Source organism: Pseudotamlana agarivorans (genome assembly GCF_018860245.1).
GTDB classification, from domain to species: domain Bacteria; phylum Bacteroidota; class Bacteroidia; order Flavobacteriales; family Flavobacteriaceae; genus Pseudotamlana; species Pseudotamlana agarivorans_A.
The window spans coordinates 555,563-596,905 of the sequence record NZ_JAHKPD010000018.1; the positions used below are offsets into that span (position 1 = coordinate 555,563).

25 protein-coding genes (1 of these 25 running past the window's edge) are annotated in these 41,343 nt (G+C 34.6%); 19 read left to right on the forward strand and 6 right to left on the reverse strand.

Annotated elements, in window-relative coordinates:
• Positions 1-1,167, reverse strand: the 5' portion of a protein-coding gene (locus KO493_RS13415; RefSeq protein ID WP_216068475.1) for a lipase. Its footprint begins 327 nt before the window's first position; 1,167 of the gene's 1,494 nt are visible here — the first part of the coding sequence; it begins with the start codon at positions 1,165-1,167; its stop codon lies beyond the left edge, outside the window.
• A 245-nt stretch (positions 1,168-1,412) separates the two neighbouring features.
• Here KO493_RS13415 and KO493_RS13420 point away from each other — a divergent pair, with 245 nt between their 5' ends.
• Both KO493_RS13420 and KO493_RS13425 read left to right on the forward strand, forming a co-directional pair.
• Positions 1,413-2,084: a phosphoglycolate phosphatase gene (locus tag KO493_RS13420; RefSeq protein ID WP_216068476.1), complete on the forward strand. Its 672-nt coding sequence runs from the start codon at positions 1,413-1,415 to the stop codon at positions 2,082-2,084.
• Between the two features lies 1 nt (position 2,085).
• On the forward strand, positions 2,086-3,516 hold the full coding sequence (locus KO493_RS13425; RefSeq protein WP_216068477.1) for an FAD-dependent oxidoreductase: 1,431 nt from the start codon (positions 2,086-2,088) through the stop codon (positions 3,514-3,516).
• Between the two features lie 356 nt (positions 3,517-3,872).
• Here KO493_RS13425 and KO493_RS13430 read toward each other — a convergent pair whose 3' ends face one another.
• Positions 3,873-6,563 carry a sulfatase-like hydrolase/transferase gene (locus KO493_RS13430; RefSeq protein ID WP_216068478.1) on the reverse strand — a complete coding sequence of 897 codons (2,691 nt, stop codon included), beginning with the start codon at positions 6,561-6,563 and terminating at the stop codon, positions 3,873-3,875.
• Between the two features lie 9 nt (positions 6,564-6,572).
• On the reverse strand, positions 6,573-8,609 hold the full coding sequence (locus KO493_RS13435) for a T9SS type A sorting domain-containing protein (protein WP_216068479.1): 2,037 nt from the start codon (positions 8,607-8,609) through the stop codon (positions 6,573-6,575).
• A 438-nt stretch (positions 8,610-9,047) separates the two neighbouring features.
• Between KO493_RS13435 and dnaK the strand changes: the two genes are divergently transcribed.
• Positions 9,048-10,952 carry a molecular chaperone DnaK gene (gene dnaK, locus KO493_RS13440; RefSeq protein WP_216068480.1) on the forward strand — a complete coding sequence of 635 codons (1,905 nt, stop codon included), beginning with the start codon at positions 9,048-9,050 and terminating at the stop codon, positions 10,950-10,952.
• 223 nt (positions 10,953-11,175) lie between these two features.
• Positions 11,176-11,694: a lipocalin family protein gene (locus KO493_RS13445; RefSeq protein ID WP_216068481.1), complete on the forward strand. Its 519-nt coding sequence runs from the start codon at positions 11,176-11,178 to the stop codon at positions 11,692-11,694.
• A 165-nt stretch (positions 11,695-11,859) separates the two neighbouring features.
• Here the strand turns inward: KO493_RS13445 and KO493_RS13450 are convergent, their stop codons facing one another.
• Positions 11,860-12,390 (reverse strand): hypothetical protein, encoded by a 531-nt coding sequence (locus tag KO493_RS13450; RefSeq protein WP_216068482.1) that lies wholly within the window; start codon positions 12,388-12,390, stop codon positions 11,860-11,862.
• A 155-nt stretch (positions 12,391-12,545) separates the two neighbouring features.
• Positions 12,546-13,238, reverse strand: a complete 693-nt coding sequence (locus KO493_RS13455) for a Crp/Fnr family transcriptional regulator (RefSeq protein WP_216068483.1) — start codon at positions 13,236-13,238, stop codon at positions 12,546-12,548.
• A gap of 247 nt (positions 13,239-13,485) precedes the next feature.
• Here KO493_RS13455 and KO493_RS13460 point away from each other — a divergent pair, with 247 nt between their 5' ends.
• Positions 13,486-14,721 carry a class I SAM-dependent rRNA methyltransferase gene (locus KO493_RS13460; protein WP_216068484.1) on the forward strand — a complete coding sequence of 412 codons (1,236 nt, stop codon included), beginning with the start codon at positions 13,486-13,488 and terminating at the stop codon, positions 14,719-14,721.
• A 154-nt stretch (positions 14,722-14,875) separates the two neighbouring features.
• On the opposite strand, the gene KO493_RS13465 is transcribed toward KO493_RS13460, so the two are convergent.
• On the reverse strand, positions 14,876-15,751 hold the full coding sequence (locus KO493_RS13465; RefSeq protein WP_216068485.1) for an NmrA family NAD(P)-binding protein: 876 nt from the start codon (positions 15,749-15,751) through the stop codon (positions 14,876-14,878).
• Between the two features lie 225 nt (positions 15,752-15,976).
• Here KO493_RS13465 and KO493_RS13470 point away from each other — a divergent pair, with 225 nt between their 5' ends.
• From KO493_RS13470 to KO493_RS13530, 14 genes are all read left to right on the forward strand, one after another.
• The gene (locus tag KO493_RS13470) at positions 15,977-16,924 is read left to right on the forward strand and encodes an NAD(P)H-dependent flavin oxidoreductase (RefSeq protein WP_216068486.1); all 948 of its coding nucleotides are present in this window, start codon (positions 15,977-15,979) and stop codon (positions 16,922-16,924) included.
• Positions 16,925-17,046: 122 nt separating this feature from the next.
• Positions 17,047-17,718 carry a hypothetical protein gene (locus tag KO493_RS13475; protein WP_216068487.1) on the forward strand — a complete coding sequence of 224 codons (672 nt, stop codon included), beginning with the start codon at positions 17,047-17,049 and terminating at the stop codon, positions 17,716-17,718.
• Positions 17,719-17,922: 204 nt separating this feature from the next.
• On the forward strand, positions 17,923-18,348 hold the full coding sequence (locus KO493_RS13480; protein WP_216068488.1) for a PaaI family thioesterase: 426 nt from the start codon (positions 17,923-17,925) through the stop codon (positions 18,346-18,348).
• A gap of 6 nt (positions 18,349-18,354) precedes the next feature.
• A complete protein-coding gene (locus KO493_RS13485; protein WP_216068489.1) occupies positions 18,355-19,470 on the forward strand; it encodes a chorismate-binding protein in 1,116 nt (371 codons plus the stop codon).
• Positions 19,471-19,516: 46 nt separating this feature from the next.
• Entirely contained in the window at positions 19,517-21,325 is a 1,809-nt protein-coding gene (gene menD, locus KO493_RS13490) for a 2-succinyl-5-enolpyruvyl-6-hydroxy-3-cyclohexene-1-carboxylic-acid synthase (protein ID WP_216068490.1), read from the forward strand.
• A gap of 198 nt (positions 21,326-21,523) precedes the next feature.
• Positions 21,524-22,354 carry a CvfB family protein gene (locus tag KO493_RS13495; protein WP_216068491.1) on the forward strand — a complete coding sequence of 277 codons (831 nt, stop codon included), beginning with the start codon at positions 21,524-21,526 and terminating at the stop codon, positions 22,352-22,354.
• Between the two features lie 6 nt (positions 22,355-22,360).
• Entirely contained in the window at positions 22,361-23,764 is a 1,404-nt protein-coding gene (gene mnmE / locus KO493_RS13500) for a tRNA uridine-5-carboxymethylaminomethyl(34) synthesis GTPase MnmE (RefSeq protein ID WP_216068492.1), read from the forward strand.
• Between the two features lie 166 nt (positions 23,765-23,930).
• Entirely contained in the window at positions 23,931-24,227 is a 297-nt protein-coding gene (locus tag KO493_RS13505) for a type II toxin-antitoxin system HigB family toxin (RefSeq protein WP_216068493.1), read from the forward strand.
• Between the two features lie 2 nt (positions 24,228-24,229).
• Positions 24,230-24,589, forward strand: a complete 360-nt coding sequence (locus tag KO493_RS13510) for a helix-turn-helix domain-containing protein (RefSeq protein WP_216068494.1) — start codon at positions 24,230-24,232, stop codon at positions 24,587-24,589.
• Between the two features lie 693 nt (positions 24,590-25,282).
• Positions 25,283-31,840, forward strand: coding sequence for an MG2 domain-containing protein (locus KO493_RS13515; protein WP_216068495.1), 6,558 nt, complete (start codon positions 25,283-25,285; stop codon positions 31,838-31,840).
• Between the two features lie 713 nt (positions 31,841-32,553).
• Complete coding sequence (locus KO493_RS15950; RefSeq protein WP_354667438.1) at positions 32,554-32,937, forward strand: sulfatase-like hydrolase/transferase; 384 nt, start codon at positions 32,554-32,556, stop codon at positions 32,935-32,937.
• A 20-nt stretch (positions 32,938-32,957) separates the two neighbouring features.
• The gene (locus KO493_RS15955) at positions 32,958-33,884 is read left to right on the forward strand and encodes a sulfatase-like hydrolase/transferase (protein WP_252723233.1); all 927 of its coding nucleotides are present in this window, start codon (positions 32,958-32,960) and stop codon (positions 33,882-33,884) included.
• Between the two features lie 731 nt (positions 33,885-34,615).
• Positions 34,616-37,708, forward strand: coding sequence for a glycoside hydrolase family 2 TIM barrel-domain containing protein (locus tag KO493_RS13525; RefSeq protein ID WP_216068496.1), 3,093 nt, complete (start codon positions 34,616-34,618; stop codon positions 37,706-37,708).
• 494 nt (positions 37,709-38,202) lie between these two features.
• A partial coding sequence (locus tag KO493_RS13530) for a C-type lectin domain-containing protein (protein ID WP_216068497.1) occupies positions 38,203-41,343 on the forward strand: 3,141 nt, incomplete at its 3' end.

Here is a 41,343-nt window from a genome sequence, read left to right on the forward strand (position 1 = left end):
TTTCATATAACCAGCGTATTGTTTTACGTGCAGAGAATCTTCAAAATGAGGGACCGCATTTCCTCCGTATTGAAAAATAACCAATTTAGGATCTAAAGCCTGGTACATTTGATTGAAGGTCGTACTATTACTGCCAGCAAAAACAGTTCCTGAAGCGCCTCGCATCGCGACGTTATCTAGATTTATACCACTATCGCCATCTAATGTTAGTCCGTAAAAATCTGGGCTAATTTTACTTTCCAATTCAATTTTTAATGCACTGGGTGTTTCAGAAAGATTGATACTATACTTATGGTAATTACCATCGTTTATAAGTTCGTCTGACTGGATAAGGTCACCGTTATTAAAAACGTTTATAGTTGTTGGTGTTACCGAATTGCCGTAATGCAATCCTATTTTCGTGAATGTTTTTAAACGTCTATAAGATTGTGAAGGTTTAGTGATATAGATAGTTCCTTTTTCAATTTGTAGTGTATCCAATAAGACCTCGTTAATACTATCATAGACAGGAGTAAATCGAGACATCGAGGTGTAAGCCCCATATTTTTTATGCTCAAAGCGTTGGGTTCTTCTGTCGAAATAAGCATGACGTGTCCAGTTATCAGACGCTGCGACATCATTACTAATTTGATGGTAAACTTGTACTATGGGTACAAAACCGGGGCCATGGCCTCCGTATAATCCTTGTAATCTATTTCTAAGATATGCCGAAATGCGATCGCCTTCCAGTTGTGAGTCACCATAATGAATAATACGGCATTGACTTGCGTTCAAACTGCTTCTTAACTTCTCTAAATATTCAGATTTATTTTTAGGGTATTGAATACGTTGAACTTTAGAAGTATCTATTTTTCTAAAATCTGGAGGCGGTGGTAATTCTTCAATTTTAGCAATGTCATTTTCTATCGTTTCTATTTCTGTACTTTCAATAATATTTTCCACATTAGTTACAATACTATCTAAAACAGTAACTTGTGGCGCTTCAACTTTTTTAGTTTGAAGAAAAGATTCAGATTTAGGATATTTTATAGTAATATCACCTATAGAAAAACCTTCCTGAAAAGTACCATTAGGAAGCGGTTTAGATTCTGAAAAAAAAGTTATTCCTAAGAGGATTATTAAAACAATAATCAGGTATAAGGAAATTTTTAATGGTGTGTATTTCAAGTCTGGTTTGGTTAGTTGCTAATTAGGTAGCTAGATCAGGGCATAAAGATACATTTCTTGATTAAAACTATCAACGGCAAGTATGATAATCCGTGATTTTATTGTTTTTTATGAAATTTATAATCGACTCAATAGAATAATTCATCTGTAAGTAGTGGGTTTTAACAATTTATTGGGCTTCAAAATATCAGTAAAACGTTACTATTTAGGTAAAACTTCCGCATCTTTGCTTAAAAATTAGCATTGTGAATTTTAAAGATAAAGAACTCATCATATTTGACTTTGATGGCACACTCATCAATAGTATTCCAGATCTTACCTTAGCGGTAAATAGTATGTTGATACATTATAAGGCTGAACCTTTAACTGTTGAAGACGTGACGCCTTTTATTGGCAACGGAGCCATGCCTTTGGTTCAAAGAGCTTTGGGCCGTGCACTACCAAATCAAGACCTTTCTGAAGCTTTTTTAAATGAAGCTTTTAAAATTTATTTAGCGGCCTACCAAAAGGTAACCTGCAAAGATACTTTTATGTATCCAGGTGTTTTGGAAACCTTAAAATATTTAGATAAAAAGGGCTATAAGCTTGCTATATGTACAAATAAACCCTTTGGTTTTATCAAACCTATTTTAGATAAATTAGAAATTACACCATACTTTAAGTGTTGGGTTGGTGAAGATTCTTTACCAGAGAAAAAACCTCATGCTGCACCACTTTTTCATATAGCTGAAGACATGAACACAACCATTCAAAAAAGCATTATGGTTGGTGATTCAAAAAATGATATTCTGGCAGCACAAAATGCAAACATGGAAAGTATTGGTGTAAGTTATGGTTATAATTACAACGAAAATATTGCAGACTATAAGCCTACAGTAGTCATAGATCATTTTGCAGAAATTCAAGAATTGTTCTAGAATGAATAAAATTTACAATGTTGGTATCATAGGGGCGGGTGTTTCGGGTGTTGTAACTGCGTTACAATTGGCGAAGCATGGCATTGATTCGGTATTGTTCGAACAGGGGAAAAGTGTTGTTAGCGGTCCTCCCTTTTGTCATTTACATGCTGGAGGTAATTTGTATCCAGACATCTCTGAATCACAATGTAAATTGCTTATGAAACAATCCATAGAGATGGCACGTTTGTTTCCAGAATCTATTGATGAAAGACCAACATTTATAAGTGTTCCTAAAACTGAAAAATATGAGTTTAATAAACTAGAGGAACGGCTTGACGTATTAGTGCAATATTATAGAGATTTAATAGTCGAAGACCCAGCGAACAAAATTCTCGGAGCACCAGAAGATTACTATAAAATTTATACCGAATCAGATTTAAAGGTTTTAGCACAAAGGCCTTCTAAAAAACAACCAAAGTCTCCTGATGAATGGATGACTAACGCTATTAAATTAATAGATTATAACAAGCTGAAAATGCCAGTAGTTCTAGTACAGGAATACGGATGGAATCTTTTTAGACTTGGAGCTCAAGCACAATTGGCTTTAAATAACACCCCTTTTTGTGATTTAAAAACAAGTACTAATGTTACTAAAATTAAAGATGTTAGAACGGAAAATTTAGATTATAACTGGGAAGTAAGCACGAAAAACGGTATTTATAAAGTTAATTATCTCGTGAATTCAAGTGGCTTTAAAGCAGGTGAGTTTGATGAGTTATTACATTTAAATAACGCGCGTTTAATTGAATTTAAGGCCGCTTATGTTTCAAAATGGCAACCAATAACTGGATTAATTCCAGAGCTTATTTTTCATGGAGAACGTGGTACACCTCGTGGCATGGTACAATTAACGCCATATTGCGATGATTATTATCAAATTCATGGCATGACAAACGAGATTACATTGTTTGTAAACGGTTTGGTAAAGTCTAATACCAATGAACCACAACCAGAGTTTGAAGCGGGTATTAAGCAAAAATTAACACGTGGTTGGGATTATGAAGAGGTAAAAACACGCACAGAAAAAGCCATTACTTCGGTGACCAAATTTGTTCCAACTTTTAAATCGGCTAGCGTTGGTGGGCCACCATTATTTGGTGCTCAACAAATCCCTGGAGACGACCCGAGTTTAAGAATAGGGGAGGTTCGTTTCCCGTGTAAAACTTATGCGCGTAGTGAAATCGTAAAGGCTTCTTCAGCTTTAACCGTGGCTAATCAGGTTTTAAATAAAATACAAGAAATAGGTATAATGCCCACAATAAAGGATTCAGGACGACAGAATCCAATTTTAGAAAGTATCTCTAAAGATGAGATTGATGTTCTAGCCGAAGCACTTGCTGTACAACGCGGTTACCCAAAGGCTTTATCACGATTGTTAATCGAACGGTAAATAGGATTAGTTTGTAGGGACTGTTCGTAAACCGATTAAACCGTTAAACGCATAAACAGAAAAATTAAAAAGCCTCCCCAATTCTAAAGTAAACACCCCAATCGTCTTTTCCAACAGCCGCATCTAAACCAATATTAAATTTTACTTTTTTGAAGGCTGCATAGCGATAACCTATATCAGCACCAGGATAGGCTTTCCAGTTGATGGGTTTGTTGGGCGAACGCGCTTGTCATGAAAAGTGTGCTAAGTAGAAGGGTAAGAGTGTGTTTTTTCATTTGTAAAAGGTACCATTCAAATTTTAATTGAGTCTAAAATTCTCAGAGCTATACATATTAGACCCCGAGAAATAATGTTTTTTACTCTTTTAAAATTTTTATAGTTTCAAACTTACCTTTATTAGAGAATTTAATCAGGTACAATCCTTGATTAAATTGACTTAAATCAATAGTCGTTATACCATTGTTAAACGTGCCAGAAAGTAATACCCGTCCTGATAAGTTATAAATAAGATACTCAGTAGGAGTAGTGGTGTTTGTTTTTATATTTATAATATCTTTTGTAGGATTGGGAGTGACACTAAACTGGCTGTTATTCTTAGTGTGTTCTGGTTTAATTGATAGTGTGGCATCATAGCCATAGATTTCAACTTCCGCTAAGGTAAGTGCTGTGGATTCTAAATTCTGTGTGATTCGAACTTGATTCCCAACAACATGCCCTACATTAATGGTAATAAAAGGATTTGGCATGCTAGTAATGGTTTGTGTGTATACAACAGCTCCATCTCTATTTAAAACTTCCACAGTAAAATTACTTAATCGATCCATATTACTATCCGTACGGTTAAATATTTTTATATCGTCAATAGCTGCTTCGTTATCTAAACTAACCTTCCACCACGTACCCGATGATACTACATCAGTATGGCTTACCGAATTATTGTTAAACACACCATCTGTAGTGCCATCGATAGCTCGAGATGCTGGAGCATTATACGCTGTTGTAGATTGAGATGCTGTTCCGCTTAAAGCAAGATTAGAAATAGGAGACAAAGGGAAGGATAACGTTACATCCGATGCTACCTCAATGTTCTGTTCAATACTTGTATATCCCGCTTTGGTAATGCTTATATTATAGATGTCTTGAGGGAGTTGAAAAGATGAAATACCATGTTCTGAAGTTATTGAGTTATATGCATTATTTAAAACAATACTAGCCCCTTCGATATTTTCTCCACTATTTTTATCAGTAACTTGTAGTTTTAAATTATTAGATACGCCTGATACAACCACTTCTGCAATTGTTAGCACTCCTGTTTGTCGTAGAGCAATTCTAATAAATCTACCCATAACACCATTCGGGCTAACATTAATGACAGCCTTATCATTACCAGCGCCATTTCTAGTGTATACCGCATTTCTTTCGTTATCTAAAACTTGTACGGCATAGGTTGAAAAATTCGAAATACAACAAGCGTCGCTTCGGTTTGTAATACCTATGGTGTTAATTATTTTTTCAGAACCAAGGTCTACTTCCCACCATGGTTCATCTTCTTCGTTAGTTTCTATAACAGAACCATCAGCAATGGCACCGCTAAAATTTCCGTCTATCGCTTTTTGTGGACCATTTCCATTTGCTATGGATGATTGACTAACCGTTCCTGTTGAAGCCAAGTTATATGTTATTTCAATAGGTTCTACATAGGTAGAGAGGCAGTTTGGGTCCGGCTCAGTAGGAAGTTCAGCATACCAATCGGTTACCATTTTAAATAATTTATCTGCAATTTCTGGATATTGAGCAGACAAATCATCAGCAGAGTCTTCAAACTCACCAGTTTCCATATTGTGTAGTTCCAATTGTGTACCATCAAAATTGGATACCAACTTCCATTTTCCATCACGCACGGCCAAACGAGGCCAGTTGTCGGGCGAACTAGCCCCAGTATGTAACCAAAATACAGGTCGTGTTCTGTCTGCTGTTGCACCTTTAAAAGCTGATAACATGCTTTCTCCATCACTTAATGCGGAGCTAGGTACCGTTACCCCAGCAGCTTCACAAAAAGTAGGTAATAAGTCAACGGCTGTAATCACAGAAGTGTTATTGATAACGCCTTGAGGCGTGTGGTCTGGCCATCTAACAATGAAAGGAACACGAATACCTCCTTCGTATAAACTACGTTTTCGGCCTCGATATCCTCCAGTTTCTCCAATACTATAAAAGGATCCCCATTTGTTTTCTTCACCAACGGCGTCACTTGTGCCTTCTGGTCCGTTATCAGTAGAAAACACAACAATAGTATTATCTGAAATTCCTGCATCATCAAGTGCTTGAAGTACTTTACCAACTTTTAGGTCACCGTCGCTTATTACTGCACCATAAATTTTTCGTTGGGCATCTGTTTCGCCATTCCATAGATCCATGGCTTCACTTGACGGTGAATGTGCTGTATGACTTTCGTGGAGCCAAACATCTAAGTAAAAAGGACGACTTTTGTTTCGATTAATAAAAGCCACAGCGCTATCAGCCACAACATGCTTACTTATTCCAGGCGTGTTACTTGCATGATAAGCAGCAGCTTCATCATAACCATAGTCATATACACTAGGGTTATCTGGTTTTTCTCCCATGTGCCATTTTCCATAATGAGCCGTTTGGTATCCCGCTGCTTGTAAAAAACGTGCCGTTGTAGGCGCATTAGGATCCAGCCAATCTGGTTGTTCTGGTCCAGGTCTTGTAGCGTAAAAAACGCTATTGATACCGTAACGTGCAGGGTATCGTCCAGTTATAGCAGCAACTCGACTCGGGGAGCATACTGGATTTAATACATTGAATTGATGAAAATCAATGCCTTCACTAGCTAATTTATCAATGTTTGGAGTTTGCATCCAATCACTACCATGACAGGATAAGTCTCCCCAACCCCAATCATCAGCATATATAAATATGATGTTGGGCTTAGTGTTTGATTGTGCGTTACTACTTGTATATCCCAAGCAAAGACTTAGATAAAATACTATTAAAGGAACTTGCTTCAATTTAAGTGATCTCATAATTTTGGCTTATTCTTTTATGATTTTTTGAGTAGCACTAGTAGAACCATTAGATACTTTAATAAAATAAAAGCCTTGATTAAATTGACTTAAATTTATTGCAGTAGCCCCATTTTTAATTGCCCCTGTAAGTAATAATTGTCCAGTGGCATCAAAAATGTGGTAAGTAGAATCTTCAGTAGTTTTTAATTTTACATTCAGGATGTCTTTTACTGGATTTGGGCTGATGCTTAATAATGAATTGTCTTTAATTAAATCAGAATTTGTAGATAATGTATTGGCGGTACCATATACTTCAACTTCAGCTAAAGTTAGAGCTGTTCCTGTTTTATTCTGTAAGACCCTTACTTTGTTTCCAACTACATTACCCGTAGGTATAGTAACTGACGGGTTTGGTGTGCTTGTAATGGTTTTGGTAAAAATAATTTGATCATTACTATTTAAAACTTCAACAGTGAAATTATTTAATCTATCCATATAAGCAGCGTCGGTACGGTTGTATACAGTGATTTCATCAATATCGTACGTATTGTCAAGTGTTACCATCCACCATTCATCTGTAGCTTTTCCAGTGTGAGAAACGGAAGCATCATCGTAAGCACCGTTCGTGTTATTATCGTTAGCTCTTGATGCCACTCCAGCATAAGCTGTTGTAGATTGTGTAGCTGTACCTAAAGGAGCTACGTTTGCTCTAGTATTATTTCCAGAAGACGAAGGCGTTAGTTTAATAACGGTGTCTACAGCATCCCATGAATCACTAGCGTTTAATGTGATACTTATTTCGTTTGCAGTCTGAGAAAAGGTACAAGATTTACCAGAACGTAAGTTAACTGCAGCCGTGTAAACGCGGCCATCGGCAGGTGTATCAATGGTTAGCGTAGTTCCAGAAGGAGCGTTTAACACATGCAGATATTCATGGTTATTAACAGCAGATCGTGTAGCAACTCCCCAAGTCAAATTTTGGATACGTGCACCTTCCGCTGTTGGCCACGAATCACTTGGGACTGTACCTTTAATAGACTCAGCTACTTCGTCAATCAAGACGCCTAAGTCTGTCATACCCTTTAGTACACCATTATTCCAAGAAATAGTAGAGGTAGGGTATGGTCCTATTGCCCATGCTACGCCACCACCTTCTTCGTTAACTCCCGCTTCTAATACCGTGTACTTATACATTTCCTCGCTTGTATAACGAAGTGATCCTGGTTGAGCAAACCAAGCGCGGTCTGAAACAAAAGAAATCGATCTATCAAAGGCAGGCCAGGTATCTACATCATCTGGGTCAGCATTAGGATAACCTTCACCTTCAAAATTAGTGGTAACTGACATGATTTCAACGGCACCAAAATCTGCACTCACCCCAGCGTAAGTATTTGCGATTATTGCAGCATCGGGCATTATAGCTCTAACGGTTTCTCCAATACGCTGCGTATCTGTACACCCATAGTACAATCCTTTGTCAAACCAGAATCCTTTAATTTGTGACTTATAACGATTTGTCAATTCTGCAATCATCTCATTAAGATAATCGTTGTAGGTTTTGGTGTATGTGCTTCTATTAATATAACCAACTGCAGTTTGTTGTGCTGGAGAAAAATTATGCGCTTCTGAGGGTTGAGCATAGAGATAGACATCAATACCTTTTGGATCACAGGCATCTAATACTTCCTGTATCACATCACGCTTAGAGCTATGACTTTCTCCTAGCCAAGTATCAATTACATTACTTGGGTATAATGGATATTGCCAACAATGCCAAGCCGTGAAGATAAGATACTCTGGACTCATGGCATCAATGTCGTCTACAAAACCTTGTACGTCAAAATTATCAGCTACCTCATCTACGTTTAATGGAATAGAACCATCTGGGTTTTGGGTTATCGAACAGCCGTACTGGTCTGCTGCCGTACCGCCAAAGCCATAATGGACGAATATGCCATAGCTTTTCTGACCATACATTTTAATGTTGCTTGTAGTTTGTGCATTTACTCCAGTCATTAAACTGAAAAAACACATTGAAATAAATAGTAGGTTAAGATTTTTCATATGTATATCAATAAGTAGGAAGGCAGTATTAAATTATTTTTTGATGTCGTTGTTTGAATTTTATAAATGATTAAGATTAATAATACGTTTTTAAACATGCCCTTTTAATAATTGTCTTTTATAGTTTTGATTATTAGTTTACAAGGAGCCAAATTTAATTTAAAAAATATCACATGGTGATTTTGTGAGTAAAAACTTATAATGAATTACGAAAACTTTCGTATAGGTAATTTTTACTTTTTATTTATAACATTGACAGTATCACAACTCTAGTTATAACAGATATTTATTTATTAAATAAACGGATTATGACAGCTTGTCAGTAAATGTTGAATGGCATAAAGATTGACTTATACAACTCGAAATTAAAAATGAACACAACGTTTTCGTGACCCCGATAGCTATCGGGACGAAAATTTATAAACAAATAAAAAAATTATGAGTAAAATTATTGGAATCGATTTAGGAACAACCAACTCTTGCGTTTCTGTAATGGAAGGTAACGAGCCTGTAGTTATTCCTAATGCAGAAGGAAAAAGAACAACACCATCTGTAATTGCCTTTGTAGAAGGTGGAGAAATTAAAGTTGGTGACCCAGCTAAAAGACAAGCAGTAACAAACCCAACTAAAACGGTTTATTCAATTAAACGTTTTATGGGAAACAAGTATTCTGAATCTCAAAAAGAAGCAGAACGTGTACCATATAATGTAGTAAAAGGTGATAACGATACACCTCGAGTTGATATTGACGGTCGTTTATACACACCTCAAGAATTATCGGCTATGATTCTTCAAAAAATGAAGAAAACTGCTGAAGATTATTTAGGAACCGACGTAAGTCGTGCAGTAATTACTGTACCAGCTTACTTTAACGATTCGCAACGTCAAGCTACAAAGGAAGCTGGAGAGATTGCAGGTTTAAAAGTAGAGCGTATTATTAATGAGCCTACTGCCGCAGCTTTAGCTTACGGTATGGACAAAAAAGGTACAGACCAAAAAATCGTAGTATTTGATTTTGGTGGAGGAACACATGATGTATCTATCCTTGAATTAGGAGATGGTGTATTTGAAGTACTTTCAACAGATGGTGACACACACTTAGGTGGTGATGATGTTGATGAGAAAATCATTAACTGGTTAGCAGATGAGTTTAATGCAGAGGAAAACATGGACTTAAGAAAAGATCCAATGTCTCTTCAACGTTTAAAAGAAGCTGCTGAAAAAGCGAAGATTGAATTATCATCTTCAGCTCAAACAGAAATCAACTTACCTTATATTACAGCTACAGCTAGTGGACCAAAGCACTTAGTACGTACATTAACAAAATCTAAATTCGAGCAATTAATTGACGATTTAGTAAAACGTACTATCGAGCCATGTGAGTCTGCATTAAAAGCAGCAGGTTTATCAAAATCGGATATCGATGAGGTTATTTTAGTAGGTGGTTCTACACGTATCCCTGCAGTACAAGCTGCTGTTGAGAAATTCTTCGGAAAAGCGCCAAGTAAAGGTGTTAATCCAGATGAGGTTGTTTCTTTAGGAGCAGGTATCCAAGGTGGTGTATTAACAGGAGATGTTAAAGATGTATTACTTTTAGATGTAACACCTTTATCTCTTGGTATCGAAACTATGGGTAACGTATTTACAAAACTTATTGAAGCGAATACAACGATTCCTACTAAGAAATCGCAAGTATTCTCTACAGCAGCAGACAATCAACCATCAGTAGAAATTCACGTTCTACAAGGGGAACGCGCAATGGCTGCCGACAACAAAACTATTGGTCGTTTTCACCTAAGTGATATTTCACCAGCAAGAAGAGGAACACCACAAATTGAGGTGACTTTCGATATCGATGCGAATGGTATCATTAAAGTATCTGCGGAAGATAAAGCAACAGGTAAGAAACAAGATATTCGTATTGAAGCATCTTCAGGTTTAAGCGAAGAAGAAATTGAAAAGATGAAAGCAGATGCGGAAGCGAATGCAGAATCTGATAAAGCTGCAGCTGAAAATGCTCAAAAATTAAATGAAGCGGATTCTATGATTTTCCAAACCGAAAAACAATTAGAAGAGTTTGGTGATAAATTATCTGATGATAAAAAACAACCAATCGTTGAAGCTTTAGAAGAATTGAAAAAAGCTTATGAGTCTAAAGATTTAGCGGTAATTACACCAGCTTTAGATAAAATTAATGAAGCTTGGAAAGTAGCTTCTGAAGAAATGTACAAAGCACAAGCTGAACAAGGCGGAGCACAACCAGGACCAGATGCTGGTGCAGGTGAGCAACCACAGAATGAAGGCAGCGATGTAGAAGACGTAGACTTCGAAGAAGTAAAGTAAGTAGAGAACCCATCTCGATGAAAATCGAGATGGTGTGAATCACTTATTCCGAACTTGATTCGGAATCTCAAAATGAGATAGATTCTTAAAAAAAATCAAAGCGCAACCATTAAAAAGTTGCGCTTTTTTTATGCTCATTTGTGGCTATTTATTTAGTATGATTGGTTTAATAGGTCTATTTCTTGTAATTTTGTTTAAAAAACTAACTTATCCTTTTAATTATATGAAAAAAATTATTGTTTTATTTTCCTTTTTGTGCCTAGTATTAACTTCTTGTTCTAGCAATGAAAATGATGCTTCAGATATTTCAGATGACCTTATAGGCACTTGGATCGGCACCGATATTGTTTACGAAGGAAGAGTTGAAACCTCATTTTTAGGGGAACTTATTAAAACGGAATTTACAGGAGAGGGGTACGATATCACTACAAAATTAACTTTTAATGAATCTCCAAAGACTATTGTTTCAGAAGGAAGCTATAGTGTTAAAATTGATTACACCGTAGATGGAGGTGTTGAAAGTACCGAGGTTGTAGAAGATATAGAATTTCTGGAAAATGGTGAATGGGAACTTGAAGGAGATGAAATTATAGTTGAAAACTCTAGTGAATCATATTACGTTAAAATATTTCTTCTTACATCAAACGAGTTGGTCGTTGGTATTACTGAAATTGAAGAGACAGAAGAAAATGGCATAGAAATAAGAAACATCGTAAAAGCCATTGCGTCATTTAAGCGATAAGACTATAAAAAAGAGGCTGTTTAAAAAGTAAAGTTTTCGTTTACCTGAACTTGATTCAGGCTCTCATAATGATTGGTTATCAGAATGATGTGATTCTGAAATACATTCAGAATGACGTACTTTAATACTTTTTGTACAGCCTCTTTTTCTTTCTACAATTAACACTTATAAAATTTGACCCTTTTCGTCAACTTTTATAGTTTTTTTAGAACCATCTACCTTTATTTTTATTTTATATGTTTTTTCAATAGGCTTGTTTGGCATGTAGGAAACATAATAGGTATTTGAGATAAAGGTACATCCAGGATAAGTTTTAGTAACAGAATACCTAACAGAGTAAGGTAGTGTTACATCTTTAAAACGTTCAAAAGATTCTGTTAGTTCTCCGACATGATTGAATTTGGCAATAATACTTCCTTGATATTTATCATGTTCTTCAAATACTACCCGATAAGCACTTTGTGTAGCTTTGTTATACACAGGATCCTTTGTAATATCGTAATTAGCAACAGTGCTTTCAAGGGACTTAATGCGTTTAGCTGTTTGCATTTCCAAGACAGTAGATAAGTATTCGCTATGCACGGCTGTGGCGGTTTTATATTTTAATATGAGTAAGTCGTCAGATTCGTAACTTACTTGAGCAAACATTAGGGTGGTAAAGCCTAAACAGAATATACCAATTAGAACATTTTTCATGATAATAGGATTTAAATTAAACAATTTGTTGAATAGAAAATTCATTTAAAGAGAGAAAATCATTTAATTAAGCTATGGCAAGTTAATTATTAAGATTAAAGTAAAATGCTACCTAAGTATCATATTTAGAGTAATTTATGTTAAAGTTGAGGTGTCTATTCTTTAATTCTGTCCATTAGAAGGGGCATGTTTAAAATCTTAATATTTTTATTTTTTATTTCAATAATACCTTCTTCTTTAAACTGTTGAATATTTCTATTCAAAACAGTTCGTGTTGTACCAATAAGTTGGGCAAGTTCTTTATGTGGCAATCCATTTATTAATTCTAATTTGAGCGATGTTTCGTTGGTATAATGCACAAGCAATTTTGCAAGGCGTGTAGAAGTAGAGTCTAAGTTTGAGCTCGTCACATAATCCTCTAAGCCCTTCATTTTTATCATGCTATACTGAAGGGCGTTTTTATAGAATGTGATATGGTTTTGCATCCATTGCTTTAAAAAAGAAGTTGGAATAGAAAATACTTCGGTGTCGTCTAAAGTTTCATAGTACACTTTGTGGTGGCACCAATCAAATAATTCATAGAGATCGAAGACATCGTGTTTGGTTAAAATAAATAAGGTTATTTTCCGGTCTTTGTCAGGGTTAAAAAAGTATACTTTTAACCGACCATTAATAATAATATAGAAATTGTTTTTTGTTTTACTACTGTCTATAAAGCAAATGCGCTTTGTCCAAGTTTTTCGTTTGCCATGAAATTGTAGTTCTTGTAAGCCAGTAATAGAAACATCCTTAAACAAAGGGTTTTCTTTAAGCGCTTCCAGGTAATTATTTCTGTGGTAATGCATCATAATTGGTAACCTATTAAATAATAAAGGCTAATACAAGTTTTGGGATGCTGTTACAGTCTTAGAGAGTTTATAAATGTAGTAATTAAAAGTCTGAAATTCAGTTATTAATAAGTTAATTTTAGTGGTTTTAATGTGATCTGTAAGCCTTTTGTTACGTGTAAATTTTGTGTCAAGTTATTTTAGGATTAAAAAGAAGATTCATCTATTATAATTTATAAATCACATACTTTTGTTTTAAAATTTAATTATGCTTTTTTCTGAAAATATTAAAAGTAAAAAACAACCCAAAAGGTTAGCCGTAAAAATGAACGCTAAGGGTGAGCAGTTTGTACTTCAAGGGCATCCCTGGGTTTTTTCTAATAATATTATAAAAATAAATGATGATGCTAAATCTGGTGATTTAGCCATTATTTTTGGGAAAAGTAAAAACCGTGTTATCGGTCTAGGACTTTACGATGGAAACTCTCCAATCCGTATCAAAATGCTCCATAGTGGCTATGAAAAGGCAGAAATTAACGCTCAGTTTTTTCAGAATAAAATTGAAGTAGCTTTTAAAAAGCGTAAAGGGTTATTAAAAACGAATACGAATAGTTACCGTTTGTTATTTGGGGAGAATGATGGTTTTCCTGGTTTAATTGCCGATGTTTATGCCAAGGTTTTGGTGGTTAAAATTTATTCTGAAATTTGGCTGCCTTATATTGAAAGTATTATTCCTAGTCTTCAAAAAATATCTAAAACAGAAACTGTTGTGATTCGGTTAAGTAGAAGTTTGGAACAATCTAAACAACATCAGCTGCAAAATGGAGAGGTGGTTTTTGGGACGTTAAAAAATGAAGTAGTCAGGTTTGTTGAACATCATGTTAATTTTTCAGCAAACGTTATAAAAGGACATAAAACAGGCTATTTTTTGGACCATCGTGCCAATCGAAAACAGGTTGGCGAATGGAGTAAAGGAAAATCTGTGTTAGATGTGTTCTCATACGCTGGCGGCTTTTCAGTGCATGCTTTATATAATGGAGCACGAGAAGTAACCAGTTTAGACATAAGCAAACAAGCATTAGAAATTGCTGTAGAAAATGGTAAATTAAATGCTTATAAAGGCAAACATAAAATTATTGCTGGTGATGCTTTTGAGGCATTAGAAACACTTATTAAGGATAAAGTTACGTTTGACGTGGTGGTCATCGATCCCCCTAGTTTTGCAAAACAGGCTTCAGAGATTAGTTTAGCGAAGAAAAAATACGCACAGTTAGCTAGGCTAGGTGAAAAGTTAACTTCTAAAAACGGATTGTTAGTATTGGCATCCTGTTCATCTCGTGTGCTTGCTGATGCGTTTTTTGAAATTAATTCTAATGTTTTAGATAAAACAAATCGAAACTATAAAGTCGTTTTAAAAACGAATCACGATACCGATCACCCTATAGGGTTTCCTGAAGGTGCTTACTTAAAATGTGGGTATTACCGTTTTTTAGACAAAGGTTAAGTCTGTTGAAAGTGATCCGTCTAAAAGTGTTTATATTATAGGTATTAATGGTTTAAAAAAAATGAAGGCTAAAGCTTTGCTTATTTTCATTGTAGACTCGTCTAGTGACTTCTAAACTTTCGTGTTATCAAATTTAGTTGCTCATACTATGGTTTCATTTCGGTTCAAAAAGCGCTCTTTCTCTTGTAATAAAGGTTTTTAAATCGGTTGGTTTTTTGCCTGTTAATCGTTCATAAAAATCTGAAATTTTAGGTTCTTTTTGAAAACGAGGTAAAAAGTGAAGTAGAACCATAACGATAATCATACCTGAAACCATGCCTTCACGTTTCTTAATACGATAAAATTTAATTGGATTTACATTTTTATATGAAATGGGTTCAGCAATAATGTTGTTTATTAAATTAGTAACATTTGCGAAGTTTTTGTTTTCCAACCCGGTTAATTCTATCGCTTGATTTTTAAAAACATCAAATTTGTCTAGGATGATAGCGGCAACTTCAGCAATGTTTTGTACATCAATCCAGTTGAATTTTGCTTCACCTGCTGGCAAGATAATTTCACGTTTCGTCTTGATGTCGTTTATCAGTGTTGTGGTTAAGTTTTGCATGAAATAACTTGGCCTAAGAAAGCTATAATCTAATCCATGATCAAGAATTAATTGTTCAATTTTGTAATGAGGAATCACTTTACTTTTTTCAACGCCTTGAACAGACAGAAAAACGATCTGGTTAACATGCTTTTCCTTTATTTTTAAAATCAAGGGCTTAAAATAGGTTTCAATGTCCGAAATATGTGGTGGACGTAATAAAAACACACTGTCAATACCATTTAATGCATCATCAAAGGTATTAACATCTTCAAAATCGAAATGAGTGAACGCTATATTGGAGAATTCCTTAAAAACATTTTTGGCTTTACTAAGACTACGTACCCCTGCAATAATATGGTTTGAAGAATTAATTTTTGTTAAAAACCGAATGACTTCAAAACCAACGTTACCTGTGGCTCCTGTTATTAAAATGTTTTTCATTTTAAGTGCGTTTTAGTAGGTTAAAAATACGCATAACTATATAATAGGAGTGAAATTTTTTAACCTTAATATATTTACATTGGATTTTAAAAATATATCAATCCTATCCTTTAGTAAATGATAAATGTAAGCATCGATAAGAAAATAAATCATGGTGATGCTGCATGTTAATCTTTGTTTATTATGTATGCATAATATTTTATTATATTTGATAAAAATGGAGATATGTCTAAACCACTTACAGAACTCTTACATATAAAGCATCCTATTATTCAAGCGCCAATGTTTTTGGTTTCCAACGTTTCTATGGTTAAAGAAGCTATGGAATGCGGAATAGCAGGTTGTATCCCTGCATTAAATTATAGAACATTAGATGAACTTAAAATAGCGCTTCGCGAGTTAAAAGCTGCCAAACCATTAAATGGAGCTTTTGGTTTCAATTTGATAGTAAATAAATCTAACGTGAAATTTAAAGCACAATTGGATCTCATTTGTGAAGAAGGTTGTGATTTTATAATTACTTCGTTGGGAAGCCCAGAAGTAACGATTACTGAAGCTCATAAAGTTGGGATCAAAGTCTTTTGTGATGTGGTCGATTTAAAATATGCCAAGAAAGTAGAATCTTTAGGTGCCGATGCTATAATTGCGGTAAACAATCAAGCTGGAGGGCATCGAGGCAACAAAACTCCTAAAGCGTTAATTGAGGAGTTGAGCACAAACTGCCATATCCCTATAATTTCTGCGGGAGGTGTAGGTTGTAAAATGGATATCGATAAAATATTAAGTTTTGGTGCTAGTGGTGTATCTGTAGGTAGTCTTTTTATAGCTTCAGAAGAGGCAGGAGTCACAGACGAATACAAACAAGCGTGTGTCGATTATGGTGAAAAAGACATCGTGATGACCGAACGTATTTCGGGAACACCTTGTACTGTAATTAATACGCCATATGTACAGAAAATTGGAACGGAACAAACCTGGTTAGAATCGGTTTTAAATAAAAATAAGGCTTTAAAAAAATGGGTTAAAATGATACGATTTTCAATAGGTATGAATGCCACGAAAAAAGCGGCCACAAAAGCGACCTACAAAACGGTATGGGTTGCTGGTCCCAGTATTGAATACTGTCATAAAATATTGCCGGTAAAAGAAATTGTTGGCCGATTAACAACATGAAAAAGACATGTTTTAAAGTTAAATCTTTAATAATGTATTCTTGTGAACCTATTCTTAATGGTTATATTTGAACTGAATTAAATCCCTTAATTAAAAAAAATCCTTATTTAAAAAATCAAAAGATGAAACAAAAATTAACACTATTATGCGCGTCTTTAATTGCTATTGTTTTTTATAGTTGCGGACCTTCTATTAAAGTTACAGATACTTGGAAAGCACCTGATGTTAGAGAAATACATGATGATAAAGTATTGGTAATTGCCAGAATGGATGATTTAGCTTCTAGACAATTATTCGAACTGGAAATTGTAACTGCCCTTAAAAGTGCAGGTATCAATGCCGAGGCTAGTTATTCAACTTACGCTAACGTAAAAGTGAATAAAAAATTAGAAGATGCAGAAGTGAAAAGTCAAATAGATAGAATTAAAAAGGATGGTTTTGGAGCTGTAATTTTAACTGTAATAAAAGATGTAAGAACAGAAGTAACCACAGAACAATCTGGTGGTTATGCGACAGGAGGATATTATCCAGGGTACTATGGTAGATACGGTGGTTTTGGGCGCTATTATGGCTCATTCTACTCGCCTTATGGCATGGGAGGAAATTATATTCCAAGTTCTCAACGTACTTACGAGTCGGATATTTACAAGTTAGAAACAGTAGTGTACGATTTAGAAAGAGAAAATACCAAGCAATTGGTGGCTGTTGTAAATTCGAAAATAACAGATCCAGATTCAGCTTCAGGAGTTGCTAAGCCATACGCAAAGAAAGTTTTAGAGCAGTTAAATAAGTAAAACTGTTATATTTGAGTACACAGTTGTTTGAAGCTGTTTTAAAAGAAAATTTTTGGTCAACCTGAACTTGATTAGGTTCTCATTGTTATTGGAAAGCAGTATGATGAGATTCTGAAAAAAGGTCATAATGATGCAATTAAACTCTTTTTAAACAGCTTCATTTTTTTAAATGAAGTATTAAATATTTATAAAAACATATTTTCAATGGAGCTATCTAAAGAAGCCGTTTTAGCAAAGGCTAATGCGGTATGCAAAAATACTTTAATGGAAACCTTAGATATTGAAATAATCGATTATGGCGATGATTTTATCCTAGGAAAAATGCCGGTGACATCAAAAGTATATCAGCCCGATGGGGTATTGCATGGAGGGGCAACAGCTGCTTTAGCTGAGACTATGGGGAGTTTTGCTGTACAAATCCTAATGCATAATAAAGACGTTTTTGTAAGAGGAATTGAAATTTCGGCAAATCATTTAAAAAGTGTGAAAGAAGGGTATGTATACGCAAAAGCTGTTTATTTACATAAGGGTAGAACCACTCAGCTTTTAGAAATACGTGTAACAGATGACCATGATAATTTGATTTCGTTGTGTAAATTGACTACTATTGCTCTCCCAAAATCGAAATAGATTTATATGACTTCGGAAGCTTTTTTTGAACGTATTAAAACGCAGTACAAAAACAATTTACCTTTTGTTGCTTTTAGAAAGCCCAATGCTCTAGCTTTAACCGGTTTGTTGCAAAATAATGACGATTTGTTTTTTTCTGAAGATTATACTGAAAAGGGGTTTGTTTTCGCGCCATTTGATAATTCCGAGAAATCAATTTTAATGCCTTCAGAATCTTCAGAATCTATATCTGCAATTTTTGAAACTTCAGCTGCTTTTGAAGCTTCAACTGTAACAAGTACCACCACTATTGAAGATAAAGCGTTTCATATTAACTTAGTTAATAAAGGTGTTGAAGCCATCGAAAATAAGGCATTTAAAAAGGTGGTATTATCTCGAAAAGAGTCTATTCAAATTCCAGAAGCCGATCCGTTAAAAATCCTGAAGAACTTATTAAACTCCTATCAATCGGCATATGTATACTGTTGGTATCACCCTAAAGTTGGTTTGTGGCTGGGAGCAACACCAGAAACTCTTATAAAAATTGAAGGTAAGCGGTTTTCTATTATGGCCTTGGCAGGAACTCAAAACTATAAAGGAGATCTAGAAGTCACTTGGCAGGAAAAGGAATTACAAGAACAGCAGTATGTCACCGATTTTATCTTAAAGCATTTAAAATCTCTAGCCGAAAGTTTTAAAGCTTCAGAGGTTGAAACTGTAAAAACGGGGAATCTGTTGCACCTAAAAACCATGATTTCTGCACAATTAAAAGACGATGTTTCAATGAAAAGTGTCGTTAATGCATTACACCCTACACCAGCTGTTTGTGGATTGCCAAAAGAAAGTGCTAAAGCATTCATTATAGAAAATGAAAATTATAACCGCGAATATTATACAGGTTTTTTAGGGGAATTGAATGTTGAAAAGACCATAGCCCCGCGTTCTGGAAGGCGAAATATTGAAAATAGAGCTTATGCTCTAACAAAAAACAGCACACAATTATATGTGAATTTACGCTGTATGCAACTTAAAAATGAGCAAGCCATCTTGTATGTTGGCGGCGGAATCACGCAAAGCTCTAATGCCGAAAAGGAATGGTTAGAAACAGTTTCAAAATCTTTCGTGATTAAAAGTGTTATTTAATTGTTCGATTTCTTATTTTTGAGAAATAACCAAGATTAATTCAAAAATGACTTATCCAAAAATAGCCCTCGCTCAAACAGTAATTGCGCTTTGTAAATCTAAAGGAGTTAAACATATTGTAATTTCTCCGGGAAGTAGAAATGCCCCATTAATCATAGGTTTTACCAACGATCCTTTTTTTAAATGCTATAGTATTGTTGACGAACGTTGTGCTGGTTTTTTTGCATTAGGTATTGCGCAACAATTACAAGAACCAACAGCTGTAGTTTGTACATCGGGAAGTGCTTTATTAAATTACTATCCTGCTGTATCAGAGGCTTTTTATAGTAATATCCCGTTAATTGTTCTATCTGCTGATCGTCCTAAAAATTTAATTAATATTGGAGATGGTCAAACCATAACCCAAGCTAATGTATTCGATAGTCATGCGTTATTTTCGACAGATTTAAAGTTGGATTTAAAAGATGAAAAGCACATACATTCAAATGAAAGTGTTCCTGTAATGGTAAAAGTTGAAGATAGATTTGAGCGTTTATTAGGATTACAGAAGAACATTCAAACCAATAATGAAGAGGAAATTAATTTAGCCATTAATATGGCCATTGTAAAAAAAGGTCCTGTTCATATTAATATTCCGTTTGATGAGCCTCTTTATGAAGTTGTAGACAAACTAACGGTATCTCCAAAAACTGTGGAAGTTGTACCTAAAGAACATAATATTGAAGACTACGTATTGCAGTCATGCCTAGAGGAGTGGGATACAGCACCTAAAAAAATGGTTTTGGTTGGTACTAATATGCCGAACAAAATTGAAAAGAAATGGTTAGATGAAATTGCTGAAGACGATAGTATTATCGTTTTAACAGAATCAACTTCAAACATTCACCATAATGGTTTCTTTCCGAGTATCGATCAACTTATCGATGGATTAACCGATGAAGAAAAAGAAGAACTACGTCCAGATATCTTGGTTACATTTGGAGGTTTAATCGTTTCTAAAAAAGTAAAGCAATTCTTAAGAAACTTTCAGCCAAAGCACCATTGGCATATAGATCGTGAAAAAGCAAATGACACCTTTTTCTGTTTAGATAATCATATTGAAACAACACCTAATCACTTTTTCGAATCATTTTTACCTAAAATTTTACATTACGTAAAAAGTCATTATAAAACCCATTGGTTAGAGGTAAAAGGAAAACGATTAAAAAAGCATAAGGATTATATTAGTAACATTCCTTATTCAGATTTAATTGTCTTTAACAAGGTTTTAAAATCAATTCCAGACGATAGTATTTTGCAAGTAGGAAACAGTTCTGCAATTCGCTATACGCAATTGTTTAAAGTAAATAAAACCCTAGAGGTGTATTGTAACCGAGGTACTAGTGGTATTGATGGATGTACCTCTACAGCTATTGGCTGTGCTGTGGCAAGAGAAGATAAACCTACAGTATTATTAACTGGAGACCTTAGTTTCTTTTATGATAGTAATGCGCTTTGGAATAACCACATTCCTAATAATTTTAGAATTATTATGGTTAACAATCAAGGCGGAGGTATTTTTAGAATTTTACCAGGTCATAAAGACACCGATAATTTCGATACTTACTTTGAAACCAATCATAAACTTTCAGCAGAACACCTATGTAAAATGTATGGTTTGGACTATGAGTCGGTTTCCGATGAAGATAAATTAAGCACATCTTTAGAGAATTTCTATTCGGAAGGAAAACAACCTAAATTATTGGAGATTTTCACACCAAAGAAAGTTAATGATGAAGTGCTTTTAGGGTATTTTGAACACTTAAAGGAAGTTTCAAAGAAAAATGAAGCTTCAGACGATTCTGAAGAAGAATAGACAATAGCTAATTGAGGTGTAATTGATTGGGTATCTAGAAGGAGTTTCTAGATCTCAAGTTTTAATTTTTATACAATTACATGCAGAATTGAAATAATATATTAAGAGAAATTTTAATCAAAAAAAAACGCATAGATTCTATGCGTTTTTTGCTTTTTACAACAAAATTTTCTTTGGTAATATCCTTACCTTTGTCGCATGATAACATTAGGACAAGTAAATACGTTAGAAATACTTCGTGAATCGGAACACGGTATCTATTTAATTGATAATGAAGACAACCAAGTGTTGCTTCCGACGCGCTACGTTCCAGATACTTTTAAAATTTATGATAAATTAGATGTTTTTGTTTATCTAGATAACGAAGAACGTCCCGTGGCTTCTACCGATATGCCATATATTAAACGTGGCGAATTTGCTTTATTACGTTGCAATCAAGTCACAGATTATGGTGCTTTCCTAGATTGGGGTTTAGTAAAGGAACTATTTTGTCCGTTTAAAGAACAAGCCTTTAATATGAAACCAGGTGGTTGGTATTTGGTACATTGTTATTTAGATGAAAAAACGGAGAGATTGGTGGCTTCAAGTAAAACCAATCGTTTTTTAGATAATACCAATTTAACGGTGCAGCAGTTTGACCAAGTTGATTTAATTGTATCGCACCCTTCAGATATTGGTATGAATGTTATTGTTAATAAAATACATTCAGGATTAATTTATAAAGATCAGATTTTTAAAGACATTAGTGTTGGTGATAAACTAACTGGGATTGTTAAAAAAGTACGCCCAGGAAATAAGTTAGACATTTCTTTAGGACAAATAGGCTATCGTAATATTGAGCCTAATGCAGAGCGTATTTTACACGAACTTCAGGACAATTCTGGTTATATGAATCTTACCGATAAGTCAAGTCCGGAGGCCATTAAGGATCAGCTTCAAATGAGTAAAAAGAACTTCAAAAAGGCGATTGGAGCCCTGTATAAAGAGCGTCAAATTGAAATAAAATCAGACGGTATTTATCTAGTTTAATTGTTCATGATAAACCAAGACACCATAGTTGCTTTAGCGACCCCATCTGGAGCGGGTGCCATCGCTGTAATTCGTTTATCTGGAAAAGACGCTATTACTTTAGCCGAGGCTCAGTTTAAATCGGTTTCAGGTAAACAATTGGCTAAACAGCCTACACATACTATTCACCTAGGACATATTGTAGAAGATGAACGTACAATAGATGAAGTTTTAGTTTCTGTTTTTAAAAACCCTAATTCTTATACCGGTGAAAATGTTGTAGAAATTTCATGTCATGGGTCGAGTTATATTCAACAAGAAATTATACAATTATTTCTAAGAAATGGATGCAGAATGGCTACTGCTGGGGAGTTCACATTACGTGCCTTTTTAAACGGAAAGTTAGATTTAAGTCAGGCGGAAGCCGTAGCCGATTTAATTTCTAGTGATAATGAAGCCAGTCATCAAATTGCTATGCAACAAATGCGTGGTGGGTTTTCTTCGGAAATAGCCAAACTTCGTGAGGAGCTATTGAATTTTGCTTCATTAATCGAACTAGAACTCGATTTTGCTGAAGAAGACGTAGAGTTTGCCGATAGAACACAATTCAAAGAACTTATTTCAAGAATTACCTTTGTTTTAAAACGACTTATAGACTCGTTTGCCGTAGGTAATGTGATTAAAAACGGTATTCCAGTGGCTATAGTTGGGGAACCTAATGTTGGTAAATCAACTTTGCTTAATGCGCTTTTAAATGAAGACCGTGCCATTGTGAGTGATATTGCCGGAACCACAAGAGATACCATTGAAGATGAATTGGTGATTCAAGGTATTGGTTTCCGATTTATCGATACTGCCGGAATACGTGAAACCAAAGATGTGGTGGAAGGCATTGGTATAAAAAAAACCTTCGAAAAAATAGAGCAATCGCAAGTGGTTTTATACCTCTTTGATGCCACTCAATTTGTGGATAATGCCGAGCAGTTTCAAGTAGAAATTGAAAAAATAAAAAACAAATATCCTTTAAAACCGCTGTTAATTGTTCCGAATAAAATTGATAAGCTTTCAGAAGACGAAGAAAAAGATTTAACCACCTTTTTAAGCGGCATAGAAAACTCCAAGTATATTCTGTTATCAGCCAAAGAAAACAGGGGTGTAGATGCCCTTAAAAACGAACTCATTGGTTTTGTAAACACAGGAGCACTACGTAATAACGAAACCATTGTTACCAACACCAGACATTACGATTCCCTATTAAAAGCCTTTGAGGAAATCCAAAAAGTACAAGATGGTATAGATAGTAATTTATCTTCAGACTTAATGGCCATTGACATCCGTCAGGCCCTATATCATTTCGGGGAAATTACAGGGCAAGTCACTAACGATGAGTTGCTTGGGAATATTTTTGCCAACTTTTGTATTGGAAAGTAATCGCTATAAATTAACAAATAATAAAAACATACAAAACCACAAAAAAGCCCTTTAAATAGGGCTTTTTTGTGGGGTGTGATTTTTATTAAGTTACGATTTTTAAAACAATATTTTGTTATTCAAAATATGGTCTTATCTTTGCTTTGTATTAATTGAAGTTTAACCAATGCGTATAGTTACCTATAAAAGAATACTAGAATTTTCAAAAAAGTATGCAAATGCCGAAACGCCTTTAAACTTTTGGTATCATACCGTAAAAGCTAAAGAATGGAATAACCTCAACGAGATTAAACAGGCTTTTAATAATGTAGATTATGTGGGTAATAATCGGTATGTATTCAATATTAAAGGAAATGATTACAGATTGGTTGCCATTATTTCATTCAACACCAAAAAAGTTTACATACGGTTTATAGGTAAACATTCGGAATACGATAAGATTAAGGACATTAAAAACATGTAGTTATGATACAAACAGAAAAAGAATATAACGCCATCGTGGAGCGTATCGAGATACTTTTACAAGATACTGACAACATCGAAAATACAAACGCTAAGGGCTATATTGAGTTAAATATTTTATCCGACCTTGTAGCAGATTACGAGGAGCGTACCTATCCAGTAGCAAAACCCTCACTTGTTGAGGTTGTAAAAATGCGCATGGCTGAAATGGGATTGAACCAAAAACTATTATCCGAACTTTTAGGAGTAAGTACGTCAAGAGTTAGCGAATACCTCAACGGCAAAAGCGAACCGACATTAAAAGTAGCAAGGGAAATAAGTAAAAAACTAGGTATTGATGCTTCAATAGTTTTAGGAGTTTAATCCAAATTAAGATTAAGTTATTAAGGCGTACAGAAATGTATGCCTTTTTTGTTTTGTGTCGTTAATGTACTAAATGTACCTCTAAAAAATAAAAAAATAATGACGTTTGAAATATTGGTAAATATCTTTGTTACTTCCCATCAAACATTTATGAAACTCAAAAAAGGAATTTAAGCCAATAAATGAGTTTTATATTCAATTTTGTACCCTATTTGTATTTTGACTTGTTTTAAGTCTTGTAAATGCTAATAAAATAGTTTCTGTCTTGTAAGTAATTAAAGCATGTCTAATTCCAATGATAAAATCGTTATCACTTTTAGTTGGTAATTTCGTATCTATATTGCCTTGTTTGTATTCTAATTCTTAACAAATTGTCGTCTTTTATTGATTATTAATTAATAAAGGCATATTATTATAGTCTATTATATGGAGAATTTGAGATTATAAACGTAAAAAGAATGGCACAATCTATTAGATATTGTATTTTTTTATAATTGTAACTAAAAGTTATTGAATAAAATGATTAAGCTTAAATTCTATATTTGTCAATCCCCAAAGATATCTACCTAAGAAGCTGAAAATACTGTCATGTATTTGATTATTTGTTTAGTAAAAATAGTCCCATTTAAATTTTACGCATGCTAGTTTTCTTTTCGTTTGGTGTTATCTTTAATTAAGTAAAAAGCTAACGCGATGAAAAGAATACTACTTGTTGTCTTACTCGTATTTGGAACTCAAATTATAGATGCCCAGGAGAAATATGAAAAGTTATGGACAGAAGTTGAAACCTACGAAGTAGAAGGTAAGTTTAGAAGCGCTAACGGAGTCGTTAGTAAAATTTTGAAAAAAGCTAGACGTAACAAGGAGAGTAGCCAAATAGTCAAAGCCTTTATTTATAAATCAAAATTCACTTTACTTCTAGAAGAAGACGCCCAGAAAAGCATAATTAATGAATTAGAAACTTCTATTGATGAATCTAATTTTCCAACCTCAGCACTTTTGGAGTCTATTTATGCCGGAATGTTACATCAGTATTTACAAGAGAACAGTTATAAAATTCGAAATAGAACGAAATCCTATTTTCCTGATGATTCTAGTGAATTTGAAAAATGGGATACCCATACTTGTGTTTATCAAATATCTAGGCATTATAATAAATCTTTAGAAAATCAAGCTGAATTAATAAAACGACCAATTAAGGACTTTAAGGTTGTTTTAACTGATAGTAAAAACGCCTATAAATTTAGACCGACCCTTTACGATTTTTTTGCACATCGTGCATTAGATTTTTACAAGTCAAATAAAAGATATGTACCAAGTCCTAAAGCGCGTTTTTTAGTTAGTGACCCTGCAGTCTTTACGAGTACCAAGGAATTCGTAAAAGCACCCTTTTACACTACAGATAGTTTAAATTCTAATAGAAAGGCATTAAAATTATATCAAAATTTAGAGCAGTTTCACCAAGAAAATGACACGGTCGCTTATATAGATGTTGTATTATCTCGATTAGAGTTTTCAAAAAAACATGCAACAATTGAGAATAAAGTCGCCTTGTACATTAAGGCACTATACAACCTGTCTAGTAGGTTTAAAGATTATGAAGAAGCATCTATTATTGATTATACTTTAGCAGATTTTTACTTTAAATCGAGTAAAATACCTTATGCAAAACATGATGCCGTTTTAAAAAATTATCGTGTTAAAGCTTTAGAAATATGTGATAGTGTCATCGCTCGGTTCCCAAATTCAAATGGAGGGGTGCTTTGTAAGGTGTTAAAAAACACAATAGAGAAGCAGACCCTTTCTATGGAGTCTGAGCGGTATATTATTCCAGAAAAACCATTCCTTGCTAAAGTCGTTTTTAAAAGTATAGATAGTTTATATGTGTCTGCCTATAAAGTTCCTCATAACTACATTAAGAATATATATTCTTATAAAAAAGATAGTTTGGCTCTAGAATTTATACAAACTAATAAACCGGTTCAAACCCAATTTTACAAATTGCAACATAAAAAGAACTTCTATAAATATACAACAGAGATTAACTTTCCAAAACTCTCAATGGGCTCTTATCTTATTATTGCATCCAAAAACGCAGATATTTCGTCCATTAAAGACATTTATAGTTATGATGTTGTAACGGCTAGTCATTTATCGGTGCTAAGTATAGACCAGGAAGAAGAATTGGTACTTAAGGTTTTAAATCGAGACGATGGTAGCCTTGTTAAAAATGTAAATCTAGAATTTTCTGGAGTTGAGCATAAAAAGTCTCAAGGTAAAACCAATCATAAAGGAGAGTTTTACGTAAAAAAATATAGAGATGTTTATAAGAATTTATTACTTGTTGCTAGCCATGAAGGAGATACATTAACAGTAGAAAACCTTGCCTTGTATAGAAAGAATGATATAGATGATGAGAATGAAGAACATGTAAGTAAAATGTTTTTATATCTCGATAGAAGCATCTACAGGCCTGGACAAACAGTTTATTTTAAGGGGCTTCTAGTTGAAAATAAAAAAGGTAAGACTAGAGTAGTACCTGATGTTTATACCTCAATTTTTATTTATGATACCAATGATGAAGAACTTAAGGAGTATAGACTAAAAACCAATGAATATGGTGCTGTAAGTGGAGAATTTAAAATTCCGAGTAATGTGCTAACTGGTGAATTCTATATTGAAATGGATGAAGATTATGGTACTGATGACGAAGATGAGGATCCCTATTATGAGGACATAGATGATTTAGATTATGCTGAGGTCTATTTTTCAGTTGAAGAATATAAACGCCCTAAGTTTGAAGTTTTGTTTAATGATATTACCGAAAATTATAAAATTGGCGATAGTATTAAGGTTTCAGGCCTAGCAAAAGCATTTTTAGGTTCAAATATTACCGATGCTCAAGTGCAATATTCAATTTTAAGAAAAACCCTGAGTAGTTGGGGCTATAGTAACTATGGAAGTAATTCACAAATATTAAAAACAGGAACTACAAAAACCGATAACAAAGGCGGCTTCAATGTGCGATTTCTTGCGATTCCAGATTCTACTTCAAGCAAAGCTGAAAAACCTATTTTTCTATATAATATTGAGGCGAATATAACCGATATTAATGGAGAAACAAGAAGTGCTACTAAAACGGTAAAGGTTGGTTATCATAATTTGAAAATAGACTTGTTAATGGGCAGTAAACTCAACAGCAGTATGAACCAACAGATTAAATTTACTACTACAAATTTGAATGACCAGCCTATTCAGGCACAAGTAGAATTTTCAATCAACAAATTATCGAGTGCAAAACGTATACTGCGTCCAAAACCGTGGGATGTTGTCGAATTACCATTACTTTCAAAAGATAAATATGTTGAGTTATTTCCAAATGAAGCCTATGATAGTACAGACATAAAAACCAACAGAAAAAAAGAAAAATTAGTATACTCAAAGAGGCTTAATGCCAGCGATAATAAAGATATTGAGCTGGAAAATATTTCCAATTGGGAACCGGGAACTTACCTGTTAGAAGCTAAAGCTATTGATGCATTTAAAGATACCGTGATTGTTAAAAAACAATTTAAGGTTTACCACCCAAATGAGAATTACTTATCTGATAAAAAGTTGTTTGCATATGAAATTGTTAATTCAGATTTCAAAAAGGATGGCTATGTAGGGCTGAATTTGAAAACGGCTTCAAAGCATTTAAATGTAAATTTAGAAGTCTTTTATAAAGGGAAAACTATTTTTAATGAATCAGTTCCTGTTGAACATGGGCATAGTTTTGTTAAAATACCGGTATCAAAAAACTATACAGATAAATTAGATTTCAATGTGTACTTTGCGAAGTTCAACAGTTTATATAGCGATCATTTTTCTATAACCTTTAAAGAGATAGAAAAGAAACTCGCCATAGAAACCATAAGCTTTAGAAATAAATTAATGCCCGATCAAAAGGAGACCTGGAGCTTTAAAATCATTAATTCAGATAATAAAGGTGCTGAAGCTGAAGTGTTAGCCTCTATGTATGATACTTCTTTAGATCAATTCAAAGCACATTCATGGAAACCAAATTTAGGGTTTCAAAATTATAATTATTCTTACCCACCTCGTGTTCAAAGAAATAATTTATTCAACACTACTAAATTTGATGATTTTAATTATGCTACGCACTTAAACTTAATTGCTATAATTAAAAATTATCATAAGCTCAATTGGTTTGGGTTTAACTTTGGAGGTTTAGATTATGAAAATAAAAAATATATCAAAGCGCTGTCTTCTAAATTAGATAAGCCAGAATATGTTGAAGGAAATGTTAACGGAATTATTGTAGATGAAAGCGGTATCCCATTACCAGGAGTTAATGTAGTGATTAAGGGAACAGAAATTGGTGCTCTAACTGATTTTGATGGTATTTATTCTTTGAACGCATCCGTTGGGACGACATTGGTAGCGACCTATCTTGGTTATAAAAGTGCAGAAATACATGTCACCAAATCAGGAACTTATAATATGACCATGATTGAAGATGTTTCACACCTAGATGAGGTGGTTGTGGTTGGCTACGGGGTTCAAAAAAAGTCTTCACTAACAGGTGCTGTTAGTTATGTATCTGCAAAAGATGTTTCTAATGACATCATAAGCAAACTAGGAGGGCAAATAGCTGGTGTTAGTATTGTTGATGGCGGCTCTCAAATTACTATTAGAGGAAGTAGCTCTATATCTAACGGAAGCCAAACCCTTTTTATCGTAGATGGTGTTCCTATGAATTCAGAGTTTGGAGCACAATTTTCTCCTAGTGATATTGAAGATATTACTGTTTTAAAAGGAACCAGTGCAACAACCATCTATGGGTCACGAGCAGGCAACGGTGTGGTGATAATTACCACTAAAAAAGGACTGGAAGCACTTACCCAAGTAGAAGCTAGAAGCGACTTAAAAGAAACGGCTTTTTTCTTTCCGCATTTAAAAACAAATAAGCATGGTGAAGTGGAGTTTAGCTTCGATTCGCCCCAAGCATTAACAAAATGGCGCTTGATGCTTTTAGCGCATAATAAGACGTTAGAAGTAGGAGTTTTAGAGAAAACGGCGATAACACAAAAGGAAATTAGTGTGGTTCCTAATGTCCCTCGCTTTTTAAGAGAAAACGATGTTATAGATTTTAGTGCCAAAATTAGTAACCTCACAGATGAACCCTTAGCAGGGCTTTCTATGTTACAATTATACGATGCAATAACTATGGAGGAGATAGATTATGCTATGCTCGATAACGCGTCTAACAAACCGTTTAATATAGCGCCTAAGAGTAATGCTTCAGTAGACTGGAAAGTTAAAGTCCTTGAAGGTATACAAGCTTTACAATATAAGATTGTGGCTAAATCAGGAAAGCATACCGATGGTGAATCTAGTATATTACCCGTATTGTCTAATCGAACTTTGGTAACGGAAGCACAACCTTTATGGGTGCCGCCAGGAAAAACAAAAGAAGTTGTTTTTGGTAAATTAATGCTACCAATGTCCGCTTCACAAACGAATCATAAGTTTACCATAGAATATACATCGAATCCTGCTTGGCTCGCTATAAAATCTTTGCCTTATTTAATGGAATTTCCTTATGAATGTGCCGAACAAACATTTTCTAGGTTTTATGCCAATGCCTTAGCCGAAGATATTATTAATAAAAATCCTCAAATTGAATCCGTTTTCCAAAGTTGGAAGACAAGCCAAACACTAGATTCTCAATTAGAAAAAAATGAAAGTTTAAAATCTATACTCCTATCAGAATCGCCATGGGTTAGAGATTCACAAGCCGATCAAGTAAACAAATCTAGAATAGCCCATTTATTCGACAAGGAGAAGCTCAAAGAGCAGCAATTGCAAACCATTAGCAAATTAAAAGAATTGCAACAGCCGTCTGGTGGGTTTCCTTGGTTTTCTGGAGGCCGAGACAATCCTTTTATAACTAGGCATATTGTTGCTGGTATTGGGCATCTAGAAAAACTAAATGTTGCAGTCGAAAATGATTATAAAATCAAACCGATTTTAAAAAGTGCTATTTCTTACCTCGATTCAGAGTTTTTGAAGCATTATTATGAGGCTGTTAAATTGTCAAAGGACTCAAGTCTTGTTTCCATAGATAATCGTGCAGCACATTATTTGTATTCAAGAAGCTTTTTTATAGAGGCCTATCCGTTTTCCGATAAAACAAATAGAATAATTGATTATTATTTAGGGAAATGCCAAGAAACTTGGCTTACACAATCTTTGTATAACAAAGGGCTAATAGCACTTGTTTTACATAGAATGAAAGACAGTAAATCAGCAAAAAGAATAATAGAGGCCTTAACCGAGCAAGCCGTTTATAGCGAAGACAACGGGATGTACTGGAAGGAAAATAAAAACAGCTGGTATTGGGATAAAGCGCCTATAGAAACACAAGCTTTGTTGATTGAAGCTTTCTTAGAAATTGAAGGCGATATGAAAAAGGTGGAGCAATTGAAACAATGGTTGCTTAAATACAAGCGAACGAATCAATGGTCTACCACCAAAGCAACCACTGAAGCTATTTATGCCTTATTGATGCAAGGTAATGGTTGGTTGGATGTTTCAGAGCATACGATAATCACTGTAGGCGATGAAAAAATAAAAACAACCAAACTCGAACCAACCATGAAGGAAGCTGCTACAGGATATTTCAAAGTGAATTGGAAAGGCAATGAAATAGTGTCACAAATGGCTTCCGTTTCAGTGAAAAATAAAAGTAAAATTACGGGATTTGGAGGTGTTTATTGGCAATACTTTGAAGATTTAGATAAAATTACTACTTCTGAAGCCACGCCATTACAAATAAATAAGAAGGTGTATATAAATAAAAAAACAGATCAAGGGGAAGTATTAATTCCTATTAGTCAAGAGATTTCTGTAAACTTAGGGGATTTGATTACAGTTAGAATTGAAATCACTTCAAAGGATGATATGGAGTTTGTTCACCTCAAGGATTTAAGAGCATCTGGATTTGAGCCTATTGATGTGTTGTCAGAATATAAATGGCAAGATGGACTTGGGTATTACCAAAGTACAAAAGATGTAGCTACTCATTTCTTTTTTGATAAACTACCACAGGGTACCTACATCTTTGAATACAATTTAAGGGCAAATAACACTGGTGATTTTTCTAATGGTATTACTACAATTCAAAGCATGTATGCTCCTGAATTTGCCAATCATTCAAAAGGAATTCGATTACAAATAGAAAAATAAAATCTTAAAGGAAAATAAAATTAAAGATATATCCAGGAAACTGTGTAGGCTTTTTATTTTCTAATAATATCCAAACTAAACGTGATCTATTCAAACAGATTAACCTCATGCTGTACAGTATAACCCGCACAATCTCGAACGTGGCACTCATGCCGGCAACAGCAAGAAACATTAAGATTAAGCTAAAAGATGAGTAAGTAACACAAACTTTATAAACCAACGACAGTTTGCTGTAAGTACGTTTTAGACCATAAACCCCTAACCAAAAACCTAACTAACCTACATGAATATAAAATCAAAAAAATACAAACACACCTACCACAATTATAATTTGCTTTCTCGAATATTTTTTCAGTTTTTAATAGCTATTAGGATGAATGGTTCTATGTCAGTAATTTGTTAAAAACGGGTTATTTTTATGAGTTACTGGGTTGTTTGTTAGGTTTTTAGTTTTGTGAGTTTATCAAAAATTGGTAATTTTAAAAGCACGTATCAATTAAGTACAATCTTAAATCCCTTTAATTATGCTTTTCAAACAACACAATTTATTTTACATTTTAGTAATTCTTATGCCAATATTAGGTTTAGCACAGGACAAACCTAATATTTTGGTAATTATGGTAGATGATGTCGAACCAAATTCTCTTAGCTGTTATTCTTTAGGTATACAGTAGCCAACACCTAATATTGATAGAATTGCCAAAGGTGGTGCTATTTTTACCGACCATTATTCACAGCCTAGTTGTACTGCGGGTCGGGCGGCTTTTATTACGGGGCAAAAACCTGTGCGTACTGGATTAACTACTGTAGGACAACCCGGAAACCCTTTAGGTCTTAAAAAAGAAGACCCTACTTTAGCTGAACTTTTAAAACCTTATGGTTATATGACTGGTCAATTTGGTAAAAATCACTTAGGAGATCTAGATGAGCATTTACCAACGGCACATGGGTTTGATGAGTTTTATGGGAATTTATATCACTTGAATGTCTCTGAAGAACCAGAACAAGGTGATTACCCTAAAAACCCTGAATTCATAAAAAATATGGTCCTCGAGGCATCATTCATGCTACTGCAGATGGAAAAATTGAAGATGTAGGGCCTTTAACTAGTAAGCGCATGGAAACTTTTAATGAGGAACTTGTAGAGCGCACAAAAGGGTTTATGAAAAAAGCGAAAGATGCTAATAAGCCTTTTTTTATATGGCATGCCACAAGTAGAATGCATGTTTACACCCATTTAAAGGAAGAATCAAAAAATTTGGCAACAAGTATTAGCACCGACATGGATAAGTTTGGTCACGGGTTAATAGAACACGATGGGCATGTGGGACAGATTTTAGACTACATGGAAACTTTAGGAATTGATGATAATACCATCGTAATTTATACTACCGATAACGGCCCCGAACAAAGTTCATTTCCAGATGCAGGTGTGACTATGTTTCGTGGTGAAAAAATGACGACTTGGGAAGGCGGCTTACGCTCCCCATTTTTAGTTAAATGGCCTGGTCATATTCCAGAAGGTTTGGTGCGAACCGGTATTTCTGCTCATGAGGACGTTGTCCCTACACTTATTGCCGCTGTTGGAAATAAAAATATTACGGACGAATTAAGGAAAGGAAAAAAAGTAGGAGGCATGACCTATAAAGTGCATTTAGATGGTTTTAATAATTTAGAGTATTGGATGGGTAAAACTGAAAAAAGTGAACGTAATTATTTCTTCTACTATTATGAAACAAGCTTAACAGCTATGCGAGTTGGTCCATGGAAAATGCACTTTGCTACTATAACACGTTATTTTGATGATATGGTTACGCATACCATGCCACAATTGTTCAATTTAAGAAAGGATCCTTTTGAAAAATACGACGACATTACTGGGTTTCATTTTATTATGAAAAAATCTTGGGTTATGCAACCTGCCATAGGTCTTCTAAATAAGCATTTGTCTACGTTTAAGGATTTTCCGCCACGCCAAGAAGCCGCTTCTCTAGATATTAACAAGGCGATTGATCAGATTTTAAAGGCAGGTAGTAGACAGTAATTTAAGGTTTTGTCTTTCTAGTTTGTAGTAAAAAAAGAATATAAAAAGATACTGAATAATGTTGAATTTTAGAAACAGCTTTAGTATTAGAAGCGTTAGATAACAAAGGGGGCACCTTGTATTCAATAGTTCTCCATTAACGACAATGTTAAGGATGATTATAAAAATTCATAATCAATGGAATATTAAATAATTATAGTCCATGGTAATATTTTAGTATATCTAGTAATCCAAATGAGATAACCAATAACGGGTGCTTTTCATCTTTCAGTTTTAATGAGGGCACCTTTTAATACCAAGTCTTTTAAATCTCTGGTAGCTGTTGATGCAGGCGTTTTTGCAATGCTCGCATAATTTTCTGCGCTTAGAATACCTAAAAAATCTTGGGGCCAGCGTTCAAAAAGAAGGTTTGAAACCTTTAGCTGACGCTCATTTAGTTGATTTGAATATTTATCTAGACACTAAATTTTCATTATTGAACTGTATTCCTCAAAAACACGGGCGTTTAGGGATTAGGTTCCCCAATTATAAATATGAAAATTCACAATTTTGTTATTAAATGTATTCAGTTCAATGTCTTAAGTTTCCAAAAAAACAAACTTTCTTTAAGCAGGGAACGGCTTTAAAAAGCTGTCTAGTTTTTATCTAGTTCCTTTTCTAGGCTATGCATATATAAATTAAATAACTTTATCTATTGCCTTAGTAGGTATCGTTAACTTTAAAATTATTATATGAAGTATTGTTTAGCTTTGTTTATTTTAAGTGTTTGTTTAAATGCGACAGCACAAAACAACGATTGGGAAAATCCTAGAATTATAGGTGTAAATAAGGAAGAAGGGCATGCCTATTTTATTTCTTACGATTCAGAAGAAGAAGCCTTACTAGATAATTTAAAAACAAGTTATTATAAATCCTTAAATGGTATTTGGAAATTTAAATGGAGTGCTAATCCTAACGAAAGATCCAAAAATTTTTACCAAAAGGGGAACAATGATTTAAAAGATGAAATCCCTGTGCCATCCAACTGGGAAATGCAGCAATATGGCTATCCGTTTTACGCGAATATTACCTATCCATTTCCTAAAAACAAACCTTTTGTGCCTCATGATTATAACCCGGTAGGCCAGTATAAAAGAGAATTTAATATTGATACCGATTGGAGCAAAAAGGAAGTTTATATTCACTTTGGGGCTGTAAAATGTGCTTTCTATTTGTGGATTAATGGCGAGAAAGTAGGCTACAGCCAAGGAAGTAAGTTACCAGCAGAATTTAATATCACTAATTTTATTAAACCCGGGATAAATGATGTTGCTATTGAAGTGTATAAGTTCACTGATGCGAGTTATATTGAAGATATCGATTTTTGGCGTTTGGCAGGGGTAGAGCGAGACGTGTTTCTCCATGCGCGCCCAAAATTAATGGTGCAAGACTTTTTTGCAAAAGCAACTTTAAACGAATCCTTTACAAAAGGAGTGTTGGATCTGTCGATTGATTTAAAGAATTTTACTTCGAAACAATCTACTAATATTTCTGTGAAACTTTACGACGGAAATCAAGTGGTTTATTCAGAAAATAGAAAGCAGACTGTTAAAAGAGAAGCTGGTAGTACAATTCGTTTTCAAACGGAAATTGATCACATAAAACCATGGTCGGCAGAAGTACCAAACCTATACACCTTACTTATCAGCTTAAAAAATAGTCAAGGTATAGTACAGGAATCTTTTGCTCATAAAATTGGTTTTAGGAGTGTTGTTCTTAAAAACGGACAATTATTAGTAAACGGCCAGCCTGTTTTATTTAAAGGAGTAAATCGTCACGAACATGATCCAGACTTAGGACATGTTACAACCAAAGAGATGATGCTAAAGGATATTAAATTAATGAAGAAATTTAATATAAACGCTGTAAGAACCTCCCACTATCCTAACGATCCATATTGGTATGCGCTTTGTAATAAATACGGACTGTATGTAATTGATGAAGCCAACGTAGAAGCACATGGCTATGGCTGGATAGTTAATGAGGTGGCTAGAGATTCAAGTTATTATGCCGCCATTACCGATAGAATTCAGCGTGTTTTTAAGAGAGATAAAAATAACCCATCGGTTATCATTTGGTCCATGGGTAATGAAGCAGGTACCGGACAACCGTTTATTGATAGTTACCAATGGCTAAAGAAACAGGATGATTCTCGATTGGTATCATATGATCGTGCCGAAGTCGATCCAGATTTTGATCATGTAAGACATACCGATATTATTGGCTACATGTATGCGCCAATAGTGGATGTTAAAAAAGAGCATTTGCCTGCAAACCCAGATCGCCCTTTTATTTGGGTGGAATACGCACACTCTATGGGGAATAGTACAGGAAACTTAAAAGAGCTGTGGGATTTTGTTAGAAAAGAACCAAGAGTTCAAGGTGGTTTTATCTGGGATTGGGTGGATCAAGGCATAACCAAGACCAAAAATAATGGAGAGAAATATTGGGGCTATGGAGGTGATTTTGAGCCAGAAGGTTCTAATCATGCTGGGCCTTTTTGTTTAAACGGAATTGTTTTTCCAGACAGATCAATACAGCCAGCACTTTGGGAAGTTAAAAAGCAATATCAAAATATCCATGTGAAATTAATGGATGCCAACACCATGACCTTTGAAGTCTTTAATGAATATTTTTTCACTAATTTATTTGATTTTAATTTAGAATGGAATTTGTTGAAAAATGGCCGAACGGTTAAAAGTGGAAATCTGGAAATGGAAGTAGTACCACAATCCAGTCAGACCTTTAGTTTAGAGATTGACTTACCTGAAGAAATTTCCAAAGATGAATACCTAATTAATTTTCATTGGAAACTTAAAAAATCTACAGAACTTTTGAAAGCAGGGCATGAGGTTGCAAAAGATCAAGTAATCCTTACAGAAGGACGTTTTGCTTCAAAAGAAAAAGTGTCAAAAGGTGTTATACTAGTATCTGAAACAGATAAACGCATTGAGTTTACTTGCGAGTCCAAAATCAAGATCACTTTTGACAAAGTAAAAGGGAGTTTAACGTCCTATATGGTTAATGAAGAGGAATGGATGGCTGCGCCTTTACTATTAAATACATGGAGAGCCCCAATAGATAATGATTTAGGGGCTAAAACACCTGAGAATTCTATGAATTGGAAAGCTATTGAAAGTAAATTGAAATTAACACATGTGGCATGGCGAACACTTGATGATAATCGCATGATGATTAGTTTTAGAAAGGAAAACCCTGAAATAGCTAATTTTTTTATTAATTATACGGTAGATGGCTCTGGGAAAATTAAAACGCAATATGTTTTTGAAAAAACTGGCGGAAGCGGATTAATACCACGTATGGGAATGAATGTAAAACTTGTTAAAACTTTAGATCAAGTGACCTACTATGGAAGGGGGCCGCACGAAAATTATCCAGACCGAAACCAATCTGCTTTTTTAGGTATTTATAAATCCAATGCTAGAGACTTTTATGTGCCATACATTCGACCACAAGAAAACGGATATAGAACAGATGTCCGTTGGTTAGAGTTAAGGAATAATGAAAATAAAGGCCTGCGATTTACCAGTTCACAAAAACTTAATTTCAATGTTAACCGGTTTAACAATGAAGATTTTGAGCCAACAGGAAAAAATCGTCATACCACTGATATTCACACTAGAAATCATGTGAATTTAAATATTGATTATAAACAAATGGGCTTAGGAGGTGATACGAGTTGGGGTGTATTGCCTTACCAAGATTATTTGATTCTTCCAGAACCTATGAAGTATACATTTTATATAGAACCAATTATGAATTAATTTTCAAGATTATGAAACCCTGTATCCATAAAATCAAAATTAGTTGATGACTGAAATTTTAACGATTTTGGTGTAAAATCAGGATATAGGTGCATTGCTCATTGCCAATTCTTAAGTGGTTTAATACCCGGTTAAAAAAGTAAAAGGTGCTCGTTTTATGATGCACAGAGTTACCGCTTGTGTTTTCAAGGCGCAAACAAAAAACGGGCTTTAAATATTGCAGTAGTGCGTAACAAATTTTAGTAAGGAATATTTTGTGAGTTTATTCAGTGTTATATATTATGTTTTTTAACACTAAACTAGTAAAAGTCTAGTTCTAATCTAGTTCCTAGTTTTTCATCTACCCTGAAATCTAAGTAGTTTTGGAAGGATAACATCTTAATGTTTTAAATTTTGAGTGTAAAGTATTAATGCGTATAAGTTTTTACGTCTATATTTTATAATTAAAATCTACATTTTTTTGCTGACAAATCCAACAAACTAAACCTACTACCATGATTAAATTTAACTTAAAAAAGATATTTTTATATGTCTTTTTTTTATTAATACCTGTTTGCATCTGGTCCCAAGATGTCAAAGTAGAATTAACATTTACCTATCAAAACACACCTACAAAAATCTTTACTGTTAATGATTTAATTGTTATTGACTTGCCTACTGCTGCTACTGCAACTTGGTATGATGCGCCTAGCGGAGGTAATTTATTACTTCCTACAGAACCCCTTGTAAGCGGGCAAATTTATTATCTCGAAACTATACCAGCAGCAGGGATTGGAACTCGTTTACAAACTATTGTCTATGAAGTCTCTCCTTCGCTTGAAGCTGATAAACCCAATGATGTGTGTTTAGGAGAACAGGTTACTATAAAAGCAAAGGATCTCTTGACAAACGAGCAATTTGAACTTGAAAATACAAATGGTATTGGTTTGGAATTAACAAAAATTACAGATTATGATGACTCGAGTTATTTTGTGAAAGAAGATAAAATGTCTTGGGAGGATGCTTATACTTTAATAAATGCTATTCCGGGAGCTTCGATGTATATCATAAATGATACTTCGGAAGAAAGTTTTGTATTTAATGCGTTAACGAATTTAGGCCTTGCAGATCCTAGCGATGCTAACGCTTTTTGGCTGGGTTTAAAACAATATGCAAGTGCTGTAAATTTTGATGATACTGTCAATCAAACCGGTTGGTATTGGATTGATGGAACGCCAATAGGGTATACCAATTGGAGTGCCGCTGAACCAAATGATTATAGAGATGCGCCAAGCTTAGCCCCCCCTTATCAATTATATGAAGTTGGAGGTATCAATGATGAAGACTATGGTCAATTCGATTTTAAAAATAATGGGATAAATTGGAACGATGCTCCTAATGATAGTCAAGATAGAAATTCATTTCCTATTTTCGAGTTTACAGGGATATCAGGACTGCAATGGTATAAACTGAATACAATTACTAATACTTATGAAGCAATTCCTGGAGCAACTAACGGGGAGATACAAATTACAGCTACTGAATTTAGCCAAAAATACAGATTAGATTTTTTAGTAAATGGTATAACTTCGTCTTTAGACTATGAGGTTCAAGCGGTAGATGTACAAATATTCCTAATACCATCAACTTTAACTACAACATGTGATGACGAGGGTGATCCGTTAGTTCAAGACGGATTGTATCCTTTTGATACTTCAACTTTTGAAAGTACTTTACTAAATGGTCAAACAGGTATGACTATTAGTTATACAGATGAAAACGGACTACCGCTTTCATTAACTAACCCCTTTAATACAGGAACGCGAACAGTTAACGTTCGTATAGAATCAAATTCAAACACCTCATGTTTTACCACAGGAACTATAGATTTTAAAGTGAATGCTTTGCCAAAGATAAGAACGAATACAGATGGGAGTGAAGATGTTGCAATATGCTCTGGGTCAACGACCACTCTAGACGCTGGAATATCTGATGGAAGTCCAGAAACGGATTACACTTATGAATGGTCAAAGGGTGGTACGGTCATTTCTCCAGCTGAAACAAACCAAACATTAATTGTAGATACAGATGGTGATTATACTGTAGAAGTTACTTCAATAGCTTCTGGTTGTAGTGCAACCCGTAACATTAATGTTGTTGTTACACAAGATCCGCAGCCTGCCATAGAATGTTGGGAAACTGCAACTTTTAATGATACAACTTGTACTTGGGAGGTTACAGGAAGCCAAGAAGCGGAACCAATTACAGAATGTTGGGAAACTGCAACTTTTAATGATATGACTTGTACTTGGGAGGTAACAGGGACCCAAGAAGCGGAACCAGTTACAGAATGTTGGGAGATAGCGACTTTTAATAACACGACTTGTTCATGGGAGGTAACAGGAACACAAGAAGCGGAACCAGTTACAGAATGTTGGGAGACCGCAACATTTAATAATACAACCTGTACTTGGGAGGTAACAGGAACACAAGAAGCGGAACCAGTTACAGAATGTTGGGAGACCGCAACATTTAATAATACAACCTGTACTTGGGAGGTAACAGGAACCCAAGAAGCAAAACCAGTTACAGAATGTTGGGAAACTGCAACTTTTAATGATACAACTTGTACTTGGGACGTTACAGGAACTCAAGAAGCGGAACCAGTTACTGAGTGTTGGGAAATCGCAACATTTAATAACACGACTTGTACTTGGGAGGTAACAGGAACACAAGAAGCGGAGCCAGTTACAGAATGTTGGGAAACTGCAACTTTTAATGATACAACTTGTACTTGGGACGTTACAGGAACTCAAGAAGCGGAACCAGTTACTGAGTGTTGGGAAATCGCAACATTTAATGATACAACCTGTACTTGGGAGGTAACAGGAACACAAGAAGCGGAACCAGTTACAGAATGTTGGGAGACCGCAACATTTAATAATACAACCTGTACTTGGGAGGTAACAGGAACCCAAGAAGCGGAACCAGTTACAGAATGCTGGGAGACCGCAACATTTAATGATACAACTTGTACTTGGGACGTTACAGGAACTCAAGAAGCGGAACCAGTTACTGAGTGTTGGGAAATCGCAACATTTAATAACACGACTTGTTCATGGGAGGTAACAGGAACACAAGAAGCGGAGCCAGTTACAGAATGTTGGGAAACTGCAACTTTTAATGATACAACTTGTACTTGGGACGTTACAGGAACTCAAGAAACGCAGCCTGCTATAGAATGTTGGGAGACCGCAACATTTAATAATACAACCTGTACTTGGGAGGTAACAGGAACACAAGAAGCGGAACCAGTTACAGAATGTTGGGAAACTGCAACTTTTAATGATACAACTTGTACTTGGGAGGTTACAGGAAGCCAAGAAGCGGAACCAATTACAGAATGTTGGGAAACTGCAACTTTTAATGATACGACTTGTACTTGGGAGGTAACAGGGACCCAAGAAGCGGAACCAGTTACAGAATGTTGGGAAACCGCAACATTTAATAACACGACTTGTACTTGGGAGGTAACAGGAACCCAAGAAGCGGAACCAGTTACAGAATGTTGGGAAACTGCAACTTTTAATGATACAACTTGTACTTGGGAGGTTACAGGAAGCCAAGAAGCGGAACCAGTTACAGGGTGTTGGGAA

Coding starts and splice junctions, on each gene's coding strand:
- KO493_RS13425 (WP_216068477.1), top strand. CDS start 2,086: ATGAATAAAATTTACAATGTTGGTATCATAGGGGCGGGTGTTTCGGGT.
- KO493_RS13430 (WP_216068478.1), bottom strand. CDS start 6,563: ATGAGATCACTTAAATTGAAGCAAGTTCCTTTAATAGTATTTTATCTA.
- KO493_RS13435 (WP_216068479.1), bottom strand. CDS start 8,609: ATGAAAAATCTTAACCTACTATTTATTTCAATGTGTTTTTTCAGTTTA.
- dnaK (WP_216068480.1), top strand. CDS start 9,048: ATGAGTAAAATTATTGGAATCGATTTAGGAACAACCAACTCTTGCGTT.
- KO493_RS13445 (WP_216068481.1), top strand. CDS start 11,176: ATGAAAAAAATTATTGTTTTATTTTCCTTTTTGTGCCTAGTATTAACT.
- KO493_RS13450 (WP_216068482.1), bottom strand. CDS start 12,390: ATGAAAAATGTTCTAATTGGTATATTCTGTTTAGGCTTTACCACCCTA.
- KO493_RS13455 (WP_216068483.1), bottom strand. CDS start 13,238: ATGATGCATTACCACAGAAATAATTACCTGGAAGCGCTTAAAGAAAAC.
- KO493_RS13460 (WP_216068484.1), top strand. CDS start 13,486: ATGCTTTTTTCTGAAAATATTAAAAGTAAAAAACAACCCAAAAGGTTA.
- KO493_RS13465 (WP_216068485.1), bottom strand. CDS start 15,751: ATGAAAAACATTTTAATAACAGGAGCCACAGGTAACGTTGGTTTTGAA.
- KO493_RS13470 (WP_216068486.1), top strand. CDS start 15,977: ATGTCTAAACCACTTACAGAACTCTTACATATAAAGCATCCTATTATT.
- KO493_RS13475 (WP_216068487.1), top strand. CDS start 17,047: ATGAAACAAAAATTAACACTATTATGCGCGTCTTTAATTGCTATTGTT.
- KO493_RS13480 (WP_216068488.1), top strand. CDS start 17,923: ATGGAGCTATCTAAAGAAGCCGTTTTAGCAAAGGCTAATGCGGTATGC.
- KO493_RS13485 (WP_216068489.1), top strand. CDS start 18,355: ATGACTTCGGAAGCTTTTTTTGAACGTATTAAAACGCAGTACAAAAAC.
- menD (WP_216068490.1), top strand. CDS start 19,517: ATGACTTATCCAAAAATAGCCCTCGCTCAAACAGTAATTGCGCTTTGT.
- KO493_RS13495 (WP_216068491.1), top strand. CDS start 21,524: ATGATAACATTAGGACAAGTAAATACGTTAGAAATACTTCGTGAATCG.
- mnmE (WP_216068492.1), top strand. CDS start 22,361: ATGATAAACCAAGACACCATAGTTGCTTTAGCGACCCCATCTGGAGCG.
- KO493_RS13505 (WP_216068493.1), top strand. CDS start 23,931: ATGCGTATAGTTACCTATAAAAGAATACTAGAATTTTCAAAAAAGTAT.
- KO493_RS13510 (WP_216068494.1), top strand. CDS start 24,230: ATGATACAAACAGAAAAAGAATATAACGCCATCGTGGAGCGTATCGAG.
- KO493_RS13515 (WP_216068495.1), top strand. CDS start 25,283: ATGAAAAGAATACTACTTGTTGTCTTACTCGTATTTGGAACTCAAATT.
- KO493_RS15955 (WP_252723233.1), top strand. CDS start 32,958: ATGGAAACTTTTAATGAGGAACTTGTAGAGCGCACAAAAGGGTTTATG.
- KO493_RS13525 (WP_216068496.1), top strand. CDS start 34,616: ATGAAGTATTGTTTAGCTTTGTTTATTTTAAGTGTTTGTTTAAATGCG.